Source organism: Oceanospirillum beijerinckii DSM 7166, from assembly GCF_000422425.1.
In the GTDB taxonomy this organism is placed as follows: domain Bacteria; phylum Pseudomonadota; class Gammaproteobacteria; order Pseudomonadales; family Halomonadaceae; genus Oceanospirillum; species Oceanospirillum beijerinckii.
Window position 1 is genome coordinate 1 of sequence record NZ_AULT01000015.1, and the last position, 57,671, is coordinate 57,671.

A 57,671-nucleotide genomic window follows, 5' to 3' on the forward strand; every position below is an offset into this window, starting at 1 on the left:
TATCAGAGCTTTGTAATCTGTCGATACATTCTTGAAAACTTTGGTTTTAAACTTGCTTTTGTCGACATCACGCAGCCAGCAGCAGTCAAGTTTAGCTTTACTAATATCAATACCTATATAATGCATCTCTCATTTACCTTGTATATGCAGCATCACTGAAAACAGGTGCTTGGATACCATTCAATGTATGAGAACAATGAGAGTCTGGGCGTTTATCTACATTACAGCGTCAAACACTAAGGTCGGAACCAACATCACCGGACTCTACAGGTCATCAAGGTAGCTAACCCTGATTTCCGGAGAGATACAAGGTCGGAAAAGCCGCAAGGCGCTTTCCGACAATTTTCCGGTATATGCAGGGGCCTTGTCGAATGGCGCTTCGCTTATCCAACCCACAAAAAGCCTCATTCCAAAGAGAGTATTGAGCACACAACCCATTGAATAACAAAAGGAAAAATTTATGAGAGATTTTTCCTTTAAATAAAATTTGACCGAGTGGTAAAACTATTTTAAATTTTACCTTGTGGTAAATATTTGAAAGCCCGTTTTGGGCGATGCCAATACCAAAAAACAGGAGCTTTTCAGCGATGAAAAATATAAAAACAAATGAGCAGCGACTTTGGGATAGCTTGATGGAGATGGGCGAGATCGGTGGTACTGAAAAGGGCGGTTGCTGTCGTCTGGCGCTGACCGATCTGGACAAGCAAGCCCGTGATCTGTTTACCCAATGGTGTGAAGAAGCAGGCTGTACCGTACGTGTCGATAAGATCGGTAATGTCTTTGCCCGTCGTCCTGGCCGAAACAATGATCTGCCACCTGTAGTGATGGGCAGTCATATCGATACGCAGCCGACAGGCGGTAAGTTTGACGGTGTTTATGGCGTATTGGCGGGACTGGAAGTGATCCGCACTTTAAATGACCACAATATTGAAACCGATCACCCTGTAGAAGCCTCCATCTGGACCAATGAAGAGGGTTCCCGTTTTGCCCCTGCCATGGTGGCATCCGGTGTCTTTGCCGGTGTCTTTGATCTGGAATATGGCCTGAGCCGTGCAGATCTGGATGGCAAAACCATGGGCGAAGAGCTGGACCGTATCGGTTATGCCGGTGAACACGAAGTGGGTTCTCCGGTTAAGGCGTTTTTTGAAGCCCATATCGAGCAGGGACCTATCCTGGAAGAGGAAGAGACCACCATTGGCGTGGTCACCGATGCCCAGGGACAGCGCTGGTATGAAATTACCCTGACCGGTCAGGAAGCTCACGCAGGCCCAACCCCTATGCTGCGTCGTAAAGATGCCTTGGTGGGTGCCGCACAGATTATTGATGAAGTGAACCAGATCGGTTTAACCAATCAGCCTAATGCCTGCTCCACCGTTGGTTTGATGCAGGTGTTCCCGAACTCCCGTAACGTAATCCCGGGCGAAGTCTTTTTCACCGTTGATTTCCGTCACCCTAACGATGATGTGCTGTCCAAGATGGATGAGCAGCTGCGGGAAGTGAGCGCTAAGATTGCCGATGAGCTGGGTCTGGAGATGAAGTTTGAGCAGATCTGGTACTCACCACCGGTGCCGTTTGATAAGGGTTGTGTGGAATCTGTACGTCAGGCTGCCATTGATGCCGGTTACAGCCACCGTGATATCGTCAGTGGTGCCGGTCATGATGCCTGTTATATCTCCCGTGTCGCCCCTACCGGTATGGTGTTTGTGCCGTGTGAAAACGGTATCAGCCATAACGAAGCGGAAAACGCCAAGCCTGAAGAGCTGCACGCAGGCTGTAATGTCTTGTTCCAGGCGGTATTAAATCAGGCCTGTAACTGATTCGTCCCACTGAAATGATTGAGCTGCAAACCGAGAGGCTCCAATGTCGAGCCTGATTAGAAGTCTAACTACAAGCCAAATTGTCTAAACAAAAGGTTTCTCTGTAAGACGTTACCGGATTCTCCAGCCTCGGGTTGGAGAATCTCGGAATCCTTTTGTTTAAGTCGATACTCACGATAACAGAGCAGCGAAACAAAAAATTCCAGAGCAAGCAGAACCCTATTCTCAGCTGTCTTGTGAGGAAAATATCGCAATAGATTTGTTTCGCTATGAATAAGCCATAAAAAACTAAGTCCAGCTCCTGGCAAGTATTCAGCATAAGACAAAGTCTGTGCGTGTAAGAACACGTGCATAGGCCTTCTATTGTCTGAAGAAAGGGGCAGCTTAGGGAGTATAAAAATGAAAATTGGTATTGCGCGAGAGTGTTCATTAAATGAGGCCAGGGTCGCTTTGATCCCTGAGAATATCGTTCGTCTAAGCGAAAAAGGCGTCACCTTTTACGTTGAAACCGGTGCCGGTTTAGCCGCGGGCTACAACGACCAGGATTACCTGAATGCGGGCGCTGAAATTAAATCGTCTGCTGAGGAGATCCATCAACAAGCGGATATTCTGCTACAGGTTAATTTTTCCGCTGAGGTGCTGGCACAGATCTTTGATCAACTGCGCGCAGGTCAGCTCTTGATCGGCATGATGGACCCTCTGGGTGAACCGGAGAAGTTTGCTGCTCTATCTGAGCAGGGCATCACCAGCGTCGCTATGGAACTAATCCCCCGTATCAGTCGGGCACAAAGCATGGATGTATTGTCCTCTATGGCGACTTTGTCCGGTTATAAAGCCATGGTGGTTGCCGCAAGTCTTTCCAAGCGTATCTTCCCGATGATGATGACTGCGGCGGGTAATCTAAGCCCTGCCCGCGTGTTTATCATGGGGGCAGGGGTTGCGGGTCTGCAAGCCGCCGCTACCGCCAAACGTATGGGCGCAGTGGTTGAAGCCTATGATGTACGCCCCGCCGCCCGAGAGCAGATTATCTCTGTCGGTGCAAAACCCATAGAACTGGATCTGGATGCCGAATCTACCGAAGACCAAGGCGGCTATGCCAAAGCCCAGGGTGATGACTTCCTAAACCGGCAGCGTGAACTGATGACCGAGGTGCTGGCGCAACAGGATATTGTTATTACCACCGCTGCTATTCCAGGTGCTAAATCTCCGGTTTTGATTACTGCCGAAATGGTCCGGCATATGAAACCCGGTGCCATTATTGTCGATTTGGCCTCCGAGCGCGGCGGTAACTGCGAACTGACTCAACACGGCGAAGTGGTGGTCGAGCATGAAGTCACCATTATTGGCCCGGACAATATCGTGTCCACTGTAGCCCAGCATGCCAGCCAGATGTTTGGCAATAATATCGAGAGCTTCCTTAATCATATCCTGAATGATCAGGGCGAATACATATTGGATTTTGACGATGAGATCATTCGGGAAGCCGTGGTCAGTTATGGTGGTGATATTCAACACCCTCGGGTGAGAGAAAGGCTTGGGCTGTCGCCATTACCGGCTTCATCTTTAACTTCGGCCCCAGCTGTCGGGTCAACGATGGCATCATCGCCTTCAGAAGAGTCATCCCTAGCAACTGAGTCTGTAATAGAGGAGGTGGCGTAATGGAAGCCTTTGTTATTTTGCTATCGCTCTTTGCCTTAGCGGTTTTTCTCGGTGTGGAACTGATCACCAAGGTGCCGCCTACGCTACATACCCCGCTGATGTCGGGCAGTAATGCCATCTCAGGCATCACCATTGTGGGTGCTATCCTGGCCGCAGGTACAGGTGAAGAAGCCGGTTTTGCCGTTCAGGCCCTGGGTTTTATCGCCATCGTTTTTGCCACCATCAATGTGGTCGGTGGCTTTATGGTGACCAATCGCATGTTGAATATGTTTAAGCGGAGGGGCTAGCCATGAACGACACGATGATTAATCTGTTTTATCTGGTAGCGGCGCTGCTTTTTGTCTGGGGTATTAAGGGCCTAACCCGTCCACGTACTGCCGTTCGTGGTAACCGTTTGGCTGCACTAGGCATGTTAGTGGCGATTATCGTCACCCTGCTGGATCAGCAGGTGGTGAGCTATGGCTTAGTGGTTGCTGGTCTGGCGATTGGTACTGTGATAGGTGTGTTGATGGCGGTGAAGGTACAGATGACCGCTATGCCGCAGATGGTGGCTATTTTAAATGGCCTGGGTGGTGGAGCTTCACTGGGTGTCGCAGCCGCCAGTTATTTTTCCATGATTTATATAGGTAGCGGATCTGCTGGCGCTTTATCAACTGAAGCGGGGCTATCGGATGGCACGCTGATATTAGCCAATGCTTCCATTATGTTAGCCGTGCTGATCGGTACGGTGACCTTTTCCGGCAGTGCGGTGGCCTTTGGCAAGCTGCAGGAACTTCTTCCGGGGCAGCCGATTGGCTTTGCCGGTATGAAGTTGATCAATCTGGCTTTGCTAGTGACTTCGCTGATTATGGCTGGGTTATTGGTCACCGATCAGGCAGGTGTTGAGGCCTTTGCCATTCTGGTGGTGTTGTCGCTGGTACTGGGTGTCACTCTGGTGATGCCCATCGGTGGCGCGGATATGCCGGTGGTGATTGCGCTGTTGAACTCTTACTCAGGTATCGCAGCAGCCGCTGCCGGTTTTATTCTGAGCAACAATGTACTGATCGTCTCCGGTGCTTTAGTGGGGGCCTCCGGCATTATTCTGACGCAGATTATGTGTGTCGCCATGAACCGTTCTTTGCTTAATGTGCTGTTTGGCAAGATGGCGGAAGTGGGTGAAAACACGGTGGATGCCAATGAGATCTACGAGGGCAAGGTAAGATCCTCCTCGCCAGATGAAGTCAGCCTGATGCTGGAAGATGCGAAGCGTGTGGTGATTGTCCCAGGCTTTGGACTGGCTATGGCTCAGGCGCAACATGCGGTACGGGAGCTGGCTGATACCTTGGCAAGCCGGGGTGTTACCGTCGAATTTGCCATCCATCCTGTTGCCGGTCGTATGCCGGGCCATATGAATGTGCTGCTGGCAGAAGCTGAAGTGGAGTACGACGCTATGAAAACCATGGAGCAATCGAATCCCAACTTCAGTAAAGCGGATGTGGCGATTGTGATTGGCGCGAACGATGTTACCAATCCGATGGCCCGGGAAGATAAGGGCAGTCCTATCTATGGCATGCCGATTCTGAATGTGGATCACGCCAAAAATGTGGTCGTGGTCAAACGCAGCCTCAGCCCCGGTTTTGCCGGATTGCCCAATCCACTGTTTGCGATGGACAACACCGTGATGCTGTTTGGTGATGGCAAGCAAGCCATTATGGATCTGACCGCAGCCTTACACGAAGCGGCTTGAGGTCCTTCTGCTTAATTTCATTTTTAGCCTGGTCGGTTGCTGTCGTTAACCGTCCAGGCTTTCCCTATTTCTTAGCTTTGGTGCAAACCAACACTGAACAACATCGTAGAGGTTATAACGATGAGTATTCGGGCAAAGTTAATCTTATTTCCCAGCCTGGCGTTAATGGCGCTGATCTTTCTGTCGATCTTTATCAATTTTAATGAAATGTATCAGCTGACGGTGGGACGGGTAGAAAAGCAGGAGCTGCCTGCTGTGCTGGGGGAGGTCGAAGGGAAGATCGATCACTATATCAATAAGGCGATTATTCACTCCCAGGGGTTAGCGGAAAATAGCTATATTCAGCATTGGCTAATGGATGAAGAGCAGGGGAATAGTGCACAGGGAGGTGGTCAGTACAGCGATGGCTACAACAGCTTAATTCGCTATCTTGATAGCCTGAAAACCAACAGTGAGTCATCCGCTGTGTTTCTGGTGTCAGACCAGAGTCGCAAGTTTTATAACGGCCAGGGCGTGCTGAAAACCATCAGCCCCGATAGTGATGACGATAGCTGGTACTTTAACTTTATCAAGAGTGCACAACGTTACGAACTCAATATTGATAATGATGAGACGACAGGTAATCTGACAGGTTTTATTAACTTTCGTATCGAGGGTCAGGGTCGCCTACTGGGTGTGGGTGGGATCGGAAAATCCCTCAATGAGCTATCCACGGTGATTAGTCACTACCGTATTGGTAAAAATGGCATTGTCTACCTGATCAATCGCGATGGCTTGGTCCAGGTACATGGAAATAAGCAGTATATTGGTTTGCCGGTAACCGAACTGATCAGCGGTCTGGATGCAAAGGGGTTGGCGCAGTTAACTCAAGGAAGCCAAACCACTCTGACAATATCGGATCAGAATAAAGGGAACCTTGTTTTAGCATCCACGCCTTTAGCATCCGGCGGTTGGATATTAGTCTCAGAAATACCGGAGTCTGATCTGTATCAGGATATTAATGCCTCTATCCTTCGGGCGGTGTTGATCAGTGTTTCTCTGGCTTTGGTATTTATTGTGATCATGGCCTATACCGTTCAGAAACTGTTTAAGCCCATTGATGAGATCTCTAATGCTCTGATCTCAATTGCTGAGGGTGATCGGGATCTGACCCAACGCATCAACTACAATGCCAACGATGAAGCGGGTGTATTGGCGAAAGGCTTTAACGACTTCGCAGGTAAAATCAGTGAAGTCATCACCTCGGCGAATGCCATTGGACTTAACTTGCACGACCGGGTGGATGCCACCTCAAACCAGATCGCTCAAACCGTACACTGGGCCAATGATCAGGAGAAAAATACCCATCAGGTCGCGACAGCGATCTGTCAGATGGAATCCTCCGCCAGCGAAGTGGCATTGAATGCCGAGCTGGCGGTTAAAGCAACCGAGAATGCCCTGGCTGGCGCCTCTCAAGGCCAGCATGTGGTTGATGAGGCGACGGATACCATCCGCGAGATGTCCAATAATATTCAGCTCACCGCCGATACCATTGCCCAGCTGAATCAGGATGTGGAGCAGATCGCGACGGTGACTGATGTGATTCAGGGTATCTCCGAACAGACCAATTTACTCGCCCTGAATGCGGCTATCGAAGCCGCCAGAGCCGGGGAAGCGGGCCGAGGCTTTGCCGTCGTGGCCGATGAAGTCAGAATGCTATCCCAGAAAACCCGGCAATCAACGGAAGAGATCTCGGGCATGATTGATCGTCTGCAGATCGCTTCGACAAAAGCGGTTGATATGATCGAAGCGGGTTTAGCCTCTACTCAAACCGGCACAGAAAAGGTGATGATTGCCGGAGACCTGTTCCGCTCGATTATCGATCTGGTATCTGAGATGAGCGAGAAAAGTGCCCAGATTGCAACAGCGACGGCTGAACAGAAAGCAATGGCATCGGAGATTACTGAGAACGTGGTGTCTATCTCGGAACTGTCCCGGCAGACCTCATCGGCGACCAGCTCCAGTGAGCAGGCCTTTGTTCAGATGCAGGTCAATATCAAAGCACTGTCTGATATTTTGCAGCAGTTTAAGATGTAATGGTCTAAAACAATGAAAAGGACTATTACCCGAGACCAGGATGAAATGGGTTAATAGTCCGACGGGCTGCTAGGGAGAATACCTTTGTAATATACCCCTCAGTTATATGGTTTTATGGCCCTATATCCCTAATGACTAAGGGATTTTTAGTCCTTCGAGCCAGATCTTGAAAATTAGTACTAAAGTACTGTTTTTTGCCCTCCAAAGTGTCATGTCAGCATCGCTTCTGATGAACCAAGATGTGTCTACCAAGCTTGTTAAGCACAAGTTAATTCAAATGAATGCCCTAAAACGGTTTTTCTTGCCAGAGACCGTTTAATTAGACAAAAACAAACAGAGGCTATATACGATGATCTATGCACAACCTGGAACTGAAGGCGCCGTTGTAAACTTTAAAGAGCGTTACGGTAACTTTATTGGCGGTAAATGGGTTGAGCCTGTACAGGGTCAATATTTCGAAAACACCTCACCTGTAAACGGTCAGGTGATTTGTGAAATTCCACGTTCTACAGCAGAAGATATTGAGCTGGCACTGGATGCAGCACACGCAGCCAAGGACGCATGGGGCAAAACCTCTGTAACTGAACGTTCGAACCTGCTGCTGAAGATTGCTGACCGTCTGGAAGCTAATCTGGAGAAAATCGCAGTCGCTGAAACTTATGATAACGGTAAGGCAGTGCGTGAAACTCTGGCCGCTGACGTGCCTCTGGCGGTTGATCATTTCCGTTACTTCGCGGGTTGTATCCGTGCGCAGGAAGGTTCTATCGGTGAAGTTGACCACAACACTGTGGCATACCACTTCCACGAGCCTCTGGGTGTTGTAGGTCAGATTATTCCTTGGAACTTCCCTCTGCTGATGGCAGCCTGGAAGATTGCTCCTGCACTGGCTGCGGGTAACTGTATCGTACTGAAGCCAGCTGAGCAGACGCCTGCTTCTATTCTGGTGCTGCTGGAAACCATCGAAGATCTGCTGCCTGCAGGTGTTCTGAACGTTGTTAACGGTTACGGTGCAGAAGCGGGTCAGGCTCTGGCAACTTCTACCCGTATCGCTAAGATCGCGTTCACCGGTTCTACTCCTGTGGGTTCTCACATTCTGAAATGTGCTGCTGAGAATATCATTCCTTCTACTGTTGAGCTGGGTGGTAAGTCTCCAAACATCTACTTCAACGATGTTATGGATCAGGAAGACGAGTTCATCAGCAAGTGTGTTGAAGGTACTGTACTGGCATTCTTCAACCAGGGTGAAGTATGTACTTGTCCTTCCCGTCTGCTGATTCAGGAAGACATCTACGAAGCTTTCATCGGTAAAGTGATTGAGCGTATCGGTCAGATCAAACGTGGTAACCCACTGGATACTGAAGTAATGGTCGGTGCTCAGGCTTCTCAAGAGCAGTTCGATAAGATTCTGGGTTACCTGGATATCGGTCGTAACGAAGGCGCTGAAGTACTGATTGGTGGTGATAAAGAGGCACTGAGTGATGAGCTGGGCGGTTACTACATCCAGCCGACGCTGCTGAAAGGCACCAACGACATGCGTGTATTCCAGGAAGAGATCTTCGGTCCTGTAGTATCAGTAACCACGTTTAAAGATGAAGCTGAAGCACTGGCAATTGCTAACGATTCTGAGTTTGGTCTGGGTGCGGGTGTATGGACCCGTGACATGAACCTGTCTTACCGCATGGGTCGTGGTATCCAAGCGGGTCGTGTATGGACCAACTGCTACCACCAGTACCCAGCACACGCTGCATTCGGTGGTTACAAGAAGTCTGGCGTAGGTCGTGAGACTCACAAGATGATGCTGGATCACTATCAGCAGACTAAGAACATGCTGGTAAGCTACGACATCAACCCTCTGGGCTTCTTCTAAGAATTGCCCTCAATATCGGAAGGCATTTTGTCGCCGCCTTCCGATATCTAGCCAACTGTTTGCTAGAACGCGTTGTCAACTCTCAACGGCCTGTCTGACAGGCCGTTCTTATTCCTGCTAAGTCATCTTCTTGGGAAGCTTTGCACCGTTTCGGCGGTGCTTTTTTGTTTAAGAACATTGTTTTTTTTGGAATCAATGCTTAAATAACTGGAGCTGCTTTTGCAATTGCTCCGCCATTTGATCCAGATGTTGGCTCACCTGCTTGGAATCTGAAGCATGAGTGGCAACATTATGTGCCAGCTCCAAAATATGCTGCACGCCCTGATCAACCTCTGATGCTGCTTGTTGTTGCTCTTGGCTAATGATCGCGATGGAGTGATTCACTTCGGTCAACGCGGTAAGCTCGCGAATAATGCCCTGAATGGAATTTTCCGCTTGTTTGGACAGTTGTACGCCCGCATCAACCTGGGAGCGGTTATGCTCCAGTGATTCGATCGCCTGTTGGGATTGCTGCTGCAGTACCGTCACCATCTGCTGGATCTCATCGGTGGATTGGCTGGTGCGTTGGGCCAGAGTACGGACCTCGTCGGCAACCACTGCAAAACCGCGTCCCTGTTCGCCTGCACGGGCGGCTTCAATGGCGGCATTCAGCGCCAGTAGGTTGGTTTGTTCGGCAATATCCTGAATCACTTCCAATACTGAACTGATCGAAGCGCTGTGCTTGACTAACGTTTGTACGCTATCTTCCACCTGTTCAAACTGATCGGCCAGTTCACCCACGGTTTTGGCGGTAGCCAGTACATCCTGTTGGCCCTTCTGAGCGCTGTGGGTCAAAGTTTCTACCCGCTGCAGGCCTTGATCTGTGGTGCGTAGAATATCCTCAGCACTGGCACCCAACTCCGTCGCAGTAGAGGCGATCATCTCACTTAGCTGTTTCTGCTCTTCACTTTGCTGATGGGTGCGTTGACTGACACCACGCCCCTGATTAGCACTGGTTTTCAGTTCGCTGGCCAGTTGATCCACATCGTTCAGGGTAGTTCTGAATTTTGCGACCAGGCGTTGTGTGGCCTCTGCCATAGTACGGATCTCATCCTGGCCTTCCAGGGTTAGATCCTGAGTCAGGTCACTCTGTTTTTCGATGGTCAGCAGTTGCTCCTGCAGGCTTTTCAGTGGCCGCGTGATGGAGCTGATAATCGCCACGGCAACCAGTATAGATAGAGGTACGCTCACAACAAGAATCATTAGAGTCACCTGAGAGATATGGTTGATACTTTGGCTGCTTTGCTGACTGAGGTTAGCAACCTGTCCGCTGGCCGCAAAGGTCTCGTCTACAGCGGTTTGCACTTGAAGATTCGCCTGCTTTAAGCGGCCTTGAAAGAGTTCAGTCAGCTCCATCAGCTGGCTGTTCATATCCTGCACTACAATATGAGCATCGCTGATCTCTGCACCCGCCAGATTATTTCGGCCCTGCTGATAGTACTGAATCGCGCTATCCATAATTTCACGATAGCTGGATAGATTCTTCAGCATCGGTCTGATCAGGGCTCCGGCTTCTGAGTCCAGTGCTAATGCGGCCAGTTGTTCTTCCAGTTGATCGGCTGAGGCGGCAGCCTGGTTCAAGGAGGCATAATACTGGGTCACGCTGCCATCAAAATACCAGAACAGCATATCGGAGTAGCTGCGTTGTATCGCTTGGGCTTGCTGCAGTTTGACCTGGGTATGGGCCTGAGCATCGATCAATTCCGCTTCCTGCTGAATCCAGCGATTCTGCTCGTTGACCTGCTCCAGCTGCAGGTGGCTGTTTTGCCCGATAAGTTTTAGTTCATGCAGAGTGAACAGCAGTATGGACACTTTCACCAGTACCAGAAAACACGCCAGAGACATAATCCGGGTGGTGACCTTGATGCGACGCAGCCAGCTAATCATGGGTAGCCTCTTTTATTACTTTTATTATGTTTCTCCCACGTTAGACTTTTGGTTAATAAAGCAAAAGATAACGGGCAAAAAGGCTATTTTGTTTATTTTGTTTATTTTGTTTATTTTGTTCACGCTGAAGCACCGGCTTTTAGTCCAGCTGGAGTGAAGCCATTCTATCTGGTATCGGTATAGGGTATTGCTCAGGAATCTCTGCCGGTTATCTGCGACACTTTGCCCTACTGTGACAAATCGCCTCTGAGGCGCTTTGCCGCGCGACACTTTGCCTAATTTTTTCCTCTATTTCAGCACGTTAGCATCACGGGCCTGCAATGGAGGAATAATAATGAAAAAACTAATTGCCTTAGGCTTGATCACTTGTACTGGCGCACTGACCGGCTGCCTGGGTAGTAGTGATAACGACAAGGACACTTCTGAAAATACGCAGCGGGATATCACCATCAATTTTGCTGCTGAGGTTAATGGCCAGCCGTTTGCCTGTGATACCACATTTGGTGGTCTGGGGACCGCAAGCTCGTCCGCCAGCTTTACCGATTACCGTATCTACCTACACGGCGTTAAGCTGATTGATGCTGAGGGGAATCGTCATGATGTTGCGCTGATCAATGATGGTGTTTGGCAGACCGATGAAGTGGCGCTACTGGACTTTGAAACCGGTGATGGTAGCTGTACCGGTACTGCTGAAACCAATATGCAAATTAAGGGGCGTGTTGCATCAGGTAACTACGTTGGTCTGGAGTTTGGTGTCGGTGTACCGGGGCAGCTGAACCACCAGGATTCTGCGGTAGCGGCCTCTCCTCTGAATATTTCAGGTTTGTTCTGGCGTTGGCAGAGCGGTTATAAGCATGCCCGTATCGATGTGGCTCTGGAAACACCTTACACCTATATCGACGGCGAAGGTGTCGAACAGGTATCCAATCAGTGGTTCTTCCATCTGGGTGGCACGGATTGTTCCGGTGATCCAACGACCGGTGAAGAGGTAACCTGTGGTAATCCAAATCGTCCAACGATTACTCTGGCTGATTTTGATATTGAAGCCAATAAGGTCACCGTAGACTACGGTCGTTTGATGTCTGACTCTGATCTATCCACCAGCACGCCGTTACCTTTTGGCTGTATGTCTGGCGTAACGGACCCGGATTGCGCCGGTCCTTTTGCCAATATCGGTTTGACCGACAGTGCGCAAACCTTTTTTGGTAAAGGTACGCTGTAATGATACCGGTTGGAGTGAAGACTAAGACCGTTCTAACTCCTCTGCAGAAGCCAGCTCGACTGGTTTCTGTATCGGGGTCTTTAAGCCTGACCTTGGGTTTGTCTCTTATTTCATCTTTGATGTTGACAGGCTGTGGCGATTCCGGCGGCCAGCATACGCAATACAGTGCCAGTCAAAGCGACTTTGATTTTCGTATCCCTGCCAGTGTGCCTGCGCCGTTCGTGCCGGAAGATAACCCCATGAGCATTGCAAAGGTAGAGCTGGGTCGACATCTGTTTTTTGATACCCGATTGTCCGGTAATCAGACGCAATCCTGTGCCAGTTGTCATGAGCAGGAGTTGGGCTTTGCCGATGGTACCGCACTGCCAACAGGCTCGACAGGCGAAGTTTTGGCCAGAAACTCCCAGGGATTACTGAATGTAGCCTATAACTCGACTTTTACTTGGGCCAATCATTCTCTGACCAGTCTGGCAGATCAGCATATGGTGCCCTTGTTTGCTGAATTCCCTGTTGAGCTGGGCGTTAATGATCACAACAAGGAAGAAATTTTGCTGCGTATCAGCACCGATACGGCCTATCAGCAGATGTTCACCGAAGCGTTTCCTGATGAATTTGCTGGAAGTGCTGAGACGAACGCTACAGATGTCATCAACTTTAGCAATATCAATAAAGCGATGGCATCTTTTATCCGCAGTATGGTGTCGTTTAACTCCGACTTTGATCGTTATGAGCAAGGCGATGAAACGGCGCTAACTGAATCTCAAAAGCGTGGCATGGCGATGTTCTTCAGTGAAAAGACCGAGTGTTTCCATTGTCATGGCGGATTTAACTTCTCCCAGTCCACACTCCATAGCCAAACCGTATTTTTTGAAGCGCCTTTCTTTAATAACGGCCTCTATAACATAGATGGCAACGGCAGCTATCCCTCAGGTAATCAAGGGCTGTATGAGCTGACAGGTAAGGAAGAAGACAAGGGCAAATTCCGTCCGGTCTCTCTGCGTAATATCGAAGTGACGGCCCCTTATATGCACGATGGTTCTGTCGATACCCTGGAAGAGGTGATAGAGATGTATGCCGCAGGTGGCCGTGCCCCGACGACTGTGAACGGTGTGCCGACAGGTGATGGTCGTTTAAACCCCAATAAGAGTGGTTTTGTCGGTGGTTTTAGTCTGACAGAACAGGAAAAGCAGGATCTTTTGAACTTCCTGAAATCTCTGACCGATAAGAGTTTTAATCAAGATGCACGTTTCTCAAATCCTCATCAATGATAGTGTGGCGGAACCCTTAATGCGTCATTTTTTGACTTATATTTCCCGGAAGAGTGAGCTGTTTAGCAGTAATTCTGAGGGACAAAAACAGAGTATTAATAAAGCTGTGTTGATGGGTTGTATTCTGACAGGCTTAGCAGTGCCTACACAGGCGATTGCCCATGGATCAAAATTGAATGTGCCGGATTTTGGTTTGGGTATTGAGCTGGAATTGGAACAACATCTGATTCAGGGCTTGCCTGATGACCGCAACTATCAGGTGATGACTCCGCCGTATCAACCGGCAGAAGCACTGGAAAATGGCTTTAATAGCGCTGAGTTTAAACTGGCCCTGACCAGCGCATTGGACAACGGTTGGCTGATCCATGGTGCGATCAGTAATCACAGCCACGATGGGTCATCAGAGTTTCAGTTAGATCAGGCATTTATCCAAAGTGAGCGTTCAAAAGAACGGCCCTGGCAGCTGAGAATTGGTCGTTTTTACTCGGATATCGGTTTTTATAATGCCGAGGGCCATAACAACCTGCTTTATCCAAACGCTCCCTTGGTTTATCAAGGTCTGATGGGGGAAGAGTTATCGGATGAAGGTGTCCAGCTGAGCTACCGCTTTAGTCATGGCTCCACGGTAGGCGTGGAAGTTTTCTCCGGTGAAAACAATATTGCCGGTCAGCGGCATAATAGCCGTTTGAGCCAGACGCAAACACTGTACCTGGATCAGGGTTTTGATCTCAGTGAGCTGGGTCACCTGGATCTAAAGCTGGCCTATCTGCACAGCGATCAAAACTATCAAAGCAGTGAAAGTGATCACTCACACGGTAACAGTGATGTCAGCTATCAGTTAAAAGGTCAGTTGAACCAGATTGTTTTATCGGGGCGTTGGCAGTATCAGGACTTGCAGCTGGTAAGCGAGCTGATCAAACGTCAACAGGATAGCAAAATCGTCACCTCGGATCAGTTTCTGGATCTGGATGATAACAGCTACGGCTTCTACGGTCTGATCAGCTACGCCATCACTCCGAAGTGGCAGATCTCCAGCCGTTATGATCGCCTGACCCAAAAGGTGGATTCTTATGGTCATTCGGAGTTGTTTACGACCTTAGGGATCGATCCACAAGCCACACCGGAAAACATCAGTTTTGTTGTTAATTATTCCCCAAATAAGCAGCAGCTATGGTCCGTCAACCTGAGTCAATTTAAACGGCAATGGCAGGATGAAGACACCGGTTGGTACGGAGGTATCAGTTATCGATTAAATTTCGGTGCCGAGATGATGTAGACTGTAGGCTTTCTTAGCGTTGTGGTTCAAACAACTGCAAATGAATGCGTAAAAGCAAACGAGAAGCCCTATGTCGTTAGATACTGCACCGGATCATATCAAACTGGCCGTCGACCTGATTGAGTTACTGGAAACCAATGAGGTCGATCCATACACCGCTGAGCAGGCATTGTTCATTGTATTAAAGGATTACCAGAATAAAATCGCGGTGCTGGAGAAAACTCAGTCGGAAGAGTCCGGTACAGAAGCATCTGAAAAGCCCGACGCGGAATAGTTCCGGAAGGGCTTTTCACTGTATTTCGAAATGATGTATCAGTGATATCATTGATGTTTGCAAAGGAAGGTCGGTGTTTTTTTATATCGGCGTTTGCCAAGATAGTTGGCGTTCAACACTATTGAAGCTCTTCCAGTACCCGATGCATTGATGGCCGGATCTTATGACCCAACGCTCGTACTTCGTCGCAAGGTTCAACCAGGTCTGGTATCTGATAAGTGATCATACCAGCAGCAAATGCCGAGTGAACCCCGTTGTTTGAGTCTTCAAAAGCCAGGCATAGTGTAGGATCAACGTCGAGTCGACTGGCTGCCAGTAAGTAGATCTCAGGATCTGGTTTACCGTGCTTCACCTCGCAACCCGTGGTCAGGCAATCAAAGTATTGGTCCAGCCCAGCTAAAGCGAGTTTTTTCTTCGCGACATCATTAACGGTAGAGGTTGCCACCGCAATTGGAATGTTTTTGCTTTTCAGCCATTTCAGTAATTCTATTACGCCTGGTTTAACCGGAATGGCCTGATGTTTCACCACAGCGTTATAGTTTTTGCGCCATTCATCATGTAAATGTTCATAATCGGCCTCGTAAGCCAGCCGGAAGATCTGTTCAATACCTGCTGGATTGCGACCGATAATGGAGAGATAAATATCTTCATAGAAAGGGAGTTCCAGAGTGGCACAGGCTTCCTTAAAGATACGCATACAAACGCGTTCGGTATCCAGAAGCAAACCATCCATATCAAAAATAGCAGCGTGATAATTCATAACATGGTTCAGATCAAGTATTGAAAGCGGCGCATTATGGCATAGCTTGCTGTGAGTCTGTAACCATTGGATCGTTTGATAATTAAGCACTCCAGCATAAATATTGCTATCCTCGCAGGCCTGTGGCTGGAGAGGATCAGGGGATAAACGTCGAAAAACGTCTGTGCTGAAGCGACCTACGACTTGAAATGATCCTGAGAACGTAATGGGCCGCTATATCATGCCAGTGTATTCAAGGTAGAAAGGTCATGTTTCCATATGAATACAGAAGGTTAGTACTTGTCAGTCTTTTTGTCTGATATGTAATATCGCAATTGCTTTAATGGTCTTTTTCTAAAATAATGGCTGTCCTAAATAGGTCCATGGATCAATTTTGTACCCTACACACTTAAATAAAGGTCTTTCGTTTCACTTCCTCTAAGCAGAGGAGATCCTTTCAGAGAAGCTTTTGTTTAGGTGCTTGAGTATTAGACTATTTCGTTGCTTGAGGACCCCATGCTGAAATCGCTTTATCTGCGCAATTGGCCGATTCTGCCAAAAATCCTGCTGACCTCCTTTATTGGGGTATGCATCATTCTCACCGTCACTTTTGCGGTGTTTATCCCTCATATTGAATCTCGCATTATGGCGGGTAAAAAAGATGCCACACGTCAGGCCGTTGAAGTAGCCTTTGGTGTGCTTACTCACTATCAGTCACTCGCGGAGAGTCGAGAACTGTCCACCGAAGACGCTCAGGAGCGTGCTAAGCAAGCGATCAATGGCTTGCGCTACAGCAGCCGGGAGTATTTTTGGATTAACGACACCCATCCCCGGATGGTGATGCACCCTACGGCGCCAAAGTTGAATGGCACAGATCTCAGTGATTTTGCGGACCCTAATGGCACTCTGCTGTTTAAAGAGTTTGTGAATGTCACCAATGCCTATGGTGCAGGTTTTGTCGACTATATGTGGCCTAAGCCCGGTGAGAAAGATCCGGTCGCTAAGCTGTCTTATGTCAAAAGCTTCAAGCCCTGGGGTTGGATTGTAGGCAGCGGCATCTATCTGGATGATGTGCAGGCTGAAATACTTACCCTACGTAATTTGGCCATTGCCGGGGGGATATTTTTTGCCCTGCTGACGATGGCGCTGGCCTGGTGGATTGGGAACTCTCTAACTAAACGCCTGGAAAAAGTGATTAATGGACTGAAAGATGTGGCTCAGGGCAAGGGGGATGTGGATCTGCGTAAGCGCATTGCAATTACCTCAATTGATGAGATTGGTGCTCTGTCCACAGAGTTTAATGCCTTAATGGAGTCGATCAGTGACCTTACGACCTTCCGCAAAGTGATCGAAGAAGATGATGTCATGGAAGATGTTTATTCCCGCCTCTATGATGTTTTTACTGAAGACCTCAAACTTCAATCGCCGGTTATTTTTGAAGTAGATGATATCCATAAACGCATGAAGCCGGTTTATCCTCTGACCCTGAATGAAAACGACCAGGTTTGTAATCAGGAGATTCTGGACAACTGTAATCTATGTAAAGCCAAACGCACCGGTCATGGTATTAGCTCATTTGATTTCCCGAAAATCTGTAAGCAGTTTATTGATCATGGTGGCAGCAACCATGTCTGTATTCCTATGACAATCGGTGGTGCGACTATCGGTGTGGTACAGTTTAACTTTTCGGGTGAGGAAGACAGTGAAACCAGGCGGCATATTGCAGATCAGATCGATAAAGCTTCACAGTATATTAAAGAAGCGCTGCCGGTTATTGAGTCTAAGCGCCTGACTGCTACCCTGAGAGAGTCTGCACTGTGCGACCCTCTGACAGGTCTGCATAACCGGCGTTTTTTGCAGGAATCGGCGACGAATATCTGCTCTGCAGCTATGCGTCGTAACAAGACCATTGGTCTGTTGATGTGTGATCTGGATTATTTTAAACAGGTCAATGATACTCATGGTCATGATGCTGGTGACTTGATTCTGGTCGAAACCTCAAAAATACTGAAGAAGAGTGTGCGGGATTCAGATTTGATCTTCCGTTTTGGTGGCGAGGAGTTCTTTATCATGCTGGTTGATGTGGAGCCAGGTGAAGCCCTTACCGTTGCTGAGAAAATGTGTCGAACCTTTGAAGATCACCAATTCACCCTGGATACCGGTGAGCGTATTACCAAAACGATCAGTATTGGTGTCAGTGAATTTCCTGGTGACGATGAATCCCTGTGGCGTGGCCTGAAATACGCTGATGTAGCCTTGTATCAAGCGAAGGATACCGGCCGCAACCAGGCTGTTCGCTTTACCAAGGATATGTGGAAGGATGATCAGTATTAACATCAATGAGTGAATATCATCGCTAATAGCATAGGGCAAGTCGAGGACGAGGCAGTATTGCAGGTCCGATGATATTGTCAGTTTTTGAATAAAAGCTCTGGAAATGTAACCGTTTTCAGGGCTTTTTTGTTTTATGCGTAGATTGGCCAGAGCCCTTGCTATAGCTGGCTATACAGGTGATCGATAGCTGCATCTAAAACCAAGCAGTCCTATCCTTGTAATAATTGAGACATAAAAAACACATTTAACGGTAAACAAAAAATCATATTTCTGACCTATGGTGTCGCTTGTCTCAACACTCTTAAGCTTTCAAATAAATAAGCTCTCAAACAGAAGTGGCTCAACAAGAAGACACTGCATTCTTTGGCGACTGGTCGAGGAATTTAGAAACACTTTTGCCTAAACGTGTATTAGCTAAATAATCCATAAAGGAATCCCTAGAGATGAGTAAATTCACCAGCAGTGATGTCGTTCACAACAAGAGTGAAAATGCACCATTCAGTTCAGTCCTGGAAGCTAACCTGTCCCGTCGTTCTGTTGTTCGTGGTGGTATCATGAGTGCCGTTGCCATGCTGTCTGGCGTTGGTCTGACCGGCTGTTTAGGTGGCAGTAATAACGATTCCGGTACGGCTGACAGTGATGTTGTTGAAAGCATTGCTCTGGCGTTTGAGTCCATTGCCGGTTCAAAGACTGATGCCTGTGTAGTAGCTGCCGGTTACACTGCGTCCGTACTGGCACCTTGGGGTACTCCACTGAATAACACGGCTGCTGACTGGAAGGATGATGGTACTAACACACCGACTGACCAGCTAAACAGCATGGGCATGCACCATGACGGTATGCGCTTCTTCCCCATTAACGGTAGCTCTGACGATGGACTACTGGTAGTAAATCACGAATATATTGACCAGAGTGCACTGCATCCGAATGGCGCGACCACTGATGACGCGGGTAACCGCCCTGTTGATGAAGTACGTAAAGAGATCTACGCCCACGGCGTGGCGGTAGTCCGTATCCAGCGTACGAATGGTAACTGGCAGGTGGTTGATAGTGACCCGCTGAACCGTCGTTTTACTTCTGACAGCGTGATGGATATCTCGGGTCCTATGGCAGGCACCAGCCACCTGATTACGCCATTCTCTCTGGATGGCACTCAGACCCGTGGTACCAACAACAATTGTGGTAACGGTTACACCCCTTGGGGCACTTACCTGACCTGTGAAGAGAACTGGCCAAATATTTTTGTTCACGACGGCACTATGACTGAAGAGCAGGAGCGTATCGGCTTCCGCTCCAGCAGCCGTTACGGTTGGGAAACCGCCGCAGGTGATGCGTCTGAAGTGGATGGTGAGTTTGCACGTTTCAACATCACGCCTACAGGTGTTGACGCGACACAAGATTACCGTAACGAAGGCAGCACCTTCGGTTATATCGTAGAGATCGACCCATTTGATACCTCTCGCCGGGCGGTGAAGCGTACTGCTCTGGGTCGCTTCCGTCACGAAGGCTGCTGGCCAGGTAAACTGGAAGAAGGCCAGCCGGTTGTTTTCTATTCCGGTGATGACTCTCGCTTCGAATATATCTACAAGTTTGTCTCCCGTGAGCTGTGGAATCCAGCGGATGCTAACCCAACGGATCGTTTGGCAACCGGCGCTAAATACATGGACGATGGCACCCTGTATGTCGCACGTTTTGATGCTGACGGCACCGGTGTATGGCTGCCTCTGACAGTCAATACCGTAGCCTTGGACGGGCAGACGCTGGGTGAGAAGTTTGGTGATCTATCCGGTATTATCCTGAATACCCGTGGTGCTGCAGATGCCGTAGGTGCAACCCCGATGGATCGTCCTGAGTGGTGTGCCCTGAACCCGGTTGACGACAAGGTGTACTTCACTTTGACCAACAACACTAAGCGTGAAGAAGCCAATGCCGCTAACCCGCGTGTTGATAATCCATACGGTCATATCATCCGCTGGGATGAAAAAGCGGATATGACAGGCTTCGATTGGGAGATCTTTGTCTACGGTTCTAATGACTCGGCAGACGCCAATATCAACCGTTCAGGCCTGACCGCAATGAATGAATTTGCCAGCCCTGATGGCCTGGGTTTTGACAGCCGCGGCATCATGTGGATTCAGACCGATAACGGTTCTGATGTAGCCGACGACACCAACGACCAGATTCTGGCAGTTGTACCATCGACCGTTGTTGATACCGAAGGCAAGCAGACGGTAATCACTGCCGACAACCAAGAGATGCTGAAACGTTTCTTTGTTGGTCCGAATGGTTGTGAAGTAACCGGTATCACCTTTAGCCCAGATAACACAGCGATGTTTGTTAACATTCAGCATCCAGGCAACTGGCCGGTATCAGCAGATGCAACAGAAGTTACGCCAGAAGGCACTACACTGCGCCCACGTGCCTCTACGGTTGTTATCCAGAAAGCAGACGGTGGTCCAATCGCTGTTTAAGCGACTGAAGCTCAGCGTTTAGTCTGAATGTTGAGATAGTGAGACACCAAAACCGGAGCCAATAGGTTCCGGTTTTTCTGTCTGCAGAAAATGCAGAAATGAAGGCTGTCTACTTTAAATGCTTTCCACTTTTAATGCTTTTTATTATAGGGTTAACGTTATTACAGGGTTAACGGCTTTATGATGAGTGATCTGACAGTAAAGCTGAGCGTTCAGGCTGGCAGCACTCAAAATCCAGTAACAGCGCTTGTTTTATCCTGGTCCAACTTTGCTCAACCTCTTTCACCTCTTCCAGAATCCAGGTCTGTAACTGTTGTAGCTTGGGGCGTTTAAAGTGATGTTCGGGGGCTACCAGATAATAGGCGTAATCTGATAGCCAGTAATAAGGTAGAGGACACACCAGTTGTCCCGATTCGATCAGTTGATAGGCTAGACTGAAGCGTACCAGGGACAGGCCCTGACCGGATAAAATTGCGTCTACCAGCATGGTAGCATCGGTAATCAAAAGGACAGAGTGAATCCCCTTAGTCAAACCCGCTTTCTTTGTAAATGCTTGCCAGACCTCCTCTTGATCCAAAGCATTATCTGCCAAGATAGGCATATCCCCCAAGTTGGGTTGGCCGAGATCATACTGCTCTAATAGTTTGGGTGAACAAACCGGTAACAGATAGTCATCAAGCAAAAACTCCGCCTGCAGATCAGGATATTGACCCAAACCAAAACGAACCGCGACATCAACATCACCACTGTCAAAGGTTTCCAGGGTTATTTTTGGATTAATGCTGATACTGAGATCTGGGTGCTGGCGCTGAAAAGCTCCCAGCCTGGGGACCAGCCAGCGCCCCGCAAAAGAGGGCAAACAACTGATTACCAAGTGCTGTGGGTTGGGGTCATCCATTAAACGGGTCACGCCCTTATCCAGCAAATCAAAGGCCTGTAAGGCATAAGGCAATAACAGTTGCCCGGATGGGGTCAGTCTGACTTCCCGATTAAGACGAATAAACAGCTTTTGTCCCAGATGTTCCTCTAACAGCCTTATCTGTTGACTGACCGCAGCCTGCGTAACAAACAGTTGTTCGGCTGCCAGCTTAAAACTTTCCAACTGAGCCGCTACCGCAAATACCCGTAGTGCTTTGAGTGGTGGTAAACGGCTGGAGCTGGCACTTAAGGGATTAAAACTCTGGCTCATGGCTGTCCTCTATATCTATATCGGTCCTATATCGATTTGCCTTTGCTATTTGCCTATTTGTCATTTGGTTTCAAATACATGGTGTGATGAACTTCAGTAGACTTAGTTAAGATTGCCTTTTCAATTAATAAAATCTTAAGTGAAAGGAAAAAATACTCGTTTGTTAGTATACGCGCTTTTCTCCATTATTAGACCCACAAACAGGCAAATTAACGGGTAAGAGCAATGAACATACAAACTTGTGGAGTGATGAGTACGCAGTGTCAAGCTCAGTCAGGCTTAGATAATAAGCAAGAAAAATTAATGCGAGCTAACTGTCTGGATCAACAAACAGCGGGTAAACTACAGCAGGTAATCGCGGTACTAAAGCGCTGGAAAGAAAATCATCATACCCGTCAGCAATTACGTCATATGGATGAACACCTGCTGAAGGATATTGGCATCTCCCGAGCGGATATGATTGAAGAAGCCAGTAAGCGTTTCTGGCAGGATTAATCGCAGCATGCTTGAAACTCTGAAGCATGCCTGGCGGCTTGTCCCAACAGGATACTTCTACTAACTAAGCACCCGAACATAAATATTCCGATATTTTTCGGCCGAAGCGGCCGGAAAATACAGGCTTTATGCTGGGAAAAGTACTGTATGCCTACTTATCCTGCAAACTACCGCTACTCAATTTACCTGGCGCAGCTAACTGCACTTAGACGTAAAAATAAGGAAATAATCATGGTGACCTGCTACCTGAAATATGTAATCGATCCCTACAAATTGGCGGAATTTGAACATTATGCGAAGTTATGGATTCCTCTGGTTAATAAATTTGGTGGTCAACACCATGGCTATTTTCTACCTTCGGAAGGGGTAAACAATATTGCGCTGGCACTGTTTACCTTTCCATCACTGGCCGCTTATGAACAATATCGCCAGGACTCAATGTTAGATGAGGCGTGCATTGCCGCGTTTAAATATGCTGAAGAAACCCGTTGTATCCTCAGTTATGAGCGTAGTTTCTTCCGTCCTGAATTTGGAGACAGTTAACACCCTGGTTAGAGGGGCTAGTGTTAGATCTGCGCCTAAAAGAGAAAACAAATGTTACCCAGTTTCGGATAATAAATGTCATTCGGATTGGGTAAGTAACGTAAGGTATGAACAGGTATGATGCAGGCCCGACCAAGATGGTTGGGCCTGAAGAGAAAGATTAGGGCTCCGGTGCGTAATCTCCATTAACGCGACATTCTTCTTTCATAAAGTCCAGCAGGCTATCCAATACATCGTATTGGGGGACACAATATAAAGTGCGGCCTTCGCGACGTTGTTGGACCAGGCCAACGGATACTAAACGGGTGATATGGTGGGATAGCGTTGAGCCGGGCACGCCTAAAGCGGCCTGAATCTCACCGACAGGCACTCCCTGTTTACCGCCTTTTACCAGATGACGAAAAACCTGTAAGCGGGTGGTATGCCCTAACTCTGCTAAACGTTTGGCTACTACTTCAACTTCCATTATTGCCTCTCAACAACAGATCCTTTTGAAAATACTGCCAGTCTAATTGAATCCCTTGGACAGAGCAAAACTGACCGCTCTTATTCATTTCCACTTCAATGGAATTAGTGGCTCTGCAACAAAGGCGATATCATTACCGACGGTATTTGACGGCTTGAGTGCCATAAGAGAGGCCAGATACTGTATTTTAAGCAGGGCCTGTTTCCGTTACTAATAACTGACTGATTTGCTCCCTGAGCCAACGTCGTAATGGATCTTCATGGCTGCGTTGGTGCCAAACCTGCTGCATATGCACTGTTTCCAGCTCCAGAGGGCAGGGGTGGTGCTCCAGATCAGGATTGATACGTATGGCCTGCTCTGCCACAGAACGCAGGCAGGTCAGTAGAGTTTGGGTCCCGGGAATCACCAACGCTGGCGAGTGAAAGCTGGTCAAACCGGCAATCACTTTTCGGGTTTGATTCATGGCAGCCAGTTTCTGATCGATACTGCTACTCAGGTCGCCTGAAAAAGTGATCATCAAGTGATCGCAAGCCAGATAGTTTTCCAGTGTCAGGCTGCCCTTGGTAAAAGGGTTGTCCTTACAAGCCAGCACGACAAACTCATCCTGATACAGGGTTTGCTGATAGAAACCATCGGGAATCTCACCAAAATAGCCTGCAATCGCCAGATCACACTGCCCCCGCTCCATCTCTGCTTTAGGCAATGGTCCCTGTAAATTACGAGTCACCAACTGTACTTTGGGAGCTTGCTCACGAATGATGGGAATCAGTTTAGGCAGTAATAGAGACTCAATATAGTCGGTGGAGAAGATCTGAAAACGATCTGAGCGATTGAGAAAATTATCTCCTTCACACTGATCATAAAAGCCTCGAATACCTGCCAGTAGATTGCTGACGATAGGAGCCAGTTCATGAGCCCTTGGCGTGGGCGTTAACCCTCGTGAGACACGGACAAACAGCTCATCACCCAGCTCATCTCTCAGTTTGTTAAGCCTATGGCTGATTGCAGGCTGACTCAGAGCCATACGCTCGGCGGCCGCAGATACACTCTGCTCCTGATACAACACATGAAATAGCAGCAGCAGATTAAGGTCTTTATTTCTGATATTCAAAATAGGAGTCCATGTTCTGAGAGTTGAGGTATATTTCCTACTCAAGCTAATCATTTTTAGCGGATGGTAAGCACCCGAACATAAATATTCCGATATTTTCCGGCCGAAGCGGCCGGAAAATACGGGCTTTATGCAGGGAAAAGTACTGTATGCCTACTTATTGAGGGTATTTGTATTAGTGCTCGCTTGTGATGTAAAAATACTGCTGAGTGCCTGCGCCATAAGTCAGTGCCTTTAATTAGACTTACTTATGGCTTTAGCATTGACTGTGCCGGTGAGCTGTTGCTGAGCCAGTGCTTTCGGGGGCTAAAACAAGCAATGGTTGGCGGAGAAAAAATATTAGGAGAAAAAGTTAGTCGTTACGGTAAATGGTTTCGATCAAATGGAAACCGAATTTGGTTTTTACCGGGCCGTGTACTGTCAGAATAGGCTTAGTAAACACAACGTTATCAAACTGACGCACCATAGCTCCACGACGAAATTCACCAAGGTCACCCCCTTTTTTACCCGATGGACACTGGGAATGTTGACGGGCCAGTTTGGCAAAGTCAGCACCTACGGCCAGTTTTTTCTTCAGGCGTTCCGCTTCTTCACGGGTTTTAACCAGAATATGTCGTGCGCAGGCAGTGGCCATGGTGTGGGTCCTCTTTCATGTGACAAAGGCAGTAAATATAGAGAATTTATTTGGCTATAGCGTTTACCGCATTTAAATCGAGGCGGCATTATACACAGCATAGGTATAAAAGGGAGTGGCAAGGTGATCCTGTGGTCGAGATGCAGAGAAAAAACTGTGCCGCCGGAGCAGGCGGCACAGTGACAAATCTTGCCGTTATCTGACCAAATCAGGGGATGGTTGGTTCAGAATGCATGCTGTTTATATGGGAGGGCTTCAGTGAGTGTACTGACGAAATCAGGCGCTGATCAGTTCGTTCAGTGCGGCATGAGCTTCATTCACTGCTTCTTCACCTTTGGCAACCCCCGCCGCTTCTACCTGACGGATATCCTGCAGACCGATAAAATTCAGTGCCACTTTCAGGTAGGTGTTCTGGTGGTTCAGGAAAGCAATCGGTGTGTGCTCTCGATAGTCACCACCACTGGCGCTCAGGACATAAACCGGGCGATCCTTCAGCAGACCTTGTGGGCCATTTTCGGTATAGGCGAATGTTTCTCCCACACGGGCTACCTGATCAATCCAGGTTTTCAGGCCTGAGGTGATGCTGAAGTTGTGCATCGGTGAGCCAATAACGATTGCATCCGCTGCTCTCAGTTCAGCAATCAGTTCATCGGAAACCTTAACCGCTGCATTTTGAGCTTCTGAGCGTTGGTCTGCTGGTGTGTAAAAGGCACCAATGGTTTCTTCAGTCAGGTGTGGTGGCGGGTTGATGCCTACATCACGGTAGATTACTTCACCCTCTGGATTGTCGCTCTGCCATTTCTCTGTAAAAGCATTGGTCAGGTTGCGGGTGATGGATTGCTCACGTTTTGGACTGGAGTTGATTACTAATAGTTTAGCCATTGTTCTTTCCTCAAAACTCATTGCGTTGTGCGATTAATGGCTAGTTTATAGAGATAAAAAAGAAAGAAAATTGCATTTAATCGTGCTATTTTTTCTAAAAAATAGAATGGTTTGAGAGAGTAGGCTGATATGGCAGGGCATAAAACAACGTTGGAGCAGTGGCGTATTCTTCAGGCTGTAGTGGATCATGGGGGTTATGCTCAAGCGGCAGAGGCGCTGTTTCGCAGTCAATCATCGCTCAACCATGCGGTAAAAAAGATGGAGAGCCAGCTAGGTGTGCAGCTGCTGGAAGTGAAAGGGCGCAAAGCGTTTTTAACGGAAGCGGGTGAGGCGTTATTGCGTCGTTCCCGGGTACTGACTGAGACCGCCAGTGAGTTAGAAAAGCTGGCTGAGAATATCGATATGGGCTGGGAGCCACAACTGACCCTGGCAGTCGAGGCTATTTATCCCAGAGATTTGTTATTTAAAGCGCTGGCGAGCTTTTATCCCGAGAGCCGGGGAACCCGTATTCGTATTATCGATAGTGTGTTAACCGGTACTGATGAACATATTCTGGCACAGAGTGCTGATCTGGCCGTTGCGGGCACTGTGCCTAAGGGGCATACCGGTGAAACGCTGGGGCAGATTGAGTTTGTGATGGTGGTGCATAAAAGCCATGAGCTGGCTCTGGATTCGCGTTTAAGTTTGCAACCCTTAAGAGAAGAGCAGATCGAAGGGAAAAGCTCGGATGAGATCTATCTCGGTGCCGTGGCAGATCGACAACAGAGTCAACCGAGTCATAAAGTGACGGTGCAGGAGTTGATGAACCAACTTCAGATCGTCATTAAAGATAGCGGTCAAAAGCCCGACAACAACCGGGGGTGGTTAAGAGCTGAACAGCGTTGGACCGTAGATAGTTTTGAGCGTGCCAAACAGATCCTGAAGCGAGGACTGGGTTTCTGTTGGTTGCCTCGCCATGAGATAGTAGATGAGATTGCCAGTGGCGAATTTGTAGTGATTGATATCAGCTATTCGTCGGAGCGTTATGTTGGTGTTAATCTGGTGGTGCCCAATCCCGATTTATTAGGCCCGGGAGGGCGACGTTTGTATGAAATTTTGCTCCAGGAGGGGCAAATAGCACAGGCGTGAGGTGATATGTGTGGTGGTTGGGTGGTAGATCATTGCCGCGAGATAATAGCAGAGCTGGTTTTTATACTTGCCTGTTATTTATGGTGATTTGCCGTATATCTCGATATTAGCCTCAGCTATAATGCTTAAAGCACTGAAACGAAAAGTTCGCTATAAACGATGCTTTCATCCTCCAGAAGGAGGGGCTGAGTCCATCATGTGTCACTGAGAGCGTTTTTTGTTTGGGGATGTAAAATGGATAGATTAAGGAGTATACAATGGTACTGCAGCGAATAGGATCTGTGGTTCGTCGGACTCTTCAAACCGCAATGGTTTTGCAGGTGCTGGCCAGTACGCAGGTTTTTGCCTCTGATCATCAGGCGCTTTTGAAAGCTACTGTTAAGCTGGATTTTGAGTATATTCCTGCTCTTCATTATACTTCTCAAGGCAACTTTGTGGCATCGGAACAAGCGATGCATGAACTGAAACGCCAGTGGCAGCAGTTTAGCTCAGTTTATAGCTCATCTGAGGTCGATCCACAGTGGCAGCACTTTGTTGCCGCAGCAGGTCGTATGATTGAAGCCGCAGATCAGCATGTTTTAGGTGGGGATCTGATTCAAGCTCATAAAGAGCTGGAAGGCGTGCGTGTGACGCTGCAGGGGTTGCGTGAGCGGAACGGCATTACTGATTACTTCCTGGATCAGCTGCACGGTTATCACGTGCATATGGACGCTATTGTACAGGCAGGCAAAGGAAAAACAGAGGCGCAGATGACGCTTAAAGATGTGCGAACTATCCAGAAACATTGGGCCCAGGTTTGGCCTCGTTGGGAGAAAATTCGTCATCAAGTCAGTCGTGCTCAGTTCGACCAGGCATTTTACAACTTCAGTGATGATCGACTGGTTGAGTTGAAACAAGCGATCTCTGAAGAGCAGGTAGCCTTGTATCAGTTGAAGCTCGCTCTGTTGAATGGTGATCGTGGCCGTATTGCTCGTGCGGCAGAAGGTTTATCGTCAGGCTTTATGCGTACTTATCGGGCCTTTGGTGATATTCCTTACGATTAGGCTTATAGATAAGGCTCACAGGTCTAACGCTGAGCTCTCACAGAGCTTTATTCTATTGCTGATTAGCTTATCTAATCGACTTTAAAAAAAGAGGCATTTATTGCCTCTTTTTTTATGCCTATACCGAATGCGAATGCTTATGCATTAGTGAATGCTGGCAACGGGTAGACAGCGGGCCTGACGAGACAAAAACTGATCAATCGCAAGTACTGCAGGGGTTTTATGACGGGGTAGCGTTTGCAGGTGTCTTAAAGTTTTTAGTACGACTTCATTTCGGTTCACGTCTAACCTGGGGCACTGCTCGGATACCAGATCGTAAATACCCAGAATATAACTACTGCACTGACCTGACTGAAAAGCGCCCATCAAAGATTGGCTGCCTTCCAATAAGGGTTGACACTGGTGCAGTAGTTTTTCTGTAGAAAAAACTTCTGCAAGAGCTGAGGTGGGCTGTAACGCAACGACCATACTGAATATCAGGCCAGCGATTTTCTTTTTCCCAGTGGCGACGGGCTTTAACCAAGGCATAACGGTTCCTCATCCTTTAACCAGCATTGCTTGGCTCATCAAGAGCAAGGTTGTCAGGGGCGATAAATTTGGTTTGCTGCATGTGCGAATAACATAAGCATACATTAGGCAGGGTTTTTGACAGTAGCAAAGCATTCCTATGTCACTTTGTGGAACAATTTGCGGCATTGAGATGACGAATGGCTTACCTGAGATCAGCTGATGAATTCTTGAGCAATTTAACCTGATCGGCCGGAAAGCCCTGTATTTACTTATCTGATAACCTCTATTCAGGAATTATACACAGAATTGTTCACTGAAAATGTGGATAATATTTCTTTACTTTAGTTGTTTGATTTTCATGGTTTTTTTGTCTTTTTGCTAGGAATTGTTGTGAATTTGTCAGGATCCTGAAGGTTCGTTTAACACAGATATCCCCAGGCTGATAATGATAGGCCGTTGCTGTTAACAGCAGGGAGATAATGGGTGTGTAAAATATGACAAATGCGCTGACTCCGCCCCTTTTCGTCGCAGCCTAAAAGGTGGTTATTCCCAAGAAAAGTTGGCGACATACATTGGTGAATGCTGGAAAGTGTTACCTAAAGTGAACTTTTTATGATTCGAAAAATATTTTTCAATACAAATTTTTGTATCTTTTTTATGTATAAAGCCATTTATTAACAGGATTCGATGGTAAAATTGCCCCTTTTTATTAGAGCACTGCTAAATCACTGCGCCAGTGCAGCCACTATGCTTGTAAGAGTGGCTCAGAGCTATTGAGTAAGAGATGGGGTCATTTATGTACAATTTCAGTTTCCAAAATCCTACCAAGCTGATCTTTGGCGAAGGTCAAATGGCTAAGCTGGCTTCAGAGATTCCTAAAGATAAAAAGGTACTGCTGATCTACGGCGGCGGCAGTATTAAAAAAAATGGTGTATATGAGCAGGTAGCGAGTGCCCTGTCTGAGCATCAATGGGGTGAGTTTGGCGGTATTGAGGCTAATCCTGGATTTCATACTGCGATGAAGGCCGTTGAGAAGATCAAAGCAGAAGGTTTCGATTTTTTATTAGCCGTAGGCGGTGGTTCGGTCTGTGATGCGACTAAGTTTATCGCTGCTTCTGCCTGTTTTAATGATGATCCATGGAAGATCCTGACGGAAGGTGCGCGTATTCGTGATGCACTGCCAATCGGTGTTGTGTTGACGCTGCCTGCTACGGGCTCGGAAAGTAATCCGAATGGCGTGATCGATAACTACGAAACTCAGGAGAAACTGGCGTTTTATGGCCGCAAGCTATTTCCTCAGTTTGCTATTCTGGACCCTACTACGACCTATTCCTTGCCTGCTAAGCAGGTCGCCAACGGTATTGTGGATGCTTATGTGCATACCATGGAACAGTATCTGACCTTCCCGGTGGGCGCCGATCTGCAGGATCGCTTTGCTGAAGGTATTTTGCGTACACTGGCGAATAACGGCCCTAAAGCGCTATCTGAGCCTGAGAATTATACAGTACGAGCCAATGTTATGTGGTCTGCTACGATGGCGCTGAATGGCTTGATCGGCCTGGCAGTGCCTCATGACTGGGCGACTCATTTTATCGGTCATGAGTTGACCGCCCTGCATAATATGGATCACGGTCAGACCTTGGCGGTGATTTTGCCGTCAATGATGGCAGAGAAGCGTGAACAGAAGCATGAAAAGCTGCTGCAGTATGGCAAAGAAGTCTGGGGGATCGATTCAGGTTCTGAAGAGGAGCGTATTGATGCCGCTATTGAACAGACCCGTGCGTTCTTTGAGTCCCTTGGGGTTAAAACCCGTCTGAGCGACTATGGTGTTGAGGAGCAGCATATTCCTGCATTAGTTGAAGCACTTGAAAAACACAAGATGGTCGCGCTGGGTGAGCATCGTGATGTAACTCCTGAAGTCAGTGCTCAGGTATTGCGCCGTTGCTTGTAAGATTGGTGCAGTTTTGAGTGATTTAATCGAATAAAAAAATCCCCGTAAGTTTTTGCTTATGGGGATTTTCGTTATCTGTACTGTATAGGGTTGTGTCGCTTGCCGTTTAGAAAAAGGCGTATTTGATGCCCAGACCCAGCAACATACTGGATAAAATAGGCTGAAGTACCTTATTCGGCAGGCGGGAGCTTAGCTTGGTGCCCAGATGGATTGCAGGCAGAGAGCCAATCAGCAGTGCCCCCAGCAGTTGATAGTCCACATTACCCAGATACATATGTCCGGCACCGGCAATCAATGTTAATGGCACTGCATGAGCCAGATCTGTGCCGATAATACGGATTGCACTTAATGCTGGGAACAAGGTCAATAGGATAGCTGCGCCAAAAGCACCGGCGCCGACAGAGGATACAGTTACGCAGAATCCCAATAATGTGCCCATAATCAGTGTTAGACGGTATTTATGTTTCTCCAGATACAGGCGTACGGGGCCATCCTGGGTGTCATGCAGCTTGCGGATGCGGCCTTTCATCAAAAGCACACCGGCCGTCAGTATCAGCATGACGCCCAAGCTATGGGTCAGCAGGCTGGCATAGCTTTCCGGTGATGGGAAATAGTTTGCCAGTAGCCAGACGGTAACAATGGACACCGGTAAACTACCCAAGGCCAGAGTGCCTGTGATTTTCCAGTCAACAGTCTTCTGTTTCTGGTGAGCTATTACGCCGCTGGCTTTCGTAATGGCGGCATAGAGCAGGTCTGTACCAATTGCGATATGTGCCGGAAAACCAAATAGCAGCAATAAAGGAGTCATCAGTGAGCCGCCACCGACGCCCGTTAGGCCGACCGCTAAGCCTACAGCGGCTCCCGAAAGTATATAAAGTAAAAAATCCATATAAGCCCGATAGTTGAAGCTAAATACACGAGGTGTTCGTGGATAATCGAGCTAATCTATCTTGTCTTCTATATTCTTAAAAGTAATGTTTATTTATATTTTTATGGCATAATAGAATTAAGGAATGACTGAAAAAGTTTTTTGGCCTAAACCAGAGGGCAGAAAGGACTTCTTCAGAGGTTCCTGAAACCGTTAATTACGAGAGGAAAGGCGGAATGAAGCTACAACAGCTGCGTTATATCTGGGAAGTTGCTCATCATGATTTGAATGTGTCGGCCACCGCTCAGAGTTTATACACCTCGCAGCCGGGTATCAGTAAGCAGATCCGTTTGCTGGAAGACGAGCTGGGAATTGAGATCTTTGCCCGCAGTGGCAAGCATCTGACACGCATTACCCCGGCAGGACAGGAAGTCATTGATCTGGCGGGTCAAATTCTGCGCACGGTAGAGAACATTAAGCAGGTGGCTCAGGAGTTCAGCGACGATCGTATTGGTAGTTTGACGCTGGCGACAACTCATACGCAGGCCCGTTATGCTTTGCCAGGGGTGATTAAAGACTTTATCAGTAAATACCCTGATGTTTCTCTGCATGTGAAGCAGGGTACGCCGATGCAGATCTCAGAGATGGTTTCAGAAGGTGCGGCAGACTTCGCGATTGCTACTGAGGCGATGGAGCTGTTTAGCGATCTGATTATGCTGCCGTGTTATCGCTGGAACCGTTGTGTGCTGGTACCTAAAGATCATCCTCTGACAAAAGTGCGTGCTCCTTTAACGCTGGAGCATGTGGCTGAGCATCCGATCGTAACCTATGTGTTTGGTTTTACCGGGCGTTCCAAGCTGGATGAAGCTTTTAGTGAGAAAGGTTTGAAGCCTAAAGTGGTGTTTACTGCCGCAGACTCCGATGTGATTAAAACCTATGTCCGCATGGGAATGGGCGTCGGTATTGTGGCGCGTATGGCCTACGATGAGGAAGTGGATAAAGATATGGTTGCGCTGGATGCCAGCCACCTGTTTCAGTCCAGTACTACCAAGATTGGTATTCGCCGTGGCACCTTTATGCGCGGTTATATGTATGAGTTTGTCACCCGATTTGCACCGCATCTGGATCGGGATCTGATTGATGAAGCGCTGGCATCGGGTTCAAAAACAGATCTGGATGCATTGTTTGCCCATATCGAGCTGCCGGTTTATTAATTTGAGGCCTGGGTGGGTGTGAGTTGGAATGTGGGTGAGGCGGTAGTCATCACAGTGACACTGTTTAGATCGAAAGACAGAAAAGGGACGTTAAGCCTGGCTTAACGTCCCTTTTCGTTTACAGTCTTTAAGACGACTATTTGTTCAGGTTGCCCGCGTGCAGACCACACTCTTTATGGGTGGACTCTTCCCACCACCAGCGGCCTTCACGCTCGTGTTGGTTTGGCAGTACGGCACGGGTGCAGGGTTCACAACCGATACTGGTAAAGCCTTTCTCGTGCAGTTCGTTATAAGGCACATCGAACATACGAATATATTCCCAGACCTGCTCAGAGCTCCAGTTCGCCAGCGGGTTAAACTTCACCAGTGGGCTCTCTTCGCTACCAAATGCGGTATCGTTTTCGGCAACCGGTACATTGTTACGGGTGCCAGGGCTCTGATCTTTACGCTGACCTGTGATCCAGGCATCCAGAGTTGACAGTTTACGACGCAGTGGCGCGACCTTACGTACACCGCAGCACTCCTGGTGACCGTCTTCAAAGAAGCTGAACAGCCCCTTTTCGCGTACGAAGTTCTGCAGGGCTTCATGCTCTGGCGTCATAATGTCGATAGTGATGCCATAGTGTTGGCGTACTTTGTCGATAAAACGGTAGGTCTCAGGATGCAGGCGACCGGTATCCAGCGAGAAAACCTTCAGCTTGCTCTTATCATCGATCACTTTACAGGCCAGCTCGATCAGTACCACATCTTCAGCACCACTGAAAGAGATGGCGATATTGTCAAACTGCTGCAGGGCTTGCTCGATAATTTTCTTGGGGGATTCGGTGTCAAATTCCAGTGCAAACTGGTTGGCGTTAAATTGGCTCATCTTGGTTCCCATTATTCGGGTTATAACTCATCAATACGGTCAGCAAAGGTGAATTTGCGGTTAGCTGTTATATATGTGATTTTGGCTATAAGGTATCAGCTACTTATAAGAAAAATAAATAAAAAGTGATTCTATGATTATTCCTGTTGTCTAGGGAAGTGGTTGAGCCGTTTGTTTAAGTCTCTGTTTTAGCGTGTCTTTGCGGTTTTGTACGCCTTGCTTTGGTTTAGGCCTATTCCTTTGACTTGTGCTCTGACTTGTTAAGATAACTGTGGTAATCTTGCCATCAATTTAAGCTCTTGCCTTTTAATTCTACTAAAGGCTACAGGCCTGGTAGTGCACTTTGGATGGGGTGCGAGTGCAGAGCTGTTTACCCTAACTAAATAAGTAGAAGGACTATTTCGTGGAACTGGCATGTCTTGACCTTGAAGGTGTTTTAATTCCTGAAATCTGGATTGCATTTGCAGAAAAGACCGGGATTGAAGAACTGAAAGCAACCACGCGTGATATTCCCGATTACGATGTGCTGATGAAGCAGCGTCTGCGTATTCTGGATGAAAATGGCCTGAAACTGCCAGATATTCAGGCAGTTATTGCTGAGCTGGAGCCTCTGGAAGGTGCAAAAGAGTTTGTTGAGTGGTTGCGTGAACGTTTCCAGCTGGTGATCCTGTCGGATACTTTCTATGAATTCGCTGCTCCTCTGATGAAACAACTGGGTTACCCAACGCTGCTGTGTCACAAGCTGGAAGTAGACGAAGAGGGTCGTATTACCGACTACACTCTGCGTCAGCGTGATCCTAAGCGTCAGTCCGTACGTGCATTCCAGCTGCTGAACTACCGTGTAATCGCAGCGGGTGACTCCTACAGTGACACTACGATGCTGGCTCAGGCAGAAGAGGGTATTCTGTTCCACGCCCCTGATAATGTGATCGCAGAGTTTCCTCAGTTCCCAGCGGTTCACAGCTACGAAGATCTGAAAGACGAGTTCCTGCGTGCCAGTAACCGTAATCTGACTAAGTAATCGACTGGCCTGTGCATCATTCAATGCAGGTTTGGTTGGTACTGAGTTAAGCTCTGAAAAAGCCATCGTTTTTCGCAGCCACTTTGAGGCTTTTCTTCAAAAGTGCGAAATAATGATGGCTTTTTTGTTTGTGCAATAATATGACGCTTTTCAGGTGATTAACGTAACTCTATTCCAGTTGCGGCTGTTACCTAGTTCCGAAGTCGTAGCCTATTTGCTCCTATAGTGCTGTTTTTAAAGCTCTTGCTCTATCCGCATACTTAGATCAGGTATTTTTTAGTTTGTTTTCAGCCGCATTCAATTAGGCGAGTGATCCTGGCAGAAAGTAAACAGATGATTGCAGGTCATATTATGAATGCGGTACTTCGTTTAAACCTTCTTGTCTCGGCTGTTTTCGTATTAGCTCTTGTGGTGACTTTGCAGGAGATGCTGGAACAGGCTACTAAAGATATTACCCGAGAGGTTTCTGCGGGTATCAGTTTCACTCATCAGCTACTCAGTGTTGCGATTGCCGACGAATCCCTGCTGAACAGCATTCTGAATGGTGAAACCCGCCATGTGCATCTGGAAGTTGTGGATACGGTTTATCAGGAGGATCAATCCAGGTCGGGCAACCAGTCAAACAATGACGCTGCATCTGCAGATGAGGAAGATCAAGAGGTGCCGGGCTGGTTCGTCGGGCTGATTCCAGGATTGGATGATCTGCAGGAGAAACAGTATTACCGTTTTCTTCCCGATGGTCGTGCGTTAAAGCTTCAGGCTGACCCCAGTGATGAATTAGAAGAGGTGTGGGAGTCTGTCCAGCATGTACTGATGTTATTTGTGCTAAGTACCTTGTTGTCAAATCTGGCGATCTATATCGGTGTTAAACAAGGCATTAAACCTGTTGCGGATTTTCTGGCAGGGTTAAACCAGATTGAGAAAGGACAATTTACCGCCCGCCTGGATCACTATGCTATTCACGAATTAAACGAACTTTCCCAACACTTTAATGCGATGGCCCATGCTTTGGAGGAAGCAGAAGGTGACAACAAGCGCTTGACCCATGAGTTGATGCGCATCCAGGAAACAGAGCGGGCTCATCTGGCCAGGGAGTTACACGATGATCTGGGGCAGTATCTGACCGGCATTCGAGCTCAGGCCTATCTGGTTAAACAAAGCGCTCATATACCTGAGCTAGTGGAAACAGTGACTGGCCAGATCGTAGATCACTGTAACGCCATGCAGGTGAGTTTCCGTCAACTGATTCGGGAGCTGCATCCGGTGATTCTCGAACAGCTGGGGCTGTTAGATGCCATTCGCACCCAAGTGGAAAACTGGCGTCAGGCCCATGATATTCAGGTGCAACTGAATCTACCTGATGTTTTGCCTGAGTTCTGCGATGAAACCAACACCCATATCTACCGTATTGTGCAGGAATCCCTGAACAATATTGTTCAACATGCCGAGGCCGATCAGGTGGATATTGATCTGGTGCTCAACCAGGAAAAACTGATGCTGAAGGTTGCTGATAATGGCAAGGGCAGAAGTGATCATAGTTTATCAGGCCTGGGGCTGCGTTCCATGCAGGAACGTGCAGCTTGTATGCAAGGGGTGCTGGTTTTTAATCAGATTGAGGAGCAAGGCAGCATGGTATTACTTCAATTACCGATCTTTGAAAATCAGATTGAGGACAAGGATAAGGCCACAATAGCTGGCAGGGTTAAAAGTAAGACAGATAGGGAGATAAATAAGATGAGTGAAAGTATCGTCGCAGAGAAAGTGGTATGAAAATTTTAATAACAGATGACCACGCTGTAGTTCGACAGGGTTACGCCAGTCTACTGTCAGCGATGTTGGCACCCTGTGAGGTGCTGGAAGCGGAAAACGGCGATAAGGCCTGTGCTCTGTGTCAGTCTGACCGGCCTGATGTCGTGATCATGGATGTGAATATGAAGGGGATCAGTGGTATTGAAGCGACACGGCGTATTTTGCAGCGTAATCCTGATATCAAGATTCTGTTTTTCAGTATGTACGATGAAATACCTGTGGTTACTCAGGCTCTTGAAGCCGGTGCTAAGGGTTATATCACGAAGAATTGTACCCCTGAGATTTTGATTGAAGCAGTAAATAAAGTGTCTAACGGTCAGTTATATGTAGAACATGAATTGGCTATGCGCCTGGCGGTCACACGGCCAGAGCAGAAAGATAAGCGTTTGAAAGAGATGACTCAGCGGGAGTTTGAGATCTTTGTCATGCTGGCTCAGGGTAATAATGTCAAAGAGATCTCCGAGCAGCTGTGTATCAGCAGTAAAACCGTCTCCAACTATACCGCTATTTTGAAGAGCAAGTTGAATATTGATTCTATTGCGGAACTCGTGCATCTGGCGATTGAAACGGGTCTGATTAAGGTCGGCCCCAGAATCAGTTAAGGAGAGCTTAAGCTGTAGGATAAAAATAGAGCAACCGTTGGTTTTGCTGTGTATTGGCTGCTTTATGATATCTTAGAGATTGATAACCCCGACTTGCACACAACAGGCCAAATCGCTAGATTACTGTCTCTTTGTCATTTGTGTTCGGTGTTTGTATGAGCGCTTATCAGTTAAAGGTTCAGAGTATTGAAGACGCCTAAGGTAAAAGATATTGCCCAGCAGAACGTGATCAAGATCGACGATCATGAATCTATCGCCAGCGCCATCGCGCTGATGTATCAGGAGAGCCACCGCAATATCATCGTTGTGTCTGATAATATTCACCATCGCTTTGGCCTGCTAACAGCCAATGATCTGATCCGCCTGCGCATGGCCCATGTGGATTTTTCACAACCGATCTCTTCCATCAAATATGACAAGATCTTTTCGATCAGCGAAGACTCAGAGCTGGAACATGTGCTGGAAGAAGTCAGCCACGAGGTGGAATGTCTGTGTGTCACCGATACGCAGGATCAGCTGTCTGGCGTCGTCTTCTACAGCGATATTATCTCCAGTATCGACCCGCGCATGCTGTTGGAAAAACGAGCCATTGGCGAAATCATCCTTAATCAGCACTTGAAAAAAGCTCAGGTGACGGACTCGACACTGAATGTGATAGGTCTGATGGATCATCAGCTAAATGACTGTGTCCTGATTTATCAGGGGGATCAGCCCACAGGTATTATCACCACCAAAGATGTAATCCGCCTGTTTGGCGAACATGAAAACCTGAGCCAGCCCATTTCCGACTTTATGAGTCATCCGATAGAAACCATCTCCTACGACAGTTCCATCAAGGCATCATTGGACTTTATTAAAGCGAAAAACTTTAAGCGTCTGATTGTTAAAGACCGTGACGGCTATATCGTTGGTCAGATTACCCAGGGTGAGCTGATCACTCGGGTTTATTCCCGTTGGTCTGATATGGTGCGCAGTAACGATGCCCAGTTGAAAGAGATGAACAAAGCGCTTCAGGTGCGGGCCTCCAAGTATGAAGAACTGTCGGTGATCGATCACCTGACCGGTATTTATAACCGCGCCAAGTTTGAGTTGGAACTCAGTAAAGAGATTGATCGGGTGAAGCGCTATCACTCCGAATCTTTTTCTGTGATCTTTTTCGATGTCGATCACTTTAAGAGCGTTAACGACAATTTTGGTCACGCTGTGGGCGATATTGTCTTGCAGCAGATCTGTCAAACGGTCAGTAAACACCTGCGCTTCAGTGATATTCTCGCGCGTTGGGGTGGGGAAGAGTTTGTCGCCATTCTACCCTCAACAACGTTGGATAATGCCTGTGAGGTGGCCGAAAAACTCAGGTATACGGTTAACGAGCTGGCATTTGACGGCGTTGGTCAGGTTTCCTGCAGTTTTGGCGTCGGTCACTTTGAACCCGCTGATACTTTCCACTCGGTTATCCTACGGGTGGATAAAGCCATGTATCAGGCAAAAGCCAACGGTCGTAACCGGGTTGAACGGGCACAGTCCTAGCCACAGTTCACAACCACCGGAATATTGATCAGTTGTACTCAATATCGATATGCTCGACGATTCGGAAGTGGGCCACAGAACCAGATTGTTCTTGGTCTAAGACGGGGTTAAAGGCATGCCGCTAACCCCTTAATCTGCCAAATAGCAAAGAAGCCCGTTTTTGAATGATTCAGCAGAGCCTTTTGGCTTAACGTCTGGTTATGCTGATCTTTGAGCTGAACGTGGTGTACAACATCGTTTCGGGTGGCAGAGGCTTCATCATCAAAGGCTTTTTTAAAGCCTAAATCTGTAAACAGGTTGATGTATTTTTCTTTCACGGCTCTGCCTTAGTATCGTGCTGCGGATGCTGACGACTATCCCTTGTATCAATGTGAGGTGGCAAGGTTAGGAGAAAGCGCTGGTGCGGCTTTTGCGCTCCGATTGCGATTGTGTTGGGTAGCGTTATAAATAAAGGCTGTCTCGAATTCATTTATCTTTTTTCTGAAGTCAAATACAGAAATAGCTTAATCCTATATCATTTCTTTAATACATGGTTATTGCTGGTTATAAACATTTGTATAGCGGCATATAGTGTCGATATTGCTTAGTTGTGTCTTTTTCTAAATAATGAATGCTCTGGTTTTTTTGGGAGTTATATATGGAAATTGTCAACGCAGAACAGCTACATGAAATAATGCCGAATGCCAAGCAGGAAAATATTCTTTTATATCAGCATGGTATTAATAAAGTATTTGCTGATTTTGAAATTAATACACCCCTTCGAGTTGTACATTTTCTGGCACAGATTGCCCATGAAAGTGGTTCTTTGCGCTATGTATCAGAAAACCTGAACTATAGTGCAAAAGCACTCCGAGCTGTTTTTGGGAAATATTTTCCAATAGATTCAGATGCTGAAGAGTTTGCTCGTCAACCAGAAAAAATTGCTAACCGAGTTTATGCGAATCGTATGGGTAATGGTGATGAAGCATCGGGTGATGGCTGGAGATATCACGGCCGAGGATTGATCCAGCTGACCGGAAAAGACAATTATCGACATTTTGCACAATCTGTTGGTAAGAATACGATCGCGCGCCCAGATCTATTGCAAACTGACCCTGACCTGGCAGTGGCCGCCGCAGGATGGTACTGGGATTCTCGTAATCTGAATGCCTACGCAGATCATGATGACATTAGAGAAATTACTCGCCGTATTAATGGGGGTTATCATGGACTGGAAGATCGTCAACAATATCTGACCAGGGCTAAGAGTGTTCTAGGTGTTTGATCCCTTAGTAACTACTCTTTTCCAAAAAAGAAAGACAGATATTTATTTCTAAACCATTGATGTAAGCACTCACACAGCAGTTTCTCTTTAGCAGACGGCTTTATTTTTCAGTCTGGTCGAAAAATATGAAATCTTTTTGTGTGAGTGTGTATTAAGTGACCCCGGTTGTGTTTTCTGGATTAAAGTAATGTAAAGGACAGCCATCAAATCTTGTTCTGAATAATGGCTGTCCTGATTTTTCTTACTGACTTTTCATATTGTATGAAGATGTTAAGAGCTAACAGCCTGAGATTGTTGTTCCTGAGCGATCTCAACGACAGCATGGCTCAATTGAACCAGAGTACCAAGGTTTGGCGACACCTCAGGTTTGAGTGAACGATAAGCGCTGGCGCGGCTTTTGATGCCCGCCCGCTCAACGACCTGTTTATGGCCAAATTGCTCGACATAGGCCCGAATCGCCGCTCGCAAAATATCGGGCCGACCTTCCTGAATGGAATCCCCAGCTGCTTGTTTAATCACGTCTTCCATCTGCTGTAGATCACTCTGTTCAGGCGCGTGGGTAAAATCACCCTCAGTGATATCCCGAACGGTAGCCGAAGTGAGTTGAACGCCTCCCCAATCAAGATGGCCTTCAGTCGTTAAAGCAAAGCGTTTAAAGTCCGTAACCACCTGAAATGCAGGAGCCTGGAATATTTCTGCCAGATCCACCGTACCTGCAAAGCCATCGCTAAACACCAGCTCTAATTTATGGTCAATTAACCAGTCTGCATCAGTAATTTTCAACATCACGTCACCTATAACTTACCGGGGTTACCGCCCTGAACAGTTATGTTAAGAGTGTAGGATAACCGTTAAATAATCCTTGAGAATCAAGGGGTAAATACTGGGCGTCCCCGATTGTGACCATAAACATCACGTTACCTATAACTTACCGGGGTTGCCGCCCTGAACAGTTATGTTAAGAGTGTAGGATAACCGTTAAATAATCCTTGAGAATCAAGGGGTAAATACTGGGTGTCCCCGATTGTGACCATAAATATAACGAGCCATATTCAGTCGCAACTAAAATAAAGGCGACGCTATTAGTAATAATTATGAATAATATAGATAATAACAAACTTGACCATTATCAAATCAAGCATTAAATTGATTCTGCCTAAGTGGCATGGATTATGGAACTTTTATTATCAATAAATATACATAGCTGTAGAAATTCTAACTGGATATGATGATTTTTACATTTCTAAGCTAGAGTTAGGACCGGGTGAAACTGGGAATACTATTTATGCTAGTAATGGTAATGACACTGTCGCAGGTAATGGCTTCTCCGACATTATTTACGGTGAAAACGGCAGTGATACTCTTTATGGTATGGGGAATGATGATATTCTTCTTGGAGGCTCTGGTAATGATCAACTTTATGGTGGAACAGGTAACGACCTATTACTAGGAGGAGCCAATAACGACCTACTTTATGGTGAATCAGGCAATGATGATCTTTGGGGAGGAACTGGTAACGATACTTATATTGGTTCAATATCTGAAATAGGTATCGACTTTATTAATGATGATAAATCAGCTACAGGACAAACGGGTTACGGCGGTGGTAATGATGTAGTTAAGTTTATTGACACTGACATCTATTCACTTTTTATAAATCAAGTCAATGGCGATGACCTGTATGTTGGTAACACCTCTTATACAAAAGGTGTTGTGATAGAAGATTTTTTCCAAGGTGGAAACAACACTATTGAAATATTAGCTGACAATTATGGCAATCAGTTTGATCTAACTTTATTTCTAGCATAGGTCATCACAAAATGTGATAACCTATAGAGCAAGTATGGCGAATGCAGCATCTGATTGCACCACTATTGTAATTGATCAGGTGCTTCGCTTATTAGCTCAAGCTTTTCCGTCATCATTTGTATCGGACATTTAAAATTAAACCGTTTCCTTGGCCTGATATTAAGCGAATAGGCAATTTTATCCAGTTCTTCCTGCGTCACCTCTGAGAGATCCATTCCTTTCGGTAAATATTGCCTGATCAGACCGTTTATATTCTCATTGGCCCCTCTTTGCCACGGACTATGAGGGTCAGCAAAATAAATGGCTACGCCTGTCTTTTGGGTAATCTCAGCATGTTTAGCCATCTCTCTGCCCTGATCGTATGTCATACTTTTCTTCATTCGATCTGGCATACGATTCAATGCGGCACTAAAGCCTGATACTGCTGATGTGGCTGTCGCATCTGTCATTCTGGCCAAAATGACATAACCTGCTGTCATCTCGACCAGCGTACCTACCGCTGATGCGTTATTTTTACCTTTGATCAGGTCGCCTTCCCAATGACCAGGAACGGTCCTGTCATCCACTTCTGGTGGACGCAGATGAATACTGACCATATCAGGTATCTGCCCTCTACGATCAACGCTCCCGCGTCTGGGCTTGCGCGTTGAGCGACCGTGGCGTAAACAGTGAATCAGCTCTTTTTTCAGCTCACCCACGGGCAAAGCATAAATGGCGTTATAGATAGTCTCTCGACAAACATACTGCTCAGGGAATAGCTTCATTTGCTCTTTCAGATAACCGGAAATTTGCTCAGGAGAAAAGTACCGACGAAGCATATCAATGATCAATTGAAAAAGCTCACTGTCAGCAGAAAGCTTCTTCTTCGGTCTGCAAGGCTGTCGTCGTTGATTTCTCAGCTTTTGAGCCTTGCAAGCCTGATAAACACCGTCTGGACTATTACGATTGATCTCTCTGATAACAGCAGTATGAGATCGCTTCAGCTGACGACCAATAGCTCGTCGACTAAGCCCTTCAGATAATCCAATCTGGATAAAAGAACGTTCTTCAAAAGAGAATTCACTGTAATTCATGGGTGCATCTTACCTTAATGGCAAGTGGTGCACTCAGAATCTGCGGCCAAGCATTTATAAAAAACATGAATACTTGCTTTACATAAAGCCTTTCTCTTTCAGCTCAGAATGCATCCTATCAAAGTACTCCGTATGCCTTTTTGACGGCATGACATTTTCAGAAAATAGTTCAGATTTTTTCATGGATTCATATTGATCACTAATGTACTGCTTAAAACTAGTACCATTGAACATTTCGAAAACTTCCGCATTAGTTGGACCTTGTCCCTTTTCAAATATTTCAATATTAGACCCTGGATTTCTTGATTGAAAATTACTAATTCTTTCAGACATTCCATTACCATATACTTGGCCAGAGGCATTTCTAGTTGTTGTGCTACCGTCGTAATTAACCTTCGCAACAACCTGACCTTTAACTCTTACAATAACACCTGTCTCTTTTTTAAGGCCATGCTCTTCCATGTAATTTTTCCATCCATCTGGAGTAGACCAAACAGGCTTACTATTGTCTTGGAAAGACATAAACTCTTCAGGATTATTCTTAACCATTGAAGGGTTAATCTGAAACTGTTTAATTTCTTTACCATCATCGTTCTTCCTTGTTTTAACGATAATAGGTGATTCAGGTCTATTAGATATATTTACCAAGTCCATATTCTATCTCCTTTTAATATATATCTATAACAGCAAAAACTGTGCCGTTAAAAGCGGAAAAAAATTGCCGGTAACCGCAAAATCAATAGTGACTGTACTTGTCGCCATATATTTTAAAGATATTTACAGGTGATGATATGGGTGTATGCCAGTTTTCATGAGACTAATCGATATAAATCAAGCAACATGAATGAGTTAATATAAACTTATTATTTTAAAGACCGCAGTTTCGGATAATAAGTGCAATTCCTTGAGAGGTGGTCAAGCGGTATAGTTTGGCCATTTTCTCGCCAAAGGAAATTGCACAATGAGCTATACACACTTGACCGAAAACGAACGATACCAGATCTATTCATTAAAGAAAGTGGGTCTGAATCAAAAAGAGATTGCAAAGGCAAAATCGCGGCAAAATCGGACACCCAAATTTATCTCCTTGATCTATAAATAGAAATTATCTTCCCATACTAAAACCTTGAGCCAGATCATTAACCATTCCTAATTTCATCAACTACGCTGATTACAACAGCAAATGGATGTATCCCCGTTCATGGAGGAATAGATATGACTCGTGCTCGTCAGGAACAGATCAGCCCCGCCGATACGCCTTATTACCATGTTATTTCCCGTTGTGTGCGTCGGGCGTTTTTATGTGGTGAGGATCAGTTTTCGGGTCAGTCTTTTGAGCATCGTCGTCAGTGGGTGCTTGAGCGTTTATCCCTTTTAGATCAGATGTTTGCCATTGATATCTGTGCTTATGCCATTATGTCGAATCACTATCATCTGGTGCTGTATATCAATCAGGCACAAGCACAGAGTTGGTCTGATGATGAGGTGATTAAGCGCTGGCAGACGTTATTTGTTGGCCCTATGCTGATTCAGCGTTACCAGCAAGGTAAGAAACAATCTCAGGCCGAGCTGAATAAGGTCGCGGAGATTATTGCCGAGTGGCGGGAGCGGCTGATGGATATCAGTTGGTTTATGCGCTGTCTGAATGAACATATCGCCAGGAAGGCCAATCAGGAAGATAACTGCAAGGGCCGTTTCTGGGAGGGGCGTTTTAAGAGCCAGGCTTTGCTGGATGAACAGGGTTTGCTGACCTGTATGGCTTATGTGGATCTCAATCCGGTGCGTGCGGTGATGGCAGATAGCCCCGAGAACTCTGATTTTACCTCTATTCAGCAGCGCATTCGGGAGTTTGCGGAAGTTCATCCAACCAAGAATCAAGATAGCCAATGCGAGCAAGCCCAAACACCACCGCAAGAGTCTACATCAGAACTAAAACTACCGAAGTTGAAGCCGCTTTCTGCCCGTTATGATGATGGCGATAAGGCAATTATGTTTGACTATGCGGATTATATGGAGCTGGTCGATTGGGCCGGGCGCTGTTGTCGGGAGGATAAACGCGGTTATATTTCGGGGACTCTGCCGCCTATTCTATCGCGTTTGGGTATCAGCCCTGGTCACTGGCTTAAGGCGATGCAATCTGAGGGATTATCACAAAGTCGCGCCATGGGTTGTCTTGATCAACCGAAGCAATATGCTAAGAGCGTGAAGTGCGCTTGGTTACAGGGTAGCCGTCAGATTGGGGCGCTATTTCACTCATCAGGTTATGAGGTCTAAGGGTATAGAAAGACACAAAACCGGGCAGCAAAATTTCTCTCCTTCAAATACCCTTAAACTACATCTCGACATTCAATCCTTAAGTCTTTAGAGTGCGCGTCCTGTGTGCATTTCAGGCTTTGACCTACCCCTACACTTTATATTCAGGACTATCCCTTGATTTCCACCGCTAATATCACCATGCAGTTTGGCGCTGAGCCTTTATTTGAAAATATTTCCGCCAAATTTGGTAACGGTAACCGCTACGGCCTGATTGGTGCCAATGGCTGCGGTAAGTCGACTTTTATGAAGATTCTGAGTGGAGCTTTAGTGCCTACTTCAGGTAATGTCTCTATTACACCGGGGCAAAAGGTTGGTACGCTGAGTCAGGATCAGTTTGCTTTTGAACAGTATACAGTTGTTGATACTGTGATTATGGGTGATGCTGAGCTATGGAAGGTCAAGCAGGAACGCGACCGCATTTATAGCCTGCCTGAGATGTCAGAAGAAGAAGGCATGCGTGTCGCCCATCTGGAAACCGAGTTTGCCGAGATGGACGGTTACAGCGCCGAAAGTCGTGCTGGTGATATTTTGTTAGAAGCCGGTATTGCGGAGGAGTATCACTTTGGCTTGATGAGCCAGGTGGCACCAGGCTGGAAACTCCGGGTTCTTCTGGCGCAGGCGCTGTATGCCAACCCTGATATTCTGCTGCTGGATGAACCAACCAACAACCTGGATATTCACACGATTCAGTGGTTGGAAACGGTACTGAATCAGCGTAAGTGCACCATGATTATTATCTCTCACGACCGCCACTTTCTGAATGCGGTCTGTACCCATATGGCCGATATTGATTACGGTGAACTACGTATCTACCCCGGCAACTATGATTATTTCCTGGAAGCCTCCGCACTGATTCGTGAACAGCAACAAACTGAAAACGATAAAAAGAGTGCTGAGCTGGATGAGTTGCAGGCGTTTGTTAATCGTTTCTCTGCCAATGCGTCAAAAGCCAAACTGGCCAGCTCCCGCGCTAAGAAGATGGATAAGATCAAGCTGGATGAGATTAAAGCCTCCAGCCGTATGACGCCTTCAATCAGCTTTAAACAGTGCAAAAAAATGCACCGTCAGGCGTTGATATTAGAAGACCTTGCTCATGGTTTTAACAACGAGCCTTTATTCAGCAACGGGAATATCATTTTAGAAGCAGGGGCTAAGCTAGCGGTTATCGGAGAAAATGGTGCCGGTAAAACCACCTTTCTTCGCTGTCTGATGAACGAGCTGCAAGCCAACAAAGGTGTCGTGAAATGGTCTGAAAATGCCATTGTCGGTTATTGCCCTCAGGACAGCAGTGCTGACTTTGACAGTGATTTGACCTTGTTTGAATGGATGTCTCAGTGGCGCACGGCGAAACACGACGATCTTGCCGTTCGCGCTATGCTGGGGCGTTTGCTGTTTACGGCTGATGATGCCAATAAAAAAGCACGCGTCTGTTCCGGTGGTGAAAAGAACCGACTGCTGTTTGGCAAGTTAATGATGATGGATACCAATGTGCTGATCATGGACGAACCGACCAACCATATGGACATGGAAGCCATTGAAGCGCTCAACCAGGCACTGATTAAATATGAAGGCACGCTGATCTTTGTCAGTCATGACCGTGAGTTTGTCTCCTCTCTGGCCACTCGTGTAGTTGAGATCAAAGACCAGAAGGTGATCGACTTCCAAGGTACTTATGATGGATACCTTGCCAATCTGGAAGCCAATAAGAAATCCGGTAAGCAAGCAGCTTAACCTGGTGAGATCTCCCCTATCACTGTGTTTGCGGGTATACAATACGCTTGGGCCATCAGGCCCAAGCTCTAAATGCAGAAGATAAACAGGGAAAGCGATTAAATGCCCCATTTTTTATCAATTGAAACCGCTTTATCAAACCCATTTTATCTTTATAAATCAAAAAGATAAATTTGGGTGTCTAGCTTTAAGCCAGCTATAACTGCTAAAAACTAACCTTCCACACCGTAGCCGCGATATCCGCTAAACGCTTCTGTCGGCTATCAATACGTTTTTCGTCCCAGTCATCATTATGCTGCCCAACTGAACGGGTGAGCTGGAATTGGCTGTTTTCAAAAGCAGCTTTCTTGATGGAATAACCTTGATTGCCTAAACCTCGATTGGCCCCGGCTTCCATTAGGGTCATATTACCGATGCGGTAGATACAGCGTTCCTGCTGGCTTTCTTCAATATGACCCCACTCTTCAGAAGGATGTTCCGGTAGGATATGTTCGATGGTGTAAGTGTTGCTATCAAAGTCAAAGTCCCGCTCTGATAGCTGTTTCTCCAGAGCAAACAGGATGTAGCGCACTACTTTTTTGTTGCGACTATTGGTTGTGCGCAGCTCTTTACTGGTAAAGGCGGCTTTAAAGTCTTTGTCGGAGGGGTAAATCTCTTTTAGCTCATTCAGCACTTCTTGAACAGTGTTTAACTGCTGCTGTGATAGACTCCAAGCGATCTGGTTGTAGATACGTTCCTGTTCATGAGTTTGCTTATTGCAGATCACGTTATAACGCAGAGATACCACGACAATAGCCCTTAGAATACGGGTAAAACCTTCGCGCTGTTCGTTATAAAAGCAGTTGTAAGCCGACATCAACATCGCCAAGGGCTGGCGCACATTGAACATCAGTAGCTGTTGCAGTGCTTCCCGCTCACTTTGAGACCATAGTACTTCCATTGGATCACGTAATGCCGCATAGGTCTCTGCGGAATGATCCAGGCTACGAATCAGTTCAAACGCCTGCTCTCGGGTCGTCACCTGCTTACGGATGGTTTTAAACAGATCAGACTTTCTGACCAGTTTATTTCGGCTATTCCAAAAAACACGCAGGAATTCAGGGAAGCTTTCACTCCCCAACAGACCAACAATACGCTCCCAGCGGTCTTCCAAGCTTTTAAGTTCATGTTCATGAGTACTGACACTACTGATCAATGAAAACAGATAGTTTTTCAGTAGATCAGTTGCCGATAAACGCACACCACGGGCATTGAGCGTTTCAAAAACCTTAAAGGCGTTCAGCTCATCAGTTACCGTAATCGCGGTGAAAAAGAGTTTATCAACCAACTGATCTAACATAGCAACAAACTGCTGACCACTGTCTTTCTGACGGCCAAAACGAGCACTAAAGCGCTCTTTGAACCAGTTAAAGGCTTTACGCAGCAGATGCTCAGAAGCATTTAGCCCCCGTTGAGGTATTCTCTCTTGGGGAATCAGATAGGTCTGGTAAAAGCTGTTATTGTGCCGGTTTAACTCAAGTTTGGATATAGGCACCAAAGATACAGGATCGAGATAACCGATGTAGTTATTCTGCAATTGCTCTTTACGAGTGCGGTTTTTATCCGCATCAAGCCCGGCATCAACCAACTCCTGCAGATAGGCAAGGCCAGAGAGAATCATCACGCTGATGGTGGTGATGCGTTGTTGACCATCAATAATGTCAAAACGCTTATTATCGGAAGATTGCAGTACCAGATAACCCATATAGTGAGCAGGCTCGCCATCTTCTTCAAACAGACCCTGAATATCTTGCCAAAGATCATCCCACTCATCGTCAGTCCAAGAGTAATCACGCTGAAAGGGTGGGACACGGTATGTTAGGCCATTACTCAGCAGCTGCCGTAGGGTGTTATTACTGGTATTAAAGTTCATCGTCATTATTCGGCCTGTGGCAATTGATAGTCTCAGATCCTGCTGATGCCCTGAACTTTTGACCTTAAAGCTGACGATAAGGTCTTCAAAGTAATCTTGATTAAACAGACATTCAGTAGCCGGATTATAAACCAAATGTTTTAGGATAAATCGAAAACGGTTTACAGGATTATGTGTTATTGCGGGAGTGGTGAGTATTTTGGTCTATTAAAAAAGAAGAAAGGGCGATACTTCACCCTTTCTGGTTAGCCTTTGTAGCTGACTACTTACATGCCGTAAGCAGTACTTTGATCGCTAGCCTCTGGCTTCTTTTAAGCTATCAGCAATCAGGAATGCCAGTTCCAGAGATTGGTCAGCATTCAGACGTGGATCACAGAAGGTGTGGTAACGATCCCCCAGATCCTGCTCAGTAATCTCGAATCTGCCACCAATACATTCAGTCACGTTACGCCCCGTCATTTCAAGGTGTACGCCACCGGCTACAGAACCTTCTGCTTTGTGAATAGCAAAGAAGTGCTTCATCTCTTGCAGTACGGCGTTTACGTCACGGGTCTTAAAGCCTGTGCAGGCCTTAATGGTATTACCGTGCATAGGGTCGCTACTCCAGACGACTGAGCGACCTTCCTGCTGAACTTTACGCACCAACGCTGGCATATATTCTTCAATTTTATCCGCGCCCATACGCACGATCACATTCATACGGCCCGCATCATTGTTCGGGTTGATGCGATCCAGCAAACGGATCAGATCATCTGGGTCTGTGGTTGGACCTGCTTTTACGCCAATCGGGTTATTCACACCACGACAGTATTCTACATGGGCACCATCCAACTGACGGGTACGATCACCGATCCATAACATATGAGCAGAACATCCGTACCAATCACCAGTCAAACTATCCTGGCGGGTCAGGGCTTGTTCATATGGCAACAATAAGGCTTCATGGGCGGTATAGAAACGCGTTTCATGGGTACTCGGGGAACTATCAGGTTTAATGCCGCATGCTTTCATAAAGGCCAACGTTTCATCGATACGATCGGCCAGATCATGGTAACGCTCCAGCGCTGGGCTTTTCTCAACGAAGTCACGGTTCCACTGGTGCACCTGATGCAGATCTGCCATGCCGCCACGAGAGAAAGCCCGCAGCAGATTCAGGGTGGAAGCAGCCTGGTTGTAGGCTTTAACCATACGCTCAGGATCGGGGATACGCGCTTCTGCAGTGAAGGCATTATCATTGATAATATCGCCACGGTAAGAAGGCAGTGTAACACCATCAACCGTTTCATTATCGGAAGAGCGCGGCTTAGCAAACTGACCCGCCATACGACCAACTTTGACCACAGGGCTTTGACCTGCGAAGGTCAACACGACAGCCATCTGCAGTAACACCATAAAGGTGTCACGAATATGGTTGGCGGAAAACTCATTAAAACTTTCCGCACAATCACCACCCTGCAGCAAAAATGCACGGCCTGCCGCCACTTCAGCCAGTTCGGCTTGTAATTGACGGGCTTCACCGGCAAAAACCAGCGGCGGCAGGGCCGCTAGCTGATCTTCAACGCTGGCCAGTGCCCGCTGATCCGGATAGGTCGGCATTTGCAGGGCTGTTTTATCTCTCCAGGATGCCGGGGTCCAGATAGTATCACTCATAACTTATCCATTTCTCTGTGCATATATTCCTTCTACCTGCCTGAAACAATACCTATTGAGAACCGACTTAATGGTAGAAGGTAAGATTTTGATTATTTTGACGAATTAATCTGACATTACTATGTCCGACACAGAAGTAAAACCCCTATGGAACACATTTCAGTCAGAATGCTGCTTAGCGACAATTTATTCCAGCATTACCCCTGTCAGATAAGATTTTTCTCACCCGAGACACTCTTTTCAGCCACTGAGATGGCATATCACCCGCTATTTTTACGCTCAAGCCCTGCGCAAAAGTCATATCACCTTCACCAAACGCCCTTGCTCCAATCGCTCTAAACAGCATCTGCTCCAAACAACGATAGTCAACGTAGGAAATCTAAGCACGGCTAAAATTTTAAGCCGCTCGAAATCCTCTAAACCAACTACACTTTAGTTGAAGAACAAAAAATAACTTCCAAAGGCCTGAGAGGTAATGACTATGTTACTGAGCCATATTCCCGGAATGTTTACCCACCCTGATACCGAATGGGAACGTATCAAAGACGAACACGCAAGTCCCACCCATATCTACGTTGCTTACATCGGTTTGCTCGCTTTAATAGGACCGATATGCGCCTTTATAGCCACCACTCAGTTTGGCTGGCGCATTGGCGACGGCGAATTGACTAAACTTACGGTTGTTAGTGCGTTACAACTGAATGTCCTGACCTATATTGCCATTATTGTGGGGGTATTTGGTTTGGGCTGGATGATTGATTGGATGTCCAAAACCTACGGTAGTGGTCACGATGAGCACGCTGCCAATGGTATTGCCCTAGCGGCTTACTCTTGTACTCCACTGATGCTGGCAGGTTTTGTATCCCTTTACCCTGTACCATGGGTGAATATGCTGGTTTATCTTGCAGCAGCAGCCTATGCAGGTTATCTGATGTACCACGGATTGCCTCATGTATTAGGCATTGAAGAGGACAGAGCCTTCTTCTTTAGCGGTGCTATTCTAACCATCGCTCTGGTGTATCTGGTAACTACTCGTGTGGGTACCGTAATTCTGTGGAATATGGGGTTTGGTCCTCAGTTTGTCTATGGGTAGTACGACCAGATAGATAAGAGTCCCATAAGCCTCTGATATTAATTTCTCTTCTGCTTAAGCAACAAAACCCCTGATGTCACCATCAGGGGTTTTGTTTTTGCCTTCTGTTTTTTGATCTAGCATTGGATCAATCTAGCTTATCCACTCTTTAGATCAAAGCGTCAGACCGACTGTACAAAGTACTCTATTGTGGTTTAAAAACTCGATTAGAGCTTAGCCACCCAAGTAAGCCTTGCGAACATCTTCATTCACCAGCAGATTGTCACCGGAATCTTCCAGTACGATCTTGCCGTGTTCCAGTACATAACCACGATCTGCCAGACGCAATGCCTGATTCGCATTCTGCTCTACCAAGAAGATGGTAGTACCTTCTTCACGCAGAGTATGAATGATGTCAAAGATCTGGTTAATGATGATGGGTGCCAAACCCAGTGATGGCTCGTCCAGAATCAGTAGCTCGGGATTGCTCATCAGTGCACGACCAATCGCCAGCATCTGCTGCTCACCACCAGACATGGTGCCGGCACGCTGAGCGTAACGTTCCTTCAACCGAGGGAACAACTCCAGCACATGCTCCATACGTTCATCGTAATTGGTCTTGTTGAAGAAACCGCCCATGGACAGATTTTCTTCTACCGTCACAGCAGAGAAAACACGACGACCTTCCGGCACTACAGCCAGCCCGGAACGCATGATCTTAGCGGTTTCTTTCTGGGTGATATCCTCACCTTTCCAGGTGATAGTACCCGAGCTGGCACGAGGATCGCCGCACACTGTCATCAGCAGTGTTGATTTACCTGCACCGTTAGCACCAATCAGAGTAACAATTTCCCCCTTTTCTACGTTCAGTGAAACACCTTTCAGCGCCTCAATCGGTCCGTAGTGGGTATGAACTTTTTCCAGTGTCAGCATTACTCTTCTCCCAGATAAGCCTTGATCACTTCAGGGTTTGCCTGAATCTCTGCCGGTGTACCAGAAGCTAAAGGCTCACCCTGGTTCACTACATAGATCTGATCAGAAATCCCCATTACCAGCCCCATATCGTGCTCAATCAACAGAATAGAGATACCCTGCTCATCTTTCAGATGCACAATCAGCTCATCCAGATCTTTGGTTTCGTTAGGGTTGAGACCCGCAGCCGGCTCATCCAGCATCAGCAGCTTAGGCTCGGTCACCATACAGCGTGCAATTTCCAGACGACGCTGCTGACCATAAGCCAGGTTACCGGCTTCACGGTTAGCAAAGTCCAGCAGACCGACTTTTTCCAGCCAGTAGGCTGCACGGTCCATCAGTTCCTGCTCTTTCTTTTTAAAGTCAGAGGTCATGAAGAAACCTTTCAGCAGGTTGTGCTCGGCATGCATATGCTGAGCCACCAGCAGGTTCTCAATGACCGTCATCTCTTTAAACAAACGCACGTTCTGGAAGGTACGTACCATACCTTCCTGAGCGATTTTAAAACCGGGTTTACCACGCATCTCCTTACCCTGGAACATCACAGAACCAGCTGTAGGGATGTAGAAACCACTGACACAGTTAAATACGGTGGTTTTACCAGCACCATTCGGGCCGATAACCGATACGATCTGCTTTTCACCCACTTCCAGGTTGACGCCATTTACCGCCAGCAGACCACCAAAGCGCATCGTAAGATCTTTTACGGTTAACAGATTAGTCACGTTTCAGCTCCAGGTGAGGACGTTTCATTGGCAGCAGCCCCTGAGGACGCCAGATCATCATCAGTACCATCATCAGACCAAACAGCAACATACGGTACTCATCAAACTCACGGGCCATTTCCGGCAGAATGGTCATCGCACACGCTGCCAGTACCACACCCAACTGAGAACCCATACCACCCAGTACTACAATCGCCAGAATGATGGCTGATTCAATAAAGGTGAAGGATTCCGGACTAATAAAGCCCTGACGTGCCGCGAAGAAAGAACCGGCAAAACCAGCGAAAGATGCACCAATGGTGAACGCACCCAGCTTAATATTGGTTGGGTTCAGACCCAAAGAACGACAGGCGATATCATCTTCACGCAGTGCTTCCCACGCACGACCAATGGGCATACGCACCAAACGACGGATCACGTAGATGGTCAGCAGTACCAGTAGCAACGCCATCAGGTACAGGAAGATCACTTTGTATTCACTGCTATAGCTAATACCAAAGAAATCGTGGAAGGTAGTCGCACCCTCTTCTGACGGACGGCGGTTAAACTCCAAACCAAACAGGGTTGGCTTAGGGATACGGGCAATACCGTTAGGACCACCGGTCAGCTCTGTCCAGTTGTTCAGCAGGATACGGATAATCTCACCGAAACCCAGCGTCACGATCGCCAGATAGTCGCCCCGAAGTCGCAGTACCGGGAAGCCCAGCAGGTAACCAAACAGAGCCGCTAAACCACCTGCAATTGGCAATGCCATCCAGAAAGACATATCAAAGTACAGGTTCAGCAGCGCATAGCTATACGCACCTACAGCGTAGAAACCCACATAACCCAGATCTAACAGACCTGCCAGACCCACTACCACGTTCAGACCGAGACCCAGCATCACGTAGATCAGTGTCAGGGTAGCGATATCCACCGCACCACGGGAAGAAAGGAATGGGAACAGCAGCAACGCACCCACGGCCCAGAAAGCCAGAACACGCTGTTGTTTTTCGGTACGCATAAAGGATGGCAGCTCATGAGCCTGACCATCACCTTTCATTTTAGCAGTGACCTTACTCACTTCCGCACGGAAGTATTGCAGCAGGAAAACCAGTCCCGCACCGATCAGCAAACCAATAATTTTATGGGACTCAGACACTTCCAGTGTCGGTACAACACCTTCTACGGAAAAAGAGATACCCAGTACCATAAAACCCAGTATCAGGGTTACACCTGCTGCCAGAGCAGCTGAAGAGAAACGAGATTGCATCAGATTTTCTCCACTTCAGGTTTGCCCAGAATACCCTGCGGCATAAACAGCAGAATCAGAATCAGCAGAGAGAAAGCAACAACGTCTTTATATTCCGCCGTGAAGTAACCTGCTGTCAGACTCTCAGAAACACCCAACAGCAAACCACCCAGCATGGCACCAGGGATACTACCGATACCGCCCAGTACTGCAGCAGTAAAGGCTTTAAGACCCGCGATAAAGCCCACATATGGGTTTACTACGCCGTAGTACATACCTAACAGAGTACCGGCTACCGCAGCCAGAGAAGCACCAATAATAAAGGTGGTTGCAATAACATTGTTCGAATTAATGCCCAACAGGTTGGTCATGCCGATGTCCTGTGCCGATGCACGACAGGCACGCCCCATACGGGAGCGGGAGATAAACAGGGTTAAACCTGCCATACAGATGACCGTCGTAACGATAATAATCACCTGCATATAAGAAATCAGAATATGACTGCCATCAGGATCACCCAGCAGGAAACCACCCTGAATCATGCTTGGCATCGCAATATCACGGGAACCTTGAGCAAGACGGATGTAGTTCTGCAGGAAGATAGACATACCAATCGCAGAGATCAGCGCAATCAGACGCTTACTGCTACGAAGGGGTTTATAGGCGACTTTTTCAATGGTAAAGCCATAGGCACTGGCGATCATAATACCGACCAACATCGCCAAGCCAACCATGATAAAGACATTGTCAAAGCCCAGCATGGTTAAACCGGCTAAGACAATAAACGAAATATAGGTACCTATCATATACACTTCGCCGTGCGCGAAGTTAATCATACCGATGATGCCATAAACCATCGTGTAGCCAATAGCAATCAACGCATAGGTACTGCCAATGGTTAAACCATTAGCAATCTGCTGGATAAAATAATAAATAGAATCGGACATTATTTGACACCTTGCGAGCAACGTCTGACCCGCGACCTGCTTATGGCAGGCCGCGAGGAACGTTCACAGTGTACTTTGTAAGTGAACTGCTTAGTTCAATTGTTATTTTTTTAAAGCTTACTTAGCTTCGGACTTAGCGCCGTCCTGGTGCCAGTTGTAAACAACGAAGTTGAATGAGGTCAGGTCGCCCTTCTCATCGAACTTAACGTTGCCGATTGGCGTGGAGAATGCGGTTTTGTGCATGTAAGCAGCAACTTCTTCAGAGTCCGTGCTGCCAGTCGCTTTCATACTATCAGCCATGACCTGCACCGCAGAGTAAGCAGGCATTACGAAAGGACCCGTAGGATCTTGGTTCTTGTTTTTGAACGCCTGAACCAGAGATGCGTTTTTAGGATCTTTTTCGAAGCTTGGTGGCAGAGTAACCAGCAGACCTTCAGAAGCAGCACCCGCGATAGAAGAAATGTCTTTGTTACCTACGCCTTCAGGACCCATAAATTGAGCTTGCAGGCCCAGCTCTTTGGACTGACGCAGAATCAGACCTAGCTCTGGGTGGTAACCACCGTAGTATACGAAATCAACGTTGTTTTTCTTCAGTTTGGCAACCAGTGCAGAGAAATCTTTATCACCTGCAGTGATACCTTCAAACATCACAACATCGTAACCGGCTTTTTCTACCGTGCTCTTAACAGCCGTTGCGATACCTTCACCGTACTGCTGCTTATCGTGGATTACAGCGATGCGGTTAGGCTTAACGTTTTCTGCAATGAAACGACCTGCTACAGGGCCCTGCAGACTGTCCAGACCGATAGTGCGGAAGATCATCTGATAACCCTGCAGAGTAATGTCTGGGTTAGTTGATGCTGCCGTTACCATTACAATACCTTCATCTTCATAGATGTCAGACGCTGGCTGAGTGGAGCTGGAGCACAGGTGACCGACTACAAACTTGATACCGTCGTTAACAATTTTGTTAGCAACCGCTACCGCCTGCTTAGGATCACAAGCATCGTCATATTTAACACCTACCAATTTTTCGCCGTTTACACCGCCGGCTTTATTGATTTGTTCGATGGCCATCTCGGCACCGATGAACTGCATGTCACCATACTGAGCCACAGGACCTGATACAGGACCTGCTAAAGCAATTTTAATGTCGGCTTGTGCAACCGTTGCGCCCATAAGAGCTGCAGAAACACCCAGACCCAGTAACGTTTTTTTCACCATGCTCTTCATTATGCATTCCTGTTTATTATTGTTCATGACTCGTTTTTTCGACTGATAAAACAGGGTTTTTACATCAGTCTTTGCTCCGATACATCAAAATATGCCAAGCATCTTTCTATATATCAGACCTTCGAATAAGGATTATTTACTCAAGGCATTACTTTTGTCTAGGTTTGTATCGGTACAAATTACAGGCTCAAGTTATTTCGATAGAAAAATAAAACCAAGAAAACCACATAAATATAGTTGAAAAAAATATAACAACCCATAAAAACAGACTTTTCACCCTAAAAAAAATACGATATAGGTTTTTACGACCAAGCGTAACAATTTATTTACATATAATTTTTTTTAGCATTTTTTTTGAATTCAGGCACTTAGCAACGAAGTCGTAATTGTAATTTTTGGTGCAAAGCCGGTGATTCTGGTCTAAATCTATAAAGGTAAGCTAATTCAATCGAGGTGTCTTATGGGCAGCCAACTACCCTCATTTGATGTGCTAATGGAACTGGCTCAAAATGACCCCGAAAAACTGGAAGAAATTCGCCAAAAACTGTCGGAAGAAATTTTTGCCGAAGCGACTCCTACTTTACGCCCCAAACTGGAAGGGCTTAATTTCCGTATAAGCATGGAAAGACAGCGCTCAAAAAACGCGATGCAGTGTTGCCTACGTATCAGTGCTTTAATGCACGATTCTTTTGAGAAAATGCGTCATGAGCTGGATATTTTAGTCAGCCCATACCCAAGTAACCTTCACTTAGCCGACGAAGCAAAGATACCTCCCATGAAAGAAAACGTAATTCAGTTTCCTGTTAATAGATGCTGAGCCTCCAGGGTCTTAACTCAATGCACAGTTTTGACCCTGCTGTTTATTACTGCCTCGGCTCAACTTCTTGCCACCCTGGCAGATATAAAATCAACATCTCGTTACTCTATACAAAAAACGTCCAGCTTAGATCCTTTATTTTCCGGCAAGGTTGGCTGGAAAATATCTGAACGTGTATGTCCGGTCATTTACAAGAATCCTCTTTATTGATTATTTCTAATAGCCAACCACTTTTAACTATCTCCTTTTTTGTCAACACATCTAAAAAGGCAAGTCCTTCCCTAAAGCTGGCATAAAGTCTGCTTATAACAATATGGTTGCGCCATACAAGTGCGCTCATGCACTTAAAAACAGCATAAAAAATCTATTAAATTTCAATAAGTTAAGAATAGATTATTGAAAT

49 protein-coding genes and 1 pseudogene are annotated in these 57,671 nt (G+C 46.9%); 29 read left to right on the forward strand and 21 right to left on the reverse strand.

The features are described from left to right. Nucleotides 1-587: 587 nt before the first annotated feature. From H579_RS0106185 to exaC, 6 genes are all read left to right on the forward strand, one after another. Nucleotides 588-1,817, forward strand: coding sequence for a Zn-dependent hydrolase (locus H579_RS0106185; protein WP_028299962.1), 1,230 nt, complete (start codon nucleotides 588-590; stop codon nucleotides 1,815-1,817). A 399-nt stretch (nucleotides 1,818-2,216) separates the two neighbouring features. Further along, entirely contained in the window at nucleotides 2,217-3,476 is a 1,260-nt protein-coding gene (locus tag H579_RS24480; protein WP_051227366.1) for a Re/Si-specific NAD(P)(+) transhydrogenase subunit alpha, read from the forward strand. Then, complete coding sequence (locus H579_RS0106200; RefSeq protein ID WP_028299964.1) at nucleotides 3,476-3,763, forward strand: NAD(P) transhydrogenase subunit alpha part 2; 288 nt, start codon at nucleotides 3,476-3,478, stop codon at nucleotides 3,761-3,763. Before H579_RS24480 ends, H579_RS0106200 begins: the two co-directional genes overlap by 1 nt. 2 nt (nucleotides 3,764-3,765) lie before the next feature. After that, nucleotides 3,766-5,202: an NAD(P)(+) transhydrogenase (Re/Si-specific) subunit beta gene (locus tag H579_RS0106205; RefSeq protein ID WP_028299965.1), complete on the forward strand. Its 1,437-nt coding sequence runs from the start codon at nucleotides 3,766-3,768 to the stop codon at nucleotides 5,200-5,202. Between the two features lie 120 nt (nucleotides 5,203-5,322). Further along, nucleotides 5,323-7,278: a methyl-accepting chemotaxis protein gene (locus H579_RS0106210; RefSeq protein WP_028299966.1), complete on the forward strand. Its 1,956-nt coding sequence runs from the start codon at nucleotides 5,323-5,325 to the stop codon at nucleotides 7,276-7,278. Nucleotides 7,279-7,627: 349 nt separating this feature from the next. Then, nucleotides 7,628-9,145: an acetaldehyde dehydrogenase ExaC gene (exaC, locus tag H579_RS0106215; protein WP_028299967.1), complete on the forward strand. Its 1,518-nt coding sequence runs from the start codon at nucleotides 7,628-7,630 to the stop codon at nucleotides 9,143-9,145. Nucleotides 9,146-9,337: 192 nt separating this feature from the next. On the opposite strand, the gene H579_RS0106220 is transcribed toward exaC, so the two are convergent. Beyond that, the gene (locus H579_RS0106220) at nucleotides 9,338-11,071 is read right to left on the reverse strand and encodes a methyl-accepting chemotaxis protein (protein WP_028299968.1); all 1,734 of its coding nucleotides are present in this window, start codon (nucleotides 11,069-11,071) and stop codon (nucleotides 9,338-9,340) included. A gap of 334 nt (nucleotides 11,072-11,405) precedes the next feature. Between H579_RS0106220 and H579_RS24485 the strand changes: the two genes are divergently transcribed. From H579_RS24485 to H579_RS24490, 4 genes are all read left to right on the forward strand, one after another. Beyond that, nucleotides 11,406-12,293, forward strand: a complete 888-nt coding sequence (locus H579_RS24485) for an MbnP family copper-binding protein (RefSeq protein WP_051227367.1) — start codon at nucleotides 11,406-11,408, stop codon at nucleotides 12,291-12,293. A gap of 14 nt (nucleotides 12,294-12,307) precedes the next feature. Next, nucleotides 12,308-13,561 (forward strand): methanobactin export MATE transporter MbnM, encoded by a 1,254-nt coding sequence (locus H579_RS0106235; protein WP_211224674.1) that lies wholly within the window; start codon nucleotides 12,308-12,310, stop codon nucleotides 13,559-13,561. After that, on the forward strand, nucleotides 13,533-14,837 hold the full coding sequence (locus tag H579_RS0106240) for an outer membrane beta-barrel protein (protein WP_028299970.1): 1,305 nt from the start codon (nucleotides 13,533-13,535) through the stop codon (nucleotides 14,835-14,837). The genes H579_RS0106235 and H579_RS0106240 overlap by 29 nt, the downstream gene beginning before the upstream one ends. Nucleotides 14,838-14,907: 70 nt before the next feature. Then, complete coding sequence (locus tag H579_RS24490) at nucleotides 14,908-15,111, forward strand: DUF2496 domain-containing protein (RefSeq protein ID WP_036565546.1); 204 nt, start codon at nucleotides 14,908-14,910, stop codon at nucleotides 15,109-15,111. Between the two features lie 118 nt (nucleotides 15,112-15,229). Here the strand turns inward: H579_RS24490 and H579_RS0106250 are convergent, their stop codons facing one another. After that, nucleotides 15,230-15,871: an HAD family hydrolase gene (locus H579_RS0106250; protein ID WP_028299971.1), complete on the reverse strand. Its 642-nt coding sequence runs from the start codon at nucleotides 15,869-15,871 to the stop codon at nucleotides 15,230-15,232. 495 nt (nucleotides 15,872-16,366) lie between these two features. Here H579_RS0106250 and H579_RS27670 point away from each other — a divergent pair, with 495 nt between their 5' ends. Together H579_RS27670 and H579_RS0106265 are read left to right on the forward strand one after the other, a co-directional pair. Next, nucleotides 16,367-18,184, forward strand: a complete 1,818-nt coding sequence (locus H579_RS27670) for a diguanylate cyclase (RefSeq protein WP_051227368.1) — start codon at nucleotides 16,367-16,369, stop codon at nucleotides 18,182-18,184. A 443-nt stretch (nucleotides 18,185-18,627) separates the two neighbouring features. Beyond that, nucleotides 18,628-20,655 (forward strand): PhoX family protein, encoded by a 2,028-nt coding sequence (locus H579_RS0106265; RefSeq protein WP_028299972.1) that lies wholly within the window; start codon nucleotides 18,628-18,630, stop codon nucleotides 20,653-20,655. Nucleotides 20,656-20,833: 178 nt separating this feature from the next. Here the strand turns inward: H579_RS0106265 and H579_RS24505 are convergent, their stop codons facing one another. Beyond that, a complete protein-coding gene (locus H579_RS24505; protein WP_051227369.1) occupies nucleotides 20,834-21,844 on the reverse strand; it encodes a LysR substrate-binding domain-containing protein in 1,011 nt (336 codons plus the stop codon). 303 nt (nucleotides 21,845-22,147) lie between these two features. Here H579_RS24505 and H579_RS24510 point away from each other — a divergent pair, with 303 nt between their 5' ends. Continuing rightward, nucleotides 22,148-22,339 (forward strand): DUF1127 domain-containing protein, encoded by a 192-nt coding sequence (locus H579_RS24510; RefSeq protein ID WP_102049293.1) that lies wholly within the window; start codon nucleotides 22,148-22,150, stop codon nucleotides 22,337-22,339. Nucleotides 22,340-22,570: 231 nt separating this feature from the next. Further along, complete coding sequence (locus tag H579_RS0106280) at nucleotides 22,571-22,882, forward strand: NIPSNAP family protein (protein ID WP_028299973.1); 312 nt, start codon at nucleotides 22,571-22,573, stop codon at nucleotides 22,880-22,882. Between the two features lie 160 nt (nucleotides 22,883-23,042). Here the strand turns inward: H579_RS0106280 and H579_RS0106285 are convergent, their stop codons facing one another. The 4 genes from H579_RS0106285 to H579_RS0106300 form a co-directional block, all read right to left on the reverse strand. Next, complete coding sequence (locus tag H579_RS0106285) at nucleotides 23,043-23,348, reverse strand: ArsR/SmtB family transcription factor (protein WP_028299974.1); 306 nt, start codon at nucleotides 23,346-23,348, stop codon at nucleotides 23,043-23,045. Nucleotides 23,349-23,535: 187 nt separating this feature from the next. After that, nucleotides 23,536-24,459 (reverse strand): LysR family transcriptional regulator, encoded by a 924-nt coding sequence (locus H579_RS0106290; RefSeq protein WP_028299975.1) that lies wholly within the window; start codon nucleotides 24,457-24,459, stop codon nucleotides 23,536-23,538. A gap of 352 nt (nucleotides 24,460-24,811) precedes the next feature. Continuing rightward, a complete protein-coding gene (locus H579_RS0106295) occupies nucleotides 24,812-25,093 on the reverse strand; it encodes a peptidylprolyl isomerase (protein ID WP_028299976.1) in 282 nt (93 codons plus the stop codon). Between the two features lie 276 nt (nucleotides 25,094-25,369). Beyond that, on the reverse strand, nucleotides 25,370-25,975 hold the full coding sequence (locus tag H579_RS0106300) for an FMN-dependent NADH-azoreductase (protein ID WP_028299977.1): 606 nt from the start codon (nucleotides 25,973-25,975) through the stop codon (nucleotides 25,370-25,372). A gap of 129 nt (nucleotides 25,976-26,104) precedes the next feature. Between H579_RS0106300 and H579_RS0106305 the strand changes: the two genes are divergently transcribed. Together H579_RS0106305 and H579_RS0106310 are read left to right on the forward strand one after the other, a co-directional pair. Continuing rightward, nucleotides 26,105-27,103 (forward strand): LysR family transcriptional regulator, encoded by a 999-nt coding sequence (locus H579_RS0106305; RefSeq protein ID WP_028299978.1) that lies wholly within the window; start codon nucleotides 26,105-26,107, stop codon nucleotides 27,101-27,103. A 257-nt stretch (nucleotides 27,104-27,360) separates the two neighbouring features. Continuing rightward, the gene (locus H579_RS0106310) at nucleotides 27,361-28,146 is read left to right on the forward strand and encodes a hypothetical protein (RefSeq protein ID WP_028299979.1); all 786 of its coding nucleotides are present in this window, start codon (nucleotides 27,361-27,363) and stop codon (nucleotides 28,144-28,146) included. A 144-nt stretch (nucleotides 28,147-28,290) separates the two neighbouring features. Here the strand turns inward: H579_RS0106310 and H579_RS0106315 are convergent, their stop codons facing one another. Further along, entirely contained in the window at nucleotides 28,291-28,674 is a 384-nt protein-coding gene (locus H579_RS0106315) for a Rap1a family protein (RefSeq protein WP_028299980.1), read from the reverse strand. A gap of 778 nt (nucleotides 28,675-29,452) precedes the next feature. On the opposite strand from H579_RS0106315, the gene H579_RS0106320 reads away from it, so the two are divergent. Beyond that, nucleotides 29,453-30,607, forward strand: a complete 1,155-nt coding sequence (locus H579_RS0106320) for an iron-containing alcohol dehydrogenase (RefSeq protein WP_028299981.1) — start codon at nucleotides 29,453-29,455, stop codon at nucleotides 30,605-30,607. 106 nt (nucleotides 30,608-30,713) lie between these two features. Here H579_RS0106320 and H579_RS0106325 read toward each other — a convergent pair whose 3' ends face one another. Beyond that, nucleotides 30,714-31,496 carry a sulfite exporter TauE/SafE family protein gene (locus H579_RS0106325; RefSeq protein WP_028299982.1) on the reverse strand — a complete coding sequence of 261 codons (783 nt, stop codon included), beginning with the start codon at nucleotides 31,494-31,496 and terminating at the stop codon, nucleotides 30,714-30,716. A gap of 215 nt (nucleotides 31,497-31,711) precedes the next feature. Here H579_RS0106325 and cysB point away from each other — a divergent pair, with 215 nt between their 5' ends. Further along, the gene (gene cysB, locus H579_RS0106330; RefSeq protein WP_028299983.1) at nucleotides 31,712-32,689 is read left to right on the forward strand and encodes an HTH-type transcriptional regulator CysB; all 978 of its coding nucleotides are present in this window, start codon (nucleotides 31,712-31,714) and stop codon (nucleotides 32,687-32,689) included. A 136-nt stretch (nucleotides 32,690-32,825) separates the two neighbouring features. Here the strand turns inward: cysB and H579_RS0106335 are convergent, their stop codons facing one another. Continuing rightward, on the reverse strand, nucleotides 32,826-33,557 hold the full coding sequence (locus H579_RS0106335) for a phosphoadenylyl-sulfate reductase (protein ID WP_028299984.1): 732 nt from the start codon (nucleotides 33,555-33,557) through the stop codon (nucleotides 32,826-32,828). A 403-nt stretch (nucleotides 33,558-33,960) separates the two neighbouring features. On the opposite strand from H579_RS0106335, the gene thrH reads away from it, so the two are divergent. The 4 genes from thrH (at nucleotide 33,961) to H579_RS0106355 (ending at nucleotide 38,516) form a co-directional block, all read left to right on the forward strand. Continuing rightward, on the forward strand, nucleotides 33,961-34,578 hold the full coding sequence (gene thrH / locus H579_RS0106340; protein ID WP_028299985.1) for a bifunctional phosphoserine phosphatase/homoserine phosphotransferase ThrH: 618 nt from the start codon (nucleotides 33,961-33,963) through the stop codon (nucleotides 34,576-34,578). Nucleotides 34,579-34,929: 351 nt separating this feature from the next. Beyond that, complete coding sequence (locus H579_RS27675; protein ID WP_169449693.1) at nucleotides 34,930-36,348, forward strand: sensor histidine kinase; 1,419 nt, start codon at nucleotides 34,930-34,932, stop codon at nucleotides 36,346-36,348. Continuing rightward, complete coding sequence (locus H579_RS0106350; protein WP_028299986.1) at nucleotides 36,345-36,989, forward strand: response regulator; 645 nt, start codon at nucleotides 36,345-36,347, stop codon at nucleotides 36,987-36,989. Before H579_RS27675 ends, H579_RS0106350 begins: the two co-directional genes overlap by 4 nt. A gap of 186 nt (nucleotides 36,990-37,175) precedes the next feature. After that, nucleotides 37,176-38,516: a diguanylate cyclase gene (locus H579_RS0106355; RefSeq protein ID WP_028299987.1), complete on the forward strand. Its 1,341-nt coding sequence runs from the start codon at nucleotides 37,176-37,178 to the stop codon at nucleotides 38,514-38,516. Nucleotides 38,517-38,623: 107 nt separating this feature from the next. Here the strand turns inward: H579_RS0106355 and H579_RS0106360 are convergent, their stop codons facing one another. After that, entirely contained in the window at nucleotides 38,624-38,833 is a 210-nt protein-coding gene (locus tag H579_RS0106360; protein WP_028299988.1) for a hypothetical protein, read from the reverse strand. Nucleotides 38,834-39,153: 320 nt separating this feature from the next. Between H579_RS0106360 and H579_RS0106365 the strand changes: the two genes are divergently transcribed. After that, nucleotides 39,154-39,780: a glycoside hydrolase family 19 protein gene (locus H579_RS0106365; RefSeq protein ID WP_028299989.1), complete on the forward strand. Its 627-nt coding sequence runs from the start codon at nucleotides 39,154-39,156 to the stop codon at nucleotides 39,778-39,780. A gap of 270 nt (nucleotides 39,781-40,050) precedes the next feature. On the opposite strand, the gene dhiA is transcribed toward H579_RS0106365, so the two are convergent. Then, complete coding sequence (gene dhiA, locus H579_RS0106370) at nucleotides 40,051-40,566, reverse strand: type II toxin-antitoxin system antitoxin DhiA (RefSeq protein WP_028299990.1); 516 nt, start codon at nucleotides 40,564-40,566, stop codon at nucleotides 40,051-40,053. Between the two features lie 453 nt (nucleotides 40,567-41,019). Between dhiA and H579_RS29835 the strand changes: the two genes are divergently transcribed. Beyond that, a complete protein-coding gene (locus H579_RS29835) occupies nucleotides 41,020-41,589 on the forward strand; it encodes a calcium-binding protein (RefSeq protein WP_483814913.1) in 570 nt (189 codons plus the stop codon). Nucleotides 41,590-41,651: 62 nt separating this feature from the next. Here H579_RS29835 and H579_RS0106380 read toward each other — a convergent pair whose 3' ends face one another. Together H579_RS0106380 and H579_RS0106385 are read right to left on the reverse strand one after the other, a co-directional pair. Next, the gene (locus H579_RS0106380) at nucleotides 41,652-42,662 is read right to left on the reverse strand and encodes an IS30 family transposase (protein WP_028299991.1); all 1,011 of its coding nucleotides are present in this window, start codon (nucleotides 42,660-42,662) and stop codon (nucleotides 41,652-41,654) included. A 78-nt stretch (nucleotides 42,663-42,740) separates the two neighbouring features. Further along, entirely contained in the window at nucleotides 42,741-43,316 is a 576-nt protein-coding gene (locus H579_RS0106385) for a hypothetical protein (protein WP_028299992.1), read from the reverse strand. A 307-nt stretch (nucleotides 43,317-43,623) separates the two neighbouring features. Here H579_RS0106385 and H579_RS30055 point away from each other — a divergent pair. The 3 genes and pseudogenes from H579_RS30055 to H579_RS0106400 all read left to right on the forward strand — a co-directional run. Then, a pseudogene (locus tag H579_RS30055) lies at nucleotides 43,624-43,734 on the forward strand (IS30 family transposase); the annotation flags it as partial. 143 nt (nucleotides 43,735-43,877) lie between these two features. Beyond that, nucleotides 43,878-44,936, forward strand: coding sequence for a transposase (locus tag H579_RS0106395; protein ID WP_028299993.1), 1,059 nt, complete (start codon nucleotides 43,878-43,880; stop codon nucleotides 44,934-44,936). Between the two features lie 156 nt (nucleotides 44,937-45,092). Further along, on the forward strand, nucleotides 45,093-46,709 hold the full coding sequence (locus tag H579_RS0106400; protein ID WP_028299994.1) for an ABC-F family ATPase: 1,617 nt from the start codon (nucleotides 45,093-45,095) through the stop codon (nucleotides 46,707-46,709). Between the two features lie 205 nt (nucleotides 46,710-46,914). Here the strand turns inward: H579_RS0106400 and H579_RS0106405 are convergent, their stop codons facing one another. Both H579_RS0106405 and H579_RS0106410 read right to left on the reverse strand, forming a co-directional pair. Continuing rightward, entirely contained in the window at nucleotides 46,915-48,627 is a 1,713-nt protein-coding gene (locus H579_RS0106405; RefSeq protein ID WP_211224675.1) for a DUF262 domain-containing protein, read from the reverse strand. Nucleotides 48,628-48,915: 288 nt separating this feature from the next. Further along, the gene (locus H579_RS0106410) at nucleotides 48,916-50,271 is read right to left on the reverse strand and encodes a class II 3-deoxy-7-phosphoheptulonate synthase (protein ID WP_028299996.1); all 1,356 of its coding nucleotides are present in this window, start codon (nucleotides 50,269-50,271) and stop codon (nucleotides 48,916-48,918) included. 475 nt (nucleotides 50,272-50,746) lie between these two features. Here H579_RS0106410 and H579_RS0106415 point away from each other — a divergent pair, with 475 nt between their 5' ends. Next, the gene (locus H579_RS0106415; protein WP_245583223.1) at nucleotides 50,747-51,364 is read left to right on the forward strand and encodes a Yip1 family protein; all 618 of its coding nucleotides are present in this window, start codon (nucleotides 50,747-50,749) and stop codon (nucleotides 51,362-51,364) included. A gap of 213 nt (nucleotides 51,365-51,577) precedes the next feature. Here H579_RS0106415 and H579_RS0106420 read toward each other — a convergent pair whose 3' ends face one another. From H579_RS0106420 to H579_RS0106440, 5 genes are all read right to left on the reverse strand, one after another. Then, entirely contained in the window at nucleotides 51,578-52,276 is a 699-nt protein-coding gene (locus tag H579_RS0106420; protein WP_028299998.1) for an ABC transporter ATP-binding protein, read from the reverse strand. Next, nucleotides 52,276-53,007: a high-affinity branched-chain amino acid ABC transporter ATP-binding protein LivG gene (gene livG, locus H579_RS0106425; RefSeq protein ID WP_051227386.1), complete on the reverse strand. Its 732-nt coding sequence runs from the start codon at nucleotides 53,005-53,007 to the stop codon at nucleotides 52,276-52,278. The genes H579_RS0106420 and livG overlap by 1 nt, the downstream gene beginning before the upstream one ends. 25 nt (nucleotides 53,008-53,032) lie before the next feature. Next, nucleotides 53,033-54,292: a high-affinity branched-chain amino acid ABC transporter permease LivM gene (locus H579_RS0106430; RefSeq protein ID WP_028300000.1), complete on the reverse strand. Its 1,260-nt coding sequence runs from the start codon at nucleotides 54,290-54,292 to the stop codon at nucleotides 53,033-53,035. Beyond that, nucleotides 54,292-55,218, reverse strand: coding sequence for a high-affinity branched-chain amino acid ABC transporter permease LivH (livH, locus tag H579_RS0106435; RefSeq protein ID WP_028300001.1), 927 nt, complete (start codon nucleotides 55,216-55,218; stop codon nucleotides 54,292-54,294). The genes H579_RS0106430 and livH overlap by 1 nt, the downstream gene beginning before the upstream one ends. Nucleotides 55,219-55,335: 117 nt before the next feature. Next, on the reverse strand, nucleotides 55,336-56,451 hold the full coding sequence (locus tag H579_RS0106440) for a branched-chain amino acid ABC transporter substrate-binding protein (RefSeq protein WP_028300002.1): 1,116 nt from the start codon (nucleotides 56,449-56,451) through the stop codon (nucleotides 55,336-55,338). 460 nt (nucleotides 56,452-56,911) lie between these two features. On the opposite strand from H579_RS0106440, the gene H579_RS0106445 reads away from it, so the two are divergent. Next, entirely contained in the window at nucleotides 56,912-57,268 is a 357-nt protein-coding gene (locus H579_RS0106445) for a DUF3135 domain-containing protein (protein WP_028300003.1), read from the forward strand. The last annotated feature ends 403 nt before the right edge of the window (nucleotides 57,269-57,671 follow it).

Bases quoted from the DNA above. Each gene is read 5' to 3' on its own strand.
- H579_RS0106395 (WP_028299993.1), top strand. From the start codon at position 43,878: ATGACTCGTGCTCGTCAGGAACAGATCAGCCCCGCCGATACGCCTTAT.
- H579_RS0106300 (WP_028299977.1), bottom strand. From the start codon at position 25,975: ATGGCTAAACTATTAGTAATCAACTCCAGTCCAAAACGTGAGCAATCC.
- livG (WP_051227386.1), bottom strand. From the start codon at position 53,007: ATGCGCTTTGGTGGTCTGCTGGCGGTAAATGGCGTCAACCTGGAAGTG.
- H579_RS0106280 (WP_028299973.1), top strand. From the start codon at position 22,571: ATGGTGACCTGCTACCTGAAATATGTAATCGATCCCTACAAATTGGCG.
- H579_RS24490 (WP_036565546.1), top strand. From the start codon at position 14,908: ATGTCGTTAGATACTGCACCGGATCATATCAAACTGGCCGTCGACCTG.
- H579_RS0106385 (WP_028299992.1), bottom strand. From the start codon at position 43,316: ATGGACTTGGTAAATATATCTAATAGACCTGAATCACCTATTATCGTT.
- H579_RS0106305 (WP_028299978.1), top strand. From the start codon at position 26,105: ATGGCAGGGCATAAAACAACGTTGGAGCAGTGGCGTATTCTTCAGGCT.
- H579_RS0106410 (WP_028299996.1), bottom strand. From the start codon at position 50,271: ATGAGTGATACTATCTGGACCCCGGCATCCTGGAGAGATAAAACAGCC.
- cysB (WP_028299983.1), top strand. From the start codon at position 31,712: ATGAAGCTACAACAGCTGCGTTATATCTGGGAAGTTGCTCATCATGAT.
- H579_RS0106200 (WP_028299964.1), top strand. From the start codon at position 3,476: ATGGAAGCCTTTGTTATTTTGCTATCGCTCTTTGCCTTAGCGGTTTTT.
- H579_RS0106220 (WP_028299968.1), bottom strand. From the start codon at position 11,071: ATGATTAGCTGGCTGCGTCGCATCAAGGTCACCACCCGGATTATGTCT.
- H579_RS0106430 (WP_028300000.1), bottom strand. From the start codon at position 54,292: ATGCAATCTCGTTTCTCTTCAGCTGCTCTGGCAGCAGGTGTAACCCTG.
- H579_RS0106440 (WP_028300002.1), bottom strand. From the start codon at position 56,451: ATGAAGAGCATGGTGAAAAAAACGTTACTGGGTCTGGGTGTTTCTGCA.
- H579_RS24510 (WP_102049293.1), top strand. From the start codon at position 22,148: ATGCGAGCTAACTGTCTGGATCAACAAACAGCGGGTAAACTACAGCAG.
- H579_RS0106405 (WP_211224675.1), bottom strand. From the start codon at position 48,627: ATGACGATGAACTTTAATACCAGTAATAACACCCTACGGCAGCTGCTG.
- H579_RS0106205 (WP_028299965.1), top strand. From the start codon at position 3,766: ATGAACGACACGATGATTAATCTGTTTTATCTGGTAGCGGCGCTGCTT.
- H579_RS0106210 (WP_028299966.1), top strand. From the start codon at position 5,323: ATGAGTATTCGGGCAAAGTTAATCTTATTTCCCAGCCTGGCGTTAATG.
- H579_RS24505 (WP_051227369.1), bottom strand. From the start codon at position 21,844: ATGAGCCAGAGTTTTAATCCCTTAAGTGCCAGCTCCAGCCGTTTACCA.
- H579_RS0106295 (WP_028299976.1), bottom strand. From the start codon at position 25,093: ATGGCCACTGCCTGCGCACGACATATTCTGGTTAAAACCCGTGAAGAA.
- H579_RS0106185 (WP_028299962.1), top strand. From the start codon at position 588: ATGAAAAATATAAAAACAAATGAGCAGCGACTTTGGGATAGCTTGATG.
- H579_RS27670 (WP_051227368.1), top strand. From the start codon at position 16,367: ATGCTGAAATCGCTTTATCTGCGCAATTGGCCGATTCTGCCAAAAATC.
- H579_RS24480 (WP_051227366.1), top strand. From the start codon at position 2,217: ATGAAAATTGGTATTGCGCGAGAGTGTTCATTAAATGAGGCCAGGGTC.
- H579_RS24485 (WP_051227367.1), top strand. From the start codon at position 11,406: ATGAAAAAACTAATTGCCTTAGGCTTGATCACTTGTACTGGCGCACTG.
- exaC (WP_028299967.1), top strand. From the start codon at position 7,628: ATGATCTATGCACAACCTGGAACTGAAGGCGCCGTTGTAAACTTTAAA.
- H579_RS0106310 (WP_028299979.1), top strand. From the start codon at position 27,361: ATGGTACTGCAGCGAATAGGATCTGTGGTTCGTCGGACTCTTCAAACC.
- H579_RS0106335 (WP_028299984.1), bottom strand. From the start codon at position 33,557: ATGAGCCAATTTAACGCCAACCAGTTTGCACTGGAATTTGACACCGAA.
- H579_RS0106315 (WP_028299980.1), bottom strand. From the start codon at position 28,674: ATGCCTTGGTTAAAGCCCGTCGCCACTGGGAAAAAGAAAATCGCTGGC.
- H579_RS0106415 (WP_245583223.1), top strand. From the start codon at position 50,747: ATGACTATGTTACTGAGCCATATTCCCGGAATGTTTACCCACCCTGAT.
- H579_RS0106265 (WP_028299972.1), top strand. From the start codon at position 18,628: ATGAGTAAATTCACCAGCAGTGATGTCGTTCACAACAAGAGTGAAAAT.
- H579_RS0106350 (WP_028299986.1), top strand. From the start codon at position 36,345: ATGAAAATTTTAATAACAGATGACCACGCTGTAGTTCGACAGGGTTAC.
- H579_RS0106445 (WP_028300003.1), top strand. From the start codon at position 56,912: ATGGGCAGCCAACTACCCTCATTTGATGTGCTAATGGAACTGGCTCAA.
- H579_RS0106285 (WP_028299974.1), bottom strand. From the start codon at position 23,348: ATGGAAGTTGAAGTAGTAGCCAAACGTTTAGCAGAGTTAGGGCATACC.
- H579_RS0106320 (WP_028299981.1), top strand. From the start codon at position 29,453: ATGTACAATTTCAGTTTCCAAAATCCTACCAAGCTGATCTTTGGCGAA.
- H579_RS0106380 (WP_028299991.1), bottom strand. From the start codon at position 42,662: ATGAATTACAGTGAATTCTCTTTTGAAGAACGTTCTTTTATCCAGATT.
- H579_RS0106365 (WP_028299989.1), top strand. From the start codon at position 39,154: ATGGAAATTGTCAACGCAGAACAGCTACATGAAATAATGCCGAATGCC.
- H579_RS0106325 (WP_028299982.1), bottom strand. From the start codon at position 31,496: ATGGATTTTTTACTTTATATACTTTCGGGAGCCGCTGTAGGCTTAGCG.
- livH (WP_028300001.1), bottom strand. From the start codon at position 55,218: ATGTCCGATTCTATTTATTATTTTATCCAGCAGATTGCTAATGGTTTA.
- dhiA (WP_028299990.1), bottom strand. From the start codon at position 40,566: ATGTTGAAAATTACTGATGCAGACTGGTTAATTGACCATAAATTAGAG.
- H579_RS27675 (WP_169449693.1), top strand. From the start codon at position 34,930: ATGAATGCGGTACTTCGTTTAAACCTTCTTGTCTCGGCTGTTTTCGTA.
- H579_RS0106240 (WP_028299970.1), top strand. From the start codon at position 13,533: ATGCACGTTTCTCAAATCCTCATCAATGATAGTGTGGCGGAACCCTTA.
- H579_RS0106250 (WP_028299971.1), bottom strand. From the start codon at position 15,871: ATGAATTATCACGCTGCTATTTTTGATATGGATGGTTTGCTTCTGGAT.
- H579_RS0106420 (WP_028299998.1), bottom strand. From the start codon at position 52,276: ATGCTGACACTGGAAAAAGTTCATACCCACTACGGACCGATTGAGGCG.